Source organism: Microbulbifer sp. S227A (assembly GCF_049800935.1).
Map to the genome: position 1 here is coordinate 1 of NZ_JBNAFZ010000021.1, position 42,114 is coordinate 42,114.

The following is a 42,114-nucleotide window of genomic DNA, read 5'->3' on the forward strand; positions in this document are numbered from 1 at the left end:
AAGCGATAGGGCATGAATCCCGCCCTCAAGCAGCGAAGCGATAGGGCAGATAACACAGGAGGAACGTCATGGGACGTCTTGAAGGGAAAGTCGCCGTCATCACCGGGGCGGCGCAGGGGATCGGTGCGCTGATGGCCCGGGCGATGGCCGACGAAGGCGCCAGGGTCCTGGTGACCGATGTGCAGGACACCGCCGCCGCGGTGCGGGCGATCACCGATGCCGGGGGCACGGCGCAGGGCCTGACCGTCGATGTCACCAGCAATGACGATCTCGCCGCCATGGTCGACACCGCCAAGGCCATGGGCGGGCTCGACATCATGGTCAACAACGCCTCGATCTTTGCCACGCTGCAACCCAAACCGTTCTTCGAAATCTCCGATGACGAGTTCGACACCATCATGCGCGTCAATGCCCGCGGCGTGCACCAGGTGATGCGCGCCATCGTGCCCACCATGATCGCGGCGGGCGGCGGCAAGGTGGTCAACATCGCCTCGGGCACGTTCTATTACGGACCACCGGGCCTGTCGCATTACACCGCCTCCAAGGGGGCCGTGATCGCCCTGACCCGCTGCCACGGGCGCGAACTCGGCGACAAGAACATCCAGGTCAACGCCATCGCCCCCGGCCTCACCGAAAGCGAAGGCCTCGCCGCAAACACAGGATTTGACATCGCCCGAGCCCCAACCGTCGCCTCCAGATCAATCAAACGCGACATGCTACCACAAGACCTGCTCGGAACACTCATCTACCTCGCATCAAACGACAGCAACTTCGTTACAGGACAAACAATCAACGTAGACGGTGGCAAAATTAACATCTGAGAAATAACGACGGGGCAATCGCCCAATCAGGCGTGTTGAGTGTGTCCAAACCGTCCGGACCCGCCCTATACCTGCTGGGTGGCGCGCAGTTTCCGGCGATGCAGGATCGACCAGACCCGGTAGAATTCGAGCAGGCCAAGGGGCAGGAAATGCACCAGTGCCGGAATGATCCCACCCCAGTCGTGCAGCGCCGCCCAGTGCAACAGGGTCAGAACCGCCGCCGCATAAACCCATTGTTGCAGCATTTTCCATTTTGGACCAAGCCTGCGCACCCATCCATCCGTCGAGGTCACCGCCAGCGGCACGAAGATCAGAAAGGCGATCCACCCGGTCCAGATATAGAGTTTGGACAATTCACCGCCGCTAAAGGCCACCGCGCCCATGTCGAACAGGTACAGCACCGTATGCACAGCCGCGTAGAAAAACGCCGCAACCCCAAGATACCGCCGCCGTTTCATCAGCCAGCGCGGGCCGCGCCAGCCTTTGAACAGCATCGTCAACGGGGTGATCATCATCGCGATGATCATGAAGCGCGCCGCGAATTCTCCGGTTGGATGCAGCAACCCGTGGATCGCCCGCGGATCACCCGAGGTCAGGAACATGAACATTGGAATGGCAGGCAGGCAAAGAATGGCCCAGAACGTGTAAGGGTGATTGAGAAAGGATTTGATAAAGGACAAGGGCAGAACTCCGGCGATTTCCAGTTGAACGCGGGGGCACGGCATTTCCGTCGCGTTCCGGGCGGAAATTTCCGTCCGCCCTACGCCATTTCGGCATGGGGCGCGGACCACGAACGGGCCATTGGCGCATCGCCAATGACCCTTGCAACCCGGATGTGCCGGCCCGGATCAGAACCGGGCGCGCACACCGATGAGAATTTCATGCGCGGCCGCATCTACCCGGAACCCGTCTGTAAAGGCATCCTGACCGGTGCTGGCGTCGCCGAAAGACACGTATTGATACTCGGCAAACAAGGTGACCTTGTCATTCAGCAAGACGCTGGCACCGACCCCGACATTCCATGAAAACTCGGTCGATGTCTGATCGTCATAGGCGTCGTAATACCCGTCGACCGTTCCGTCGAACGCATCGAAACCCGCAACCCCGCTGCCACCGAGGCGCGCGGAATAGCTGTTGCGCGCGACACCAAGCCCGGCCTTGACATAAGGTTTGATGGTCGAGTTGGTCGGAAAGTCGTAGAACCCTTCGACCGTCAGCGTCGTGCTTTCGATCTTGCCGTCCAGGACATATTCAGCGCCCGCGCGCGCGCCGGTGCCATAACGGGTGCTGTTGAAATCGCCCTGATGATACCCTAGGCGACCCTCCAGCCGGAAGTTGTTGCCGAAATCATAACCGACACCCAGGGCGGCAACCCCGCCATCGCCGCTGTCGAATGCGCCGGGGAAATCCGGGTCAGCCGCGATATTGTTGCCATATGGTTTGGAATCCGAGGCCTGTGCGCTGTAGCCCAGCATCCCGGTGCCGTAAAAGCCTTCGGCATGGGCTGCGCCTGCGAGGCCGAGGCCGGTGACGGTTGCGGCAAAAACCGCGCTGCGAATGTTTGTCATCTGATGTTCCATTGTGCTTGGTGATCGTGGCGGCCGGCAATCACGTCAGGATTGCGGCCATTTCTTTCTGTGGCGTCACGCATTGAGCGTGGCGAAATAGGCGTCCCATTCCTGATGCGGACGACCTGTGACCGCGGCGAAATCGCCGGCCCGGTCATAGGCCCCAAGGCGTATTCCCTGATAGATCCCACCGATGATCGGACCGATGAAATCGCCAAGCTCGGCGGACCGGTCGGCGACAAATTCTTCCGCCGTCATCTCGCGATAGCCAAGCTCGGTCCCGAAGGTAGCGTTCAGGTGATCGACAAGCTGCTGCTGGCTGATCGGTGTGCCGTTCAAATCCACCGTGCGCCCGTTATGGTCCGGCCGGGTCAGCAGGCTGACATAGGCATGTGCGAGCTCGGAGCGGGTGGTATAGCCGCATTTGCCGGTCCCGGCACTGTTGGCGATTTCGCCGCGGGCGCGGTAATTGTCGATATACTCCACGTCGGGCTCGATATAGATGCCATTGCGGCCGATCGCCCATTCAAGACCGCTGGCGCGAATATCCGCTTCGGTCTGGCGGTTGCTCTGCACCACCGGGGAAAACCGCGTGCCCCCTTCCGGGCCCTGGATGCTGGTATAGACGATCTTGCGTACACCGGCGGCCTTAGCGGCCTCGATCACGTTGCGATGCTGGCCGATGCGGGCGTCCGGGTCTTCCATGCCCGAGATGAGGATCAGCGCGTCCACCCCGTCCAGCGACGCCCGGAGCGCCTCGGGCTGCTCGTAGTCGCCGGGCCGGATCTCGATCCCCAGCCCCTGGGCCTTGGCGGGGGTGCGGGCGAGGCCGACAACCGGCGCACCATCGGGCAACGCGACAAGCTTGCGCAGGATTTCCTGCCCCAGCTGGCCCGAAGCGGCGGTAACTGCATAGGTCATTGTGATGTCCTTTGGTTGCGTGTGATCAGCTGTGCCAATGCGCCGGCACGATGATGTTCCGCGCCGGCGCGGCGGTCTTGCGGGACCTATTGCCCGGAGAGCTGCCGCAGCGCGCCCGACCAGTCCTCGACATGGTAGGTGCGGACAATCACGCCGTCCTGCAACTCGTGGATGTCGATGGTCATGATGTCAAAACCGCGCCCCTGCCCGTCGACGCCAAAGAGCGGCCCGACCGGCGTTCCGGTTGCCCGGCTGCGAACGGTGACGATGTTTCCGTCCTGGTGCATCTCCTGCACGTCCCAATCGAGATCGGGGATCAGCTGAAAGAACCCGCCAACCTGTCCGGCAAAGGTATCGCGCGATTTGGCCTTGCCCGAATAGTCGCCGATGCTTTCCCAGTTTTCCGAAACCGCTGCCTCAAAGGCGTCGGTCTTTTCCTGGGAGGCCGGCGCGCTGAGCATGTCATAAAAGGCCGACACCGTGGCCTTGTCGTCGGCAAGGACGCCGGTTGCCAGTGTTGCAAGCGCGGCGGAGGCGATCATGGTCTTGTAAGTCATCTTGTACTCCCTTTCCCCGCATACCGGGGATGATTGCAGTGTCTTGGTGACATTCCGGCCAGACCGACACCCCGGACCGGCCAGGCGGCCTGCCTGTCCCAACCGGGGTTTTCCGTGCGGCCAACGCCCAGATACGCGAGCGGGGGCTTACACAATAGCCGGGTGTTTACGGAATGATCTTTGGAAAAATTGCAAAGGCAAAGCCGACACCCATGGCGATTTGACCCGAATCCACGGGTGATGAACGCAAAAGCCCGGCGCGCGGGGAGCGCACCGGGCAATCGGAATTCTCAGGCAGAGCACGGGGTTCCGGATCACCGGAACCGGCGCGACACGAGGTCAGCCGAGCCAGCCGCGATAGTCGCTGACCAACAGATGTGTCGGTTGCTGATCTTCCTCGATCTCGGCAAACCGACCGATGGGCTCGCGAAAGATATTGTCGGTTTCGTCATCGTTCACCGTCGACACCTCGCCGATCAGAACATCGCCGCCTTCGCCCCAGAACGCGTGCCAGTCGCCGGGGCGCAGGGTGACGCTTTCCCCCGGGCGCAGTTGCAGCTTTTCTCCGGGCGCATAGGCGTGGCGAATGCCGTCAAGCCAGACGGTGCCGCCCCTGTCCCCGGCAAAATTGCCCGCGTCATCCGAACCGAACAACTCGACCACCAGCGTGGCGCCGCCCCGGTTGATGATATCCTCGGCCTTGATCACGTGGGTATGCATCGGCGAAAGCTGATCCTGGCGCGAGATCAGCAGCTTTTCGGCATAGCACATGCCGCCGCCCCGTTGCAGGTCCGACAACAGGCCGTTGCGCAGGGTGAACAGGAACAGGCCCATCTCGTCAAAGCGCCCATCGCCGTAATCGGTGATGTCCCAGCCACAGCGCGCATCGATCACGTGCCGGGCATCAGTCGCGCGCGCGCGAAATTCGTCCGGCGTCCAATAGGCAAAGGGCGGCAGGGTAAAACCATGGCTGCGGATCATCTCGTCCGCTTCGGCCATGATCTCGTTGATGCGAGAGCGTTTCATGCGTCGACCTTGTGGGTGTTGAGGATTTCGATGACCATGGCGGCGGTCCAGGTGAAATGCGCCCCGCCGCAGGGTTCGGCGGTGATCGGATCGTGATACTCGGCAAACCCGCTGGTCTCGATCAGGCGCAGGCAATCATCCAGGATCCGATCGACCATCCGGCCATGACCGCAGCGTTGCAGGCCGTCGGCGATCATGTAGTTCACGATCAGCCAGACCGGCCCCCGCCAATAGCGCAAACCATCGAATTCCGGGGTGCTCGGGTCATGGCTGGGAACAAGGTACTCACAGCTCTCTGCCAGCGTCTCGATCCGGCGGACAAGGGCCGCGACGCGGTCCTGCGGGATCGGCGCGAAAACCGGCAGGATTCCCCCGATGGACGGGCTGTCGACCAAGGTGCCGCGCGCCCGGTCGAAACAGAGATATTGGCCCTGCTCCTCCTGCCACAGGGTTTCAAGCGCCGCGACGCCCTTGTCGGCCATGGCCCGCGACTCGGCCGCGATCGCGTTCATGCCAAGGCGCTGTGCGAGGTCGGCGACATCATGGCAGGACCGGATCAGGATGGCGTTGAAGCCCGGGTCTACCACCTGGAAAGGCGAGGCATCATGCAGCCGCGAATTGTCCCAACCAAGACTGCGGAATTTCTGCACCAGCCAGATATAGCGCTTGTACTGCTCGTCGGTGGGGCGATGCGCCGGGTTGGCATGGGTGGTGTCGCGGCGGGTGAACGCCCCCACGCCCTCGGTGGGTACGCGGCTGAACGCGTCATCCCAATCAACCGAATTGTCGCGCCCGGATTCCCAGGGATGCAGCAACGCCACCAGCCCCGTGCCCTGCGGGTCGCGGCACCGATAGAACCACTGGTGCCAGGCATGAATGCCCGGCAGCAAGGCCCGCGCCTGTTCCGCCGCCAGCGCCGTGTCGCGGGCGCGGTCATGGATACGGCGCACGGCAAACCCGGCCACCGGCGGCTGCGTGATGCCGGTGGTCGGCACCGCCCGCCCCGTTCCCCAGACCTCGGGACCGGGAAAATACCCGTCATCCGGCTGATGAAAGATGATGTGCGGCACCATCCCGTCTTCCCATTGATGCGCCAGCAGGGTCGCGATCTCGGTCCATGCGCGCGCCTCGTCATGATGCGAGAACCCCAGGGCGCTGAGTGCTGAGTCCCAGTTCCACTGGAACGGGTACAAACCATGCGTGGGAACCGTATAGCTGCCCCGGTCATTGTCGCGCAGAACCTGCCGCGCGTGGTCGATCATTTCGCTTTTTTCCATTTTATCTGCCTTACGCAACAGCAAGCGTTGTGCCCGGGTCGAACCACCGGACCCGGTCGGTCTGCGGGGCAAGCGTCAGCGTGTCGCCGGCCTTGACCGCAAGATCACTGTCCAGAACGGCGCGGAACAACGCCCCGTCCACATCGCAGGTCACCAGAAGATGCGCGCCCAGCGGCTCGACAATGCGGACCCGTGCGCTCAGCCCGTCATCGGCGAGTTGCAAATCTTCGGGCCGGATGGCGAATTGCAGCGGCTTGCCACCGGATTTCGGACCATCGAGCACCTTGCCCGCCACCTGCCATTTGCCGTCCCCCGCCGAGGTCGCATCGAGAAAGTTCATCGGCGGGTTGCCGATGAAGCTGGCCACGAATTCGGCGGCCGGGTTTCGATAGACCTCGATCGGCGATGCCGCCTGAACGATCTTGCCCTTGTGCATGACGCTGATCCGGTCGGCCATCGACATGGCTTCGACCTGGTCATGGGTGACATAGACCGCGGTGGTTTTCGACTCGGCCAGAACCCCCTTGAGCTCGGCGCGCATTTCCATCCGCAACAGCGCGTCAAGGTTGGACAGCGGCTCGTCCATCAGGATCACGTCCGGCTCCATCGCCAGCGCCCGCGCCACCGCCACCCGTTGCCGCTGCCCGCCGGACAGTTCACCGGAATAGCGCTGCAACAGCATGTCGATATGCATCAGCCCGGCGGTACGCTCGACCCGGCGCTTGACCTCGTCTTCGGGCAGCTTCTGCATGCGCAGACCAAAGCCGATGTTCTCGAACACGGTCAGGTGCGGAAATACCGCATAGTTCTGGAACACCATGGCGATGCCGCGATCCTTGGGGGCAAGGTGGTCAACCCGCCGCCCGCCGATCCACACTTCGCCCGTGGTCGCGGTTTCCAGCCCGCAGATGATCCGCAAGAGCGTGGTCTTGCCACAGCCCGACGCCCCGAGCAGCACCATGAATTCCTGGTCGTCAATGGTAAGGTTGATGTCGTGCAGCGCCTGGTATTCGCCGAAACGCTTGGCGACGTTCTTGATCTGGATTTCAGCCATTTGTCTGGTTTCCTTTTCTGGTCGCCCGGTGTCCCATCGGGCCACGCCCGAACGAAACACCGGTGTCCAATTGTTCTGGGGCCACCCGTCAGCGGTTGGCGATGCCCCACATGGCAAAGAGATACTTGCGCACGGCAAAGATGAAGATCAGCGCGGGCACGACGAGGATGAACCCCCCTGCGAATTTCAGATGCAGCGGCGAGGTGTCGAGACTTTGCAGCAGGAACGCGGTCAGCGTGCGGTTCTCGATGGTCAGAACGGCGGCGGCAAAAACCTCGTTCCACGAGATCACGAAGGCAAAGATCGCCGACGCCGTGATCCCCGGCAGGATCAGCGGCAGGACCACCTTGGTAAAGGCCGTGAGACGGGTACATCCAAGCGTCCACGCGGCCTCTTCCAACTCGATCGGGATCCCCGAAAAGAGCGAGAAGGTGATCAACACAGCGAACGGAATCGCCAGCGTGGTGTGAACCAGAGCCAGCCCGAACGTGGTATCGTCAAGCCCGGTCTGGATGAACATGACCGCCAGCGGCAGCGCCAGCAAAGGCAGCGGAAAGGCCCGCGTCAGCAGGATCAGCAGGCGGAACAGCTCCTTGCCCCTGAAATCGAACCGCGACAGGGCATAGCCCGCCGGCGCGCCGATCAGGATCGACATGATCATGGTCATGCCCGCCACCAGGATCGAGTTCTTGAGCGCCGTCAGCATCCCCGAGAAATTGGCAAAGAAGGTCAGGCTGCCCAGGTCGAATTCGGGAAAGAACGGCTTGGGAAAACTGTTCACGGTATCCGGGGACGAGAGCGTGTTGATCGTCAGAAAATAGATCGGCACGATCACCCAGGCACAGAGCAGCACCACCGCGGAGACATAGACGAACCTGCCCGCCTTGCGAGAGTCCGCCGACACGGGAGCGGCAACAGCGGCATCGGTCATATCGTTGCTCCTTTCGGGACGCGCAGGGCGCGCAGGATGACAAGGGTCGCGGCAATCGAGATCGCCAGGATGATCAGCGCCATCGCGGCAGCGGCCCCGCTATTGAGCAGATCGAACTGGTAGGCATAGGTTTCCCCCATCAGCACCGGGAACAGCGTCCCCCCAAGGGCGGCCACCACGGCAAACACCTCGAACGCCATGATCACCCGCAGCACCAGCGCCGTTTGCAGCGAAGGCCGCAGCATTGGCAGGGTGATCCGCAAAAAGCGTTTCCACGGGCTGGCGCCAAAGACTTCGGCGGCTTCGTAATATTCCTTGGGGATCAGGCCGATGCCCGCCACCAGGATCACCAGCATGATCGCCGTCGCCCGCCAGATTTCCGCCAGCGCAATCGCCGCGAAAACGAGGCCGGGATTCTGGAACGTCAGCAGGTTGACCGGTTTGTCGATCAGCCCCAACCCGTCCATCATCGAGTTCAGGAACCCGGATTGCTCAAAGATCGCGAGCCAGATGAGCCCCGCCGCCAGATCGGAAATGCCCAGCGGGATGGTCCAGACATAAAGGATCAGGTCGCGCCCCTTTTTCATCCTGGTGACCATCGTGGCCATCAGCAGGGACAGCGCCAGCTGCACCGGGACAACCGCCGCCGCCAGCAGCAGCGTGTTCTTGAGCGAGATCGGGAATTTCCAGTAACTCACGACTTCGCGGAAATTATCGAGGGTAACGCCCGCGCCGGTGGTGAATGCCTGTTTCGCGACGAGCACGAAGGGATACAGGAAGAACAGGCACAAGAACAGCGTCACCGGCAGGATCAGCAGGTAAGGCAATAGTCGAGCGTTCATGGAATCGCTCCTTGTTCCGGCGCGGTCCGCGCCTTGGGGTGGCTGGTTGAAAGGTCGGGATGTCCGGGCCGCGCAGGGCCCGGACCAGGTGCGCGGTTACTCGACCGGGCAGGCCCCTTCGGAGGGGGCATCCGGAGCCCAGCAGGGCGCGCCGGTTTCGCTCATGATGGCTTCCAGGCGGCGTTTCTGGTCTTGCAGAACCGCTTCGACCGGCTGACCCGCCAGCACGATACGTTCGAACGTATCGACGAATACGCGGTTGAAATCGCCACCCTTGCTACCCAGCCCCGCGGGGAGCAGCCCCGGGTTGGCATCCGCCGCCGACGACATGCGCGCAACCGCATCACCCGCCGCCTTGACCGACGGCGGAAGATCATCGGGCAACGTCACATCGACCACCGGAAAGAAATTCGTGGCCTTGAGCGTTGCGATCTGGGTTTCCGGCTTCATCATATGTGCCAGCAGAGCCTTGGAAGCCTCCATGTCCGGCGCGGTGCGGGGAATGGCGATGCCGGCGAGAACCGGCATGAATCCGCGCCCTTCGGGGCCGGCGGGCGCCGGGAAGGCCACGAAATCGTCCGGGCGTTCGTTGAACGCCTGCGCCAGCCGCGAGGTATGGTCAAAGACGATCCACGCATCCCCTGACAACAGCTGCTCCTGCATGAACGAGAAATTGGTCGAGGCCGGATTGGTATGCGCCCACAGTTCCTTGAATTTCTCCCACGCGATCACGGCCTTGTCCGAAGCAAAGGTGCGCACCACGCCATTGGTATAGGACGGGTAGAGATACCCCTGGAAGAACCGGTGTTTCAGCCCCTTCGGCCCGGCCGGAAAGCCGAATTTGGGCTCGCCCGCCGCCTCGTGGACAGTCGCGGCCCATTCAATCAGCTGGTCATAGGTGAGCGCATTGATATCCGCGCCCTCGGGCAGATATTGCAGCGAGTCCCGGCTGGCCGCCATGATATAGCTCGCCTGCATCCACGGCATGTATTGCAGGCTGTCACTGCCCAGCATGGCGAGGTTGTTGAACGTGTCCGACGACGATTGCAGCCCGAGATCCGACAGGTCGACAAGATCGTCCGGGTTCATCGCGGAAAAGTTGCCATGCAACGCGCCCAGCAGCCCGATCGACCCCGAATTCGCCTGAAGTTCGGCCTGCAAACGGGTCAGCCAGGCACCGGCCTCGTTGGACTGGTAATCGACCGCGTCATCATGGGTGGCGAGAACCTGGTCGCGCATGGCCTGCTGCTCTTCGACCGGATTGGCCTGGGTCGACCAGAACAGGACATCGGCCTGTGCCAGCCCCGCCGCCAGTGACAATGCCAGACCGGACGCTACCGTGGCAAACTTGGTGTGAAATGACATCTCGCCCTCCCGAGTATGAGACCTGGGGCAGCGCTCCTTCGCCGCCCCACATGCCGCGTTTGCGAGCCGAAACCGACTCGCCCATAAGGTAACGCAAATATGATGTAACGATATACCAGCTGTCAACGTATTTGTGGCAGCGCTGAGCAAATCCACCGAAGGAATGCAGATTATCCTTGAAAAACCGGTGCCAAATCCGCCACAATGTCCGAAAGAACGTTATATCAAAGGCTGGAAGATCATGGCCCGCAAACCCACGCTCAAGAGCGTTGCGCAGGAAGCCGGCGTTTCGGTCCCCACGGTCAGCCAGGTGATGCGTGGCACCGGCCGCATTTCCGGCAAGACCCGCGACAAGGTGCTCGAGGCTGCCAAGCGCCTGCATTACATTCCCGACAACCGGGCCGCGTCAATGCGGTCGGGTGACAATCGCGAGGTCGGGTTTGTCATCAACCAGCTGGCCAACCCGTTCAATGCCGAAGTCATGTCGGGGGTGGTCGATCTGCTCGAGGCCGAAGGCTATCTCGTCTCGGTGCTTGATACCCGCGACGACGCCGCGCGGCAGGGCAGACAGCTCGAAGCGTTCATCCGCAATGGCCGGGGCGGGCTGCTCTGGGTGCCGGCCCGGGATACGCCGGACGAAACCTTTGACCTGTTGCGCGCGCAGGCGGTGCCCACCGTGTCCTTTCTGCGCCCTGCCAGCGACAGCTTTGATCATGTCGGCATCCGCAACGCGGTGGCAACCGACGCCGCCACCTGCCATCTTGCCGACCTGGGTCATCGCCACATCGCCTATCTGGGCGGAACCGAAATGACTGCCGTGCGGCAGCGGCGGATCACCGGATATGAGCGCGCGATGCAGGCCCGCGCCCTTGCCGAACCGATCATCTGGCCATCACAAGATACCAAGCTGGCCGGGATGCAGGCGCTGAACGCCCTGCGCGCGGCGCATCCAAAGGTGACGGCGGTGGTGTGCAACGGCGACATGGTGGCGCTTGGCGCCTGTCTTGGCCTGCAAAAATCCGCCCAGGTTCCGGGGCGCGACCTGTCGGTGATCGGGTTTGACGACATTGCCGATGCGGCGCTGGCGACCCCGGCGCTGACCACCATGGCGGTGTCGCCACAGAAACTGGGCCGCAAGCTGGCGCAGGTCTTGCTCGATCGCATCCGCGAACCGGACATGCCGGTGCTGGTTTCGGAAATCTCCGCCGAACTGGTCATTCGCGAAACCACCGGCGCGCCAAGGCGGGGCTTGCCCTAGCGCGCCTCCGCGGTCTCGACCGCCCCCGACGCATAGGGGATCAGTGCCGACAACAGGTCGCGGGTCTCGATCTTGCCAGTTGGCTGTCCGTCGCGCGACACGATCACGGTTGCATCCGTGCGACCCTCGGCAACCCGGATCACCGCTTCGAGCGTATCCTGCCAATCGACCTCGCCGACCACGGCACCATCCGGTTCGCCCTGCGTCGCAATCGTACCCGCCCGCAGCACCCGCGCGCGGTTGATGTCGCCGACAAAGGCCTCGATATACGGGTCGGCGGGGCGCATCACGATCTCTTGCGGCGCGCCCTGCTGTACCACCGCGCCATCCTTGAGAATGACCAGGTGATCCGCCAGCTTGAGCGCCTCGTCCAGATCATGGGTGATGAAGATGATCGTCTTGTGCAGCTCGGTCTGCAATTCCAACAACAAATCCTGCATGTCGGTGCGGATCAGCGGATCAAGCGCCGAGAACGCCTCGTCAAGCAGCATGATATCGGTGTCAGCGGTCAGCGCCCGCGCGATCCCGACCCGCTGTTGCATCCCGCCCGACAGCTGCCGGGGATAGCGATCTTCGAACCCCGAGAGTCCCACGCGGTCAAGCCATTTGCGCGCCTCGGCCTCGCGGGCGTCCCGCGCCTCGCCACGAATACGCGGGGCCATGGCGGTGTTTTCCAGCACCGTGTTATGCGGCAACAGTGCAAATTTCTGGAACACCATCGACATCGACTTGCGGCGCAGCGAGCGCAGGCTCTCTGCGCCAAGCTGCATCACGTCCTGGCCATCCATCAGGATTTCGCCGGCGGTGGGTTCAATCAGCCGGTTCAGGTGGCGGATCAGGGTGGATTTCCCCGACCCGGACAAGCCCATGATGACCGATATTTCCCCGGCCTGCATATCGATGCTGATGTCGCGCAGCCCCAGAACGTGGCGATGCCGCTCCATCAACTCGGCCTTGCCCATCCCGTCATCGCGCACCCTGGACAGGACACGCTGCGGGTCGGGGCCGAAGATCTTGTAGAGGTTCCTGACGCGGATTTTGGGTGAGGTCATCGCGGTCTAGTCCGTCTCGTGAGTGGGATCGATGCGTTGCAAAGCGGCCTTGGAGCAGCGGTCAAGCACCACCGCCAGCAGGACGATGCCGAAACCGGCCACCAGCCCGACACCAAGTTCAAGATTGCGGATACCGCGCAGCACCAGCACCCCCAGCCCCGGCGCGGACACCAGCGAGGCGATCACCACCATCGCAAGGCTCATCATGATCGTCTGGTTCACCCCGGCCATGATATTTGGCAGCGCCAGCGGCAATTGCACACCAAAAAGCTTTTGCCGGTCGGTCATGCCAAAGGCGTCGGCCGCCTCGATCACGTCCCTGTCGACCAGCCGTATGCCGAGATCGGTCAAGCGGATCACCGGCACGATGGCATACAGGATGATCGCGATGCCATAGAGTTTCGGCTCGGTCACCGAAAACAGGAAGATCAGCGGGATCAGGTAGACAAAGCTGGGCAGGGTCTGGAGCATGTCGAGGATCGGCAACATCACCTTTTGCATCCGGTCCGACCGCGACATCAGGATGCCCACCGGCACCCCCAGCAGCACGCTCAGCCCGGTACAGACAAAGATGATCGACAGGGTCTGAAGCGCCACGTCCAGATGATCGATGAACCCGAAAAACGCAAAGACCGCGGCCACAAAGACCGTGACGCCGATCTTGCGCGTCGCGGCCCATGCGGCCCAGACCAGCAAGGGGATCAACAGCCACCAGGGCGTCGCGGTAAAGGCCCAGAGCGCGCCTTCGAGCATCCATGACAACGGCTGCGTAAGCGGGTCGAGCACGAATTTAAGACCGTCCTTGATGGCCAGAAAGCCCTCTTCGACGCTCACGGTCATGTCGCGGGTCTGCGGGATCGCGTCGCAAGCCTCGTGCAGCGCATCCAGCGACGGGAAGGGCAGCGCCCCGCCGATGCCGCCCTCGCCGCCGCCGCTCTTGGCCAGCAGCTGCGCCATGCTCATCGGCGCATCGGATGCGTCGGCGTCACACCAGTCCCGCAACCCCAATCCATCAAAAATCTTGTCGTAGCTCGACACCGGCATGTCTCCTGCGCGCGAATTGCCTGCGCCCCGGCGGGATCAGCCAGCCGGGGCGTTGGTGAGATCGGCCTATTTCAACAGGGCCGACAGCTTGTCCTTCGCCGCATCGCTGAGCCAATCGGCCCAGATATCCGGGTTGCTGGTCAGGAAATACACCGCCCCCTCTTCGGCAGAGGCGTTGTTGTCTTCCATCCAGGCTAGAACGCCGCCCATCTGTTCGTTGGTAAAGGTGACTTTGGACATCAACTCGGCGATTACCGGTTCCTTCTGCTGAAAGCTGGTGGTCGCCGCCGTCTTGACCGCCGCGCGCGGATAGGCCGAAACGCCCGGCTCGGCACAGTCCTTGCTGCTGTTGCAGGTATGGGTTGCGGCGTCGTAATCCGCCGTTTCCACGAGCACCATCGGATACTTGCCCAGGATCGCGGTCGGTGCCCAGTAGAAGCCGAACCAGGGTTCCTTGTCCGCATAGGCCGAGGCGATGGCGGTGGCCAGCGTTTCGCCCGAGCCGTGGTTGAACACCTCGATTCCGGCCCCTTGCATGTCGATGACGCGGTTCATGTTGTCATTAACCGTCCGGCACCCCCAGCCATCGGGGCAATTGTCAAACCGGCGACCCACCAGGTCGGGATTGGTGAGGATACCATCCAGCGTAGCCGCCTCGGGGTTGGCATCGACCACGTATTGCGGCACCCACCAGCCTTCGATGCCGCCATCCGACAGCACGTCGGTCAGCTCGACCAGCTTGCCCTCCTGGACCAGCTTGGCATAGGCCGGGGCGGTGTTGACCCAAAGTTCGGTCAGAATGTCGGGCGTGCCGGTTTCGGCCACCGAGGTCAGCGCGGTCGGGGTCGAGGACGGAACCGTGGTGACCGAGCATCCATACCCCTGCTCCATCAGGAACTTGGCCACCGACGTGACCACATTCGCCGAAGCCCAATCCATCTGGGTAATCGTGACCTCGCCACATTCGTCCGCCAGGGCCGGGGCCGCGAAACCCAGGGCACATACAGATGCCAGCAATACTCTTTTCATGATCGCTCCTTCAAAACTGCGCCGTGCCGAAAATCCGTGCGGCCGGTCGTGGTGCGCAAGGCTTCCATGTTTTCCGGCGGGTTCGGACTGGATTTGGCGTTATGCGAATTATTGAGATTTATATTCGTAAATTTTACGATTAAGGTGATGCCGAAACTGCAACCAACCGGTATGCCCGATGCCCCGACAAGCCGCCTCCAAGGACCTGAGCCTCAAGTCGCTGGAGCTGTTCCAGATCTGCGCCCAGAAAGGATCGCTTCAGGCTGCGGCGCGGGAAACCGGGCTGACGGTCAGCACGGTTTCGCACCACCTGCGCAATCTCGAAGATCACCTGGGTGTCGATCTGTTCAACCATGCGCGCCGCCCGATGGTGCTGACGCCAAAGGGCGCGGCGTTCTTGCGCAATATCGACGGTGCGCTGTTTGCCATTCGCAAGGCCAAGGCCGAGGCATCGGCGGGCAGCCTGACCGAGGCCAGCTATCTGCGGATCGGCACCATCGAGGATTTCGACAGCGACATCGTGCCCGAACTGGCGGTGTTCCTGTCCTCATACATGCCCGCCTGCGATTTCATGTACCAGACCGAGTCCAGCCACGCGATCATCGACATGCTGCGCAATCGCCAGCTTGATCTCGGGATCACTGCAGCCCCCGGCGAGCGATTGGGCGAATTGCAGGACCGCCCCCTGCTGCGCGACCCCTTTGTGGTGGTTCTGCCGCTGATCGAGGAGCAGTCGCTGACCGATATCGTGGAGAACCGCACCCGGCTGCCCTTTCTGCATTTCTCCAGCAACCTGATGATCGCCCGCCAGATCGAAAGCCAGCTGCGCCGGCTGGGGGTCGCCATGTCGCACAAGTTCGAATGCAGCAACAACCAGACGCTGATGGCAATGGTCGCCGCCGGCGCGGGGTGGACGATCACCACGCCGCTGCTGTTTTCACGCGCCAAGCGGTTCCAGCCCAAGCTGCGCATGCACCGGTTTCCGGGCAAGAGCTTTTCCAGAACGCTGGCGCTGGTGGCCACGCCGGATTGCTCGCGGTCGGTGATCGAACTGGTCGATGGCAAGATGCGCAACCTGATCCGCGATCACGCGCTGGTCCCGATGCACAAGGCCAATCCCTGGCTCGGAGACAGCTTCAAGCTGTTGGGCTAACCTCAGAGGATGTTGAACCGGGCGCGAATGTCCCGATCCTGTTCCGGCCCGAGATAGTCGGGCCGGTGATCCCGCAGGATCTCACGGGCTTTGGCGCGCGCCCGCGACCAGGCATCCCGGCCCCCCTTTTCGGCCCAGGTCCGGGGCTCGTCCCGATCCGCGATCAGCGGATAGAAATAGTCCCGCTCCATCGCCGCATAGGTCTCTTGCGCGCCGAGGAAATGCCCCGGCCCCAGAACCGTGTCGCGGATCGCTTCGAAGGCCAGGTTTTCGTCCGTTACCTCGATGCCCCGCAGGGCCCGGTAGGTGTTGGAATGCATCTCGTCATCCAGCACGAATGCCTCAAAGCTCGCCCCCAGGAGCGATGCGGTCATGCCCGAGCTTTCATAGATCAGGTTGCCCCCTGCAAGCGCCGCCGCCATCGACGTGATGCCCTTTTCCATGCCGTATTGCGCGTCGATCGCCTTGGCATCGGTCATCGAACAGGCCACTCCCGAAGGCAGCCCCAGCCAGTTGGACAATTGCGCCGATGCGGCGTTCAGCACGGCGGTCTCGCCGCTGCCCCCTGAAAAGGCACCAGAGCGCAGGTCGATCACCAGCGGCCAGTTCGAGAAAACCATGGGAAAGCCCGGCTGAATCGCATGAACCATGACCAGGCTGGCCAGGGTTTCCGCCAGCGATTGCGCAAGGAACCCCGCGAGGGTTGCCGGCGCGGTCGCCCCCGCCTGTGCGGCGGTGATGCACGAGATCGGGATATTGTGGCGGATACATTCATACACCACGTCAACCGCGTCCTCGCCATAGCGCATGGGCGAAATGACCGGGCTGATATGGGTTTTCATGAAGGGCCGGCGCGAAAATTCGCCCTCGCCACCCGCCGCGATGTCCAGCATCTGAACGATCGGGGCGACATGGCCGGCCAGCGTGAACGAAGTGGCCGTCGGCTTGGTGGTGTTCCGCAACAAGGCATAGGCGGTGTTCACATCCAGATCAAAATTATCCGGCACGTCGGTCGCCACGCAGCAGCGGGTGAACCAGCTGACATTGGCCAACACGTCCTGAAGCCGGGTAAAATCATGCAGGTCCGTCAGCGTCGCGGGCCGGTACAAGCCGCTTTCGATGTCCAGCGTCTGTACCGCCGCGCCGCCGGTGCCGAAATACACCCGGTTGCCGCCCACCTCGATCGACCGGTCCGGATCGCGCCCGTGCAGTACAAAGGTCTTGGCGGCCTGATCCACCGCGCTCTCGACAAGCGCGGGCGGAAACAGCAGGCGACCGGCCCCGTCATCCACGGCGCCAACCGCGATCAGATCATCGCGCAGGCGCGGCGGCACCTCTCCCATGCCCAGTTTCTCGAGCAGGTCGAGCGCGGTGTCATAGATGCGGCGCAGCTCGGCATCTGAGAGCGGTTTGTAACTGCCCCCGATCTGCCCCGGCGGACAGGGATCGCGCAGGGGCTTGGCCGCGCGCAGGGCCATTCTTTCGCGTCTTCCGGTTCTGCGACCACGTATAGCAGGCATATCCGACCTCCCTTTCCCCTTGGATTCAAGCCCCTTGAGAGGAGCGCGCGCAATTGTCCCGCCATATGTCAGAGTTTATCGAATATAGCTTTTGAAATTATCGAAATTCATGGGAAGCATTTGCGATATCATCCCGACTCGGTGCCTGTTATGCGCAACTTGCATCGGAGGCGTTGCCATGAAATCGCGGACCAAGGTTGTTGTTATCGGCGGAGGCATCGCCGGCTGCTCGACCCTCTATCATCTCACTCGGGAAGGCTGGACCGACGTGGTCCTGGTCGAGCGCAACGAGCTGACCAGCGGCACCACCTGGCACTCGGCGGCACAGGTCACCAACTTTGGCGGCAACCAGACAATGGTGGGGCTCAAGACCCATTCGATCAACCTGTACAAGGAACTGTCCGAAAATCCCGATTACCCGATCAACTATCACCACGCGGATGGCGGCATCCGGCTTGCCAACACGCCGGAACAGATGCAGGGCTATCGACATTTCACATCCATGGCGCGGGGCATGGGGGTCGATTTCGAGGTGATCGACGCCGAGGAATGCGCCCGCCGTCACCCGCTGATTTCCACCACCAACCTGCTGGGCGGGCTGTGGGATCCGCTGGATGGTGACATCGATCCGGCGCAGCTGTGCCAGGCGCTGGCCTTTCATGCCCGCAAGGCAGGGGCCGAGGTGTATCGCGAAACCCCGGTGACCGCGCTGACCCAGCACAAGGATGACACCTGGACCGTGCATACGGAAAAGGGCGACATCGACTGCGACATCGTGGTCAACGCCTGTGGATATCGGGTGAACGAGGTGGGCGCGATGATGGGTGTGCATCACCCCGTCGCCTCTATGGAGCACCAGTATTTCCTGACCGAGGACATTCCCGCCATTGCCGAAGCCGGGCACCGGATGCCGCTTTTGCGCTGTCCGATCAGCGACTATTACAGCCGTCAGGAAAAGGGCGGATTGCTGGTCGGCTTTTATGAACAGGATTGCAAGACATGGGGCATGGACGGGATAGACCCGAACTTCGTCAACGCCCTCTGCCCCGATGATCTTGACCGTGTAATGGATGTGCTGACCGGGGCGTTCGAACGCATGCCGGTACTCGAAGAAACCGGCATCCGGTCGATTGTCAACGGCCCGATCACCTATACGATTGACGGCGCGCCGCTGGTCGGCCCGATCCCCGGCAAGCGCAACGCGTTCTGCATCATCGGCCTGCGCGCCGGCCTGGGCGAGGGCGGCGGCCATGGCTGGCTGCTGGCGCAACAGATCGTGCATGGCGAAGCGCAATACGACACCTGGTGCATCGACCCGCGCCGCTTTACCGGCCACACCAATGTGGAACTGACCGCGCTCAAGGCGATCGAGGATTACCAGAACGAATTCCGCTTCCACTTCCCGCACGAGCACCGCCCGGCGGGCCGCCCGGCAAAAACCACGCCGCTGACCCCGATCATGGCGGCCGAGGGGGCCGAATTTACCGTGGTCAACGGCTGGGAACGGGTCGACTACATCAAGCCCGCCGCCGATTTCCATCCGACCCTGTCTTTCAACTTTGACGAGGCCTTCGACGTGGTCGCCGCCGAGGTCAGGAACGTGCAGGAAAACGTCGGCCTCTGCGAGGTCAACGGGTTTAACCGCTTCGAAATCACCGGTGCCGACCGCCACGCATTCCTTGACCGCATGTTCTGCGGCAATGTCACCAAGCGCGCGGGCCGGGTCGGGCTGGGCTATCTGCTGAACCATCACGGCATGGTCAAGGGCGAGGCCACCGTCGCCAACCTGCCCGCCAGCGACCGTGGCCCCGAGCGGGTCTGGTACGGCTCGGCGGCGGCCAGCGAATATCACGACATGGACTGGCTGAGCGCCCATATCGGTGCCGACGAGGACGTGCAGATCACCTCGCTGACCAACGATCAGACCATCCTCGTTCTGGCCGGACCCAAGGCGCGCGACGTGTTGTCGGCGGCGGCGCGGGGCGACTGGTCGAAAGAAGCCTTCCCGTGGCTGAGCGTGCGCGAATGTTTCATCGGCTTTGCCCCGGCAACGGTGCTGGGTGTCAGCTTTTCGGGCGAGCTGGCCTATGAAATCCACGTGCCGAACGCCTCGCTCTATGCCGCCTACCTGGCGCTGCGCAAGGCGGGCGAGGCACATGGGCTCGGGCTGTTCGGGGCACGGGCGGTTGAGTCCATGCGGATGGAAAAAGGGTTCATGCATTGGAAGGCCGATCTCCTGACCGAATTCGACCCGTTCGAGACCGGGCTGGACCGTTTCGTAAAACTGGACAAGGGCGAGTTTGTCGGCAAGGACGCGCTGCAAAAACGCCACGCCGACGGGCCGCGCCAGAAGCTGGTGACACTCAGGATCGATACCAGCCACGCCCCGGCGCATGGCGGTGCCTCGCTGATGCAGGGTGACAGGGTCGTCGGCACCATCACCTCGGGCGACTGGGGTCATCGCGTCGGCCTGAACCTGGCTTATGCGTTTGTCTCGCCGGACCTGGCCGATACCGGCAGCTCCATGCAGCTCGACCTGTGCGGAGACCTGGTGGGAGCCGAGGTGATTGCGCCCTCCCCCTATGATCCCTCTTATGCGTTGATGCGGGGATAAACAGCCGATGCAGCGGGTTTCCGTCACCATTCTGGTTGAACCGGGGTTCATTCCAACCGAACTCGCGCTGGTTCAGGATCCGCTGCGCATCGCAAACCGGCTTGGGCTTGGCGTGGAATTCGACTTGCGCATCTGCACCACCAGCGGCTCGGACCTGGTCGAAAGCCTCGGCGGGCTGCTGGTCCGCGCCACGCCGCTGCCGCTGGATGAAACGACATTGCCCGACCATCTGGTGGTTCTGGGCGGCAAGGGGATCAGGACCAGCTTTGCCAATCTGCGCGCCCGGCTGCGGTGGTGCGAACGGCGCGGCCAGAACATCATCCTGATGTCCGACGCCGCAACCGAATGGCAACGGATCAACCCGCAAACCGAGCAGCTTACGACCCATTGGGAGCACCAGCAGCTGCGCGACACGGTGACCTGCGAGAGCCACGGCAAATTGCCCCTGTTCACCGAAACCGGCCGCATCGCGACCTCGGCGGGGATGTTGTCGGCGGCGGATGTCACCCTGAGCCTGATCGTCGCGCGCTATAACACGCGGCTGGCCCAGGCGGTGGGCAATATCCTGCTGGTCGACCGGATCCGCCAGGGGGCCGCCGAGCAGCCGCGCAGCGAAAATGACGTCAACGCCCTGCGGGTGGCGCGGCTGGAAAGCGCGATTGCCGAGATGGAGGCCAATCTCGAAGACCCGCTGCCAATCAGCCAACTGGCGGCCCATGCCGGTGTCTCGGTGCGCCAGTTCGAACGCCGCTTCAAGCTCTTCATCGGCCAGACCCCGGCAGCATTCTACCGGGCGCTGCGCCTGCGCCGCGCCCGGGTGCTGCTCGAACAGACGGCGTTGCCCGTGTTCGAAGTGGCGCTGGCCTGCGGTTTTGGCTGCACCTCGAATTTTTCCAAGCTTTTCACGCGGGAATTCGGTATCTCTCCCACGAAATACCAGACCCGCTTCCTCGCCATGGCGCATGACGCCCGAAACGATCTCCAGTCACAAGGACCCCAAGATGCACCTTTCCCGCTTTCCGCGTGTTCGTCTCGCACATCTGCCCACCCCGTTGGAGCCGATGAAACGCTTGTCCAAGGAATTGGGCGTTGAAATCTGGATCAAACGCGACGATTGCACCGGCATGTCAACCGGCGGCAACAAGACCCGCAAGCTGGAATTCCTGATGGGCGAGGCGCTTGAACAAGGCGCCGACATGGTGATGACCCAGGGCGCGACCCAGACCAACCATGGCCGCCAGACCGCCGCCTATGCCGCCAAGCTGGGTCTTGACTGTCACATCCTGCTCGAGGATCGCACCGCCTATAACAACGCCAACTACAATCACAACGGCAACGTGCTGCTGGATCACCTGCACGGCGCAACGACCCAGAAATTCCCCGGCGGCCACGACATGCCCGGCGAAATGGAACGTGCCGCCGAGAAAAAGCGCGCCGAGGGGCGCAATGTCTATGTGATCCCCGGCGGCGGATCGAACCCGACCGGCGCGTTGGGCTATGTCAACTGCGCCTTCGAGATGGTGTCGCAGGCCAATGATGCCTTGCTGGTCATCGACCGGCTGGTTCACGCGACGGGATCATCCGGTACGCAGGCCGGGCTGGTCACCGGGCTGAGCGCGATGAATGCGCAGATCCCGGTTCTGGGTATCGGCACCCGCGCACCCCAGCCCAAGCAAGAGCAGATGGTCTATGACCTGGCCTGCCGCACGGCGCAGAAACTCGGGTGTGAAGGCGTGGTCAGCCGCGAGGACGTGATGGCCAATACCGACTATGTCGGCGAAGGCTATGGCCTGCCCACCGACAGCGGCATCGAGGCGATCCGGATGTTTGCCGAGCTCGAAGGCATCCTGCTTGACCCCTGCTACTCCGCCAAGGGCGCGGCCGGGCTGATCGATCTTGCACGCAAGGGCGCGTTCAAGGATCAGCGTATCGTGTTCCTGCACACCGGCGGGGCCGCAGCGCTTGGCGGATATGATTTCGCCTTTGACAACACCGACCGCTGGGTCGAACTCTAGAAAGGATCACCACCGTGGCACGCAGGTTTACCGGCTCGTTCACCCAACAGGAACCGATCCCGGCAGATGCCATCGACGCCGCGGTGGCCGTTCTGCAATCGGGGCGGCTGCACCGATACAACCTCGCCGCTGGCGAAACCGGCGAGGTGGCGATGCTCGAAGCCGCCTATCGCGACTGGCAAGGCAGCGCCTATTGCCTTGCCCTCACCTCGGGGGGACAAGCCCTGCAAATCGCCCTGCGCGCCTGCGAAGTTGCGCCGGGCGACACGGTCCTGACCAACGGCTTTACGCTGGCCCCGGTTCCCGGCGCGATCCAGGCGGTGGGCGGGCAAGCGGTGCTGGTCGAGATCGACGAGAACCTGCGCCTCGACCTTGATGACCTGGCGGGCAAGATCGCGCAATCCGGCGCGCGTGTCATCCTGCTGTCGCACATGCGTGGCCACCTTTGCGACATGCAGCGGCTGATGGATATCTGCGACGCCGCCGGAGTCGCGGTCATCGAGGATTGCGCCCACACCATGGGCGCATCATGGAATGGCAGGCGCTCGGGCAATTTCGGCAAGGTGGCCTGTTTCTCGACCCAGACCTACAAGCACATGAACTCCGGCGAAGGCGGTTTCCTGACCACCGACGACCCCGACATTGCCGCCCGCGCGACGATCATGTCCGGCAGCTACATGCTCTATGAACGTCACGGTGCCGGCCCCGCGCCCGAAGCGTTCGACCCGCCCCGCTACGAGATGCCCAATTGCTCGGCCCGCATGGACGCCCTGCGTGCCGCCATCCTGCGCCCGCAACTGGCGACCCTGGACAGCAACATCGCGCGGTGGAACGCCCGCTATGACGCGGTGGAGCGGGTTCTGAAACCGCATAACCGCATCGCCACGATCGCCTTGCCCGCCGCAGAGGTGCATGTGGGCTCGTCGATCCAGTTCCGCCTGCCGGGTTTCACCGCCGATCAATGCCGCGCGGTGATCGCCGCAGCCGCCCAACGCGGCGTGGAACTGAAATGGTTCGGCGCAAAAGAGCCTGCCGGCTTTACCTCGTCGCATCACAGCTGGCGCTATGTGCGGCAACAGGACCTGCCCGAAACCGACCGCATCATGGCGACCCTGTTCGACATGCGCCTGCCGCTGAGTTTTTCCGAGACCGATTGCGTCCTGATCGCCGAGTTGATCGGCGAAGCGGTCAGCGAGGTCGGCCAATGACGCGCAGGGTTGTCGGCCTACTCGGCGGTATGGGGCCAGAAGCGACGATCCTGCTTCAGCAGCGCCTGCTGGCGACCGTCACCGCCCGCGACGACGCCGATCACCTGCCGCTGCTGATCGACATGAACCCGCAGGTGCCGTCGCGCATCGCGCATCTGATCGAGGGCACCGGGCCCGACCCCGCCCCCGTGCTCGCCGGAATGGCGCGGCGGCTGGAAACCGCCGGGGCGACGGCGCTGGCCATGCCCTGCAACACCGCGCATCACTATGCGCCACGGATTGCGGCGGCGGTCTCCGTTCCGTTTCTGAACATGGTCGAACGCGCCGTGGACCGGGCTGCGGAACATGCCCCGCGCGCAAGCAGGATCGGCATTCTCGCCTCGCCAGCGGTCCGTCTTGCCGGGGTCTTTGACGCGGCCCTAGAACGCGCCGGCCTGACCGCGCTCTGGCCCGGGGATGGCGACCGGATGCTGGGCGCGATCCGCGCGATCAAGGCCGAGGGCGCAACCCCGCAATCCCATCAGGTTCTGGCCGACGCGGCACAGGAACTGGCCGATGCCGGGGCCACGCTGTTGTTTGTGGCCTGCTCGGAATTCTCGCTGCTCGCCCCTGCCCTGTCCGCCGAGGTTCCGGTCATCGACACGATCGATGTGCTGGCCGACGCGATCCATGACCACACCCTGACACAATCGAGTTGACACCATGGCCATTACCTATCTCAAATCCGCCGACCCTCGCCCGGCTGTGGAAAACAAGGACATTCGCGACATCGTGGCCATCATGCTGGCCAATATCGAGCGTGATGGCGAAGCGGCGGTGCGGGACTACGCGCAAAAGCTCGACGGCTGGAGCGGCGAAATCGTCCTGTCGGACGCCGCCCGCAAGGCCGCCTGTGACCGGGTTCCCGAGAGCCTCAAGGACGACATCCGCTTTGCCCAGACCAATATCCGCCGCTTTGCCGAGGCGCAAAAGGCGACGCTGGGAGAATGCGAGATCGAAGTGATGCCGGGGCTGATCGCCGGGCAAAAGCAAATCCCGGTCTCCAGTGCCGGATGTTATGTGCCCGGTGGCCGCTACAGCCACATCGCCAGCGCGCTGATGACCATCACCACGGCCAAGGTCGCGGGGGTGCAACATATTTCCGCGGTGTCGCCAACGCGCCCCGAAACCGGGATACCGGATGCCATCGTGTTTGCCATGGACCTGTGCGGGGCCGACCTGATCCTGAACCTTGGCGGCGTTCAGGGGATCGCGGCCATGGCGCAGGGGCTGTTTGGCGGCAAACCGGCGGATATCCTTGTCGGCCCGGGCAACAGCTATGTCGCCGAAGCGAAACGGATGCTGTTTGGCGGGGTCGGCATCGACATGTTCGCCGGCCCGACGGATTCGCTGGTCATTGCCGATCACACCGCGTCGGCGGAAACCGTGGCCTGGGACCTGGTCAGCCAGGCGGAACATGGCATGGACAGCCCGGTCTGGCTGGTGGCCACCGACCGGGCGTTGGCCGATGCGGTGCTTGAACGGGTGTCGCGCCTGATCGCGAGCCTGCCCGAACCCAACGCCACCGCCGCGCGCATCGCCTGGGCGGAACGCGCCGACGTGATCCTGTGCGACACCCGCGAAGAGGCGGCACAGGTGGCGGATCGCTATGCGCCCGAACATCTTCAGGTGCTGGCCGAGGATCTCGACTGGTGGCTGGGGCGGCTGTCGGCCTATGGCTCGCTGTTTCTTGGCAAGGAAACCACCGTGGCCTTTGGCGACAAGACATCCGGACCGAACCACGTGCTCCCCACCAGCGGCGCGGCGCGGTATACGGGCGGGCTGTCGGTGCACAAATTCACCAAGACCGTGACCTGGCAACGCTGCAACGCCGACGCCTCGCATGAACTGGCCCTGCGCACCGCGCGGATCAGCCGGATGGAAGGGATGGAAGGGCACGCCCGCGCCGCCGAACTGCGCCTGCGCCCCTGATCCCTGCCCCGGGGCTATTTCCTGCGCATCAGGAACACGATCACCACGGCGGTTGCGATCAAGAGGCCAACCGCCACCGGGCTGCGCAGCAGAAAGAACGGATCACCGCCCGAGGCTCCAAAGGCCTGCCGCGCGGTGTTTTCCAGCGGACCGGCCAGGATGAAGGCGATGACAAAGGGCAGGATCGAGATTTCCAATACCCGCAGGAAAAAGCCGAGAAACCCGAACAGGATCGCGATCCACAAGGCGGTCAGGCTGGTTTCCTGAACGTAGATCGCGGTCAGCGTCACCAACAGCACCACCGGCAACAGGATGCGGTTCGGCACCCGCGCCATGACCCCCATTCCGCGCATGAACACGCCGCCGATCGTCCAGTTGAGCAAGTTGCCAAGCGCCATCAGGGTAAACAGGCCAAAGGCGATCACCAGCTCAGGGTTGATCTGGGGCGCGGTAAAGGTGAAAACCGAAGGCCCCGGATTGAAACCGCCGATACTGTCCGCCGCGAGGATCAGGAAAACCGCGGCGGCATTGCCCGGAATGCCCAGCGACAGGACCGGGATCAGGTTGGCACCGGACACCGCGGAATTGGCCGCTTCGGTCGCCGCGATCCCTTCGGGAATGCCGTCGCCAAAGCTCTTGGCGTCGGGGGCCTTGCGCGCATCGTGCACGCGTTTGCCGATGGTATAGCCCAGCGTCGCCGCCAGCGTCGATCCAACCCCCGGCAGCGCGCCGATCACGCAACCGATCATCGATGATCTGCCGATAAAGGGCAAGGTACGCCGCAGGTCGCCGGGGCGCAGCCCATCGGGTTCATGCTCGGCCTCGCGAATGTCGGCGGACGTGTCGCGCAGCCCCGACCACATCGAAAAAATCGCCATATAGACTTCGCCCAGGATCAGCACGCCCAGCACGGCGGCAATCAGCGGAAACCCCTCGGACAGCGCATCGATGCCCATCGTCATGCGCGGATGAAACGTGTTGCCGGTGGCGACAAAGGCAGCGATCAGCCCGAGGCTGACCGAGATCAGGCCCTTGGCCACCGATTTCCCCATCACCGAGGCAATGAAAGACAGCGACAGGATGATCAACGCGGTCTTTTCCGGCAGGTCCAGCACCGATTCAACCATCACCGCCAGGAACGGCGCACAGACAAACAGCACGATATCCGAAATCGTGTCGCCCGACACCGACGAGAAATGCGCGATCTTGAGCGCCCGCTTGGGGGTGCCGCGCAGGGTCATCGGATACCCGTCAAGCGTGGTCATGAAGGCATCCGGCGTGCCCGGCGTGTTGAACAGGATGGCCGGCACCGCGCCGCCGACAGTGGCGCCCTTCATGATCCCGATCAGGAAGGCAAAGACCGGCAGCAGCGCATCCGCCGAGACGCCGAACACCGACAGCAGGATCGGCAAGGACACCGCCATCGCCATCGGCCCCGCAAGCCCCGGTGTGGCCCCGACGGCAATCCCGGTCAGCAGGCCGAAAAACAGCATCACCAGCGCCGTGGGAACGCCGATCCCGGCGATGTCAAACAGCGCCGGTCCGGTAAACACGGACAACACGCCAAGCCAGACATAGTGGAGAATCTCTGTCATACGTCACCATTTGGAGGCAGGAGCAGGTCTTCGAAAGGCAGGTCATAGATCGCGATCATCACCAGCGCCGCCGCCAGTCCGACCAGGAAGAACACCGGCCGGACCTGGCGGCTGGCGAGGCAGATGAATCCACCGACCAACAGGCAGCCCCCGGCGAGAAAGCCGAGATATTTCCACGGCACGGTATCGCGCAAGTCGCGATAGCTGATGCCCTCGCCCTGTATCATCGTCACGAGGATCGGCCCGGTCCAGCGCATCACCGCAAGCGAGATTGCAAAGACCGCAAAGGCGATCATGGCAAATCCCGCGTGACGCGCCGTGATGGCGGGCCCGCCAGGTTTCGAACGGCTCTCAAGCAACAGGAGCAGGCCCGAGAACACCAGCAGGGAAAAGCCAACCGTCGGCGCAAAGGCGTCACCGATGCTGAACTTGCCGCGCGACTTGACGACGATCCCCGAGCCGGTATCGGCGGGAAGCCAGAACAGGATGGCCAGCACACCCGCCAACACGACAAGCAGCCCGAGAACGATTTCCGGTTTGAGTCTGTCAGGCATCGAATTGACCCCTTTCGATCAGAACGCGGTTATTCCGACACCGCCTGAAGCAGCCCCTGGGACTCTTCGACCGCCGTCGCCATCAGCGCATCAAGCTCGGCCCCGGTGATGACGGTCGGTCCACCGAACCCTTTGGTCACCAGCTTGGCCGCATCGGTTTCCGGGTCGTTCAACACGTCGGCAATGGCTGCCCCGATGGCCTCGCGCGCGGCGGGGTCCATGTTTCCGGGGGCCAGGAACATGAAATAGCCGTCCAGGTAATATTTGCTGCCCAGGTCAACGATCGACGGGGCATCCGGAGATTCGCGGAGCGGCGTTGCAATGGCGGTGGCAATGTTCACCATCTCGCCCTGCGTCACGGGCTTGGCCTGGGCTCCGGCAACCCAACCGATATCGATGTCACCGGCGCGCATGCCATTCATGATGGCCTTGCCGCCCTTGACCGAGACGATGTTGAAATCAATGCCGCTTTCCAGGCCAAAGAGATAGGCCAGATCGCCCTGCCGTGTCGTCGCGGTGCCAAAACGAATGGCGGTTCCGGCCTGGGAAGCGGCCTTGACCTTGTCCCAGCTGTCGAAATCGCCACCTGCCATGGCAACCAGCCCCGCCTGGAACGCGGCGGTCGTGGCCAGCGGCGTGAAATCCCCCGCCGACAGTCCGCTGCCCGCGGCGGCGAGCAGGTTATAAGACAGCGTCTCGGTGATCCCCATGCCAATGGCGGTGCCGTCGGCGGGTTCCTTGCTGAGTGCGGTCAACAGGTTCAGCCCGCTATTGCCGGTGGCCTGCTCGGGGATCACGGTCCAGCCGGTCCGGGCCTCGATCGCCTCGGCAATCAGACGGGCCTGGGTGTCGGCGCCGCCACCGGCGGCAAAACCGATCATCAGCTTGATCGGGCCGGGCGGCGTCCATCCCTCCGCAAGGGCGGCCAACGGCGTCAACATCATCACAGACAGGGCAGCGCAGGTTTTCAGGATTCGCATGGGTTTTCCTCCTCTGATGCCAATCGAATCGCAGAAAGAGGTGGAAAAGTCAACGATAAGGTTGACATTTCCACTAACCCGGACAATTCTGGCGGCAAGAGAGGTGCACAATGACCACGATTCCTTCTGACGGTGCGATTGACCTGGATTTGCCGCTGTCGTTTCAGATCGCGCAGCTTCACTCCGCGCTGAATGCGCAGGCAAAAGCGATCATCTCGCGGCATGGCGATCTCAACCTGGCCCAATGGCGCATCATCCGGCTGGTGGCATGGGGAATCGCCGACACGACCACCTCGGTTCGCAAGGCCGCCGGCATCGACAAGAGCCAGTTCAGCAAGACCCTGAGCGTGCTTGTCGAGCAAGGATACGCGCGCAGCCTTCCCTATGAGAACGACAAGCGCCAGCACCGTATCGAACTTACGGAAAAGGGCCGTCTGGCACATGACAGGCTGGGCCCCGAGCTTGATGCCCGTCAAAAGCACCTGCTCGCCGCGCTGAGCCCCGAAGCACAATCGGTCCTGCATGACGCCATCAAGGCGCTGGCCAAGGCCGCCGAGAAAACCGACTTTGGCATTGCCGCCGAACCCTCCGAGAAAGCCTGACGAATGACCAAAACGCCCAATCTGCTTGTGATCCTGTCTGACCAACACCAGGCGCGCGCCATGTCCTGCGCCGGGCACCCTGTGGCGCAAACGCCCAACCTTGACGCGCTGGCCGCGCGGGGAACCCGGTTTACCAACGCCTATACGCCCTCACCGATCTGCGTACCGGCGCGGGCGGCCTTTGCCACCGGGCGCTACGTGCACGATATCGGTTGCTGGGACAACGCGATGCCCTATACCGGCACGCCGCGCGGCTGGGGCCATGCGTTGCAGGACAAGGGCGTGCGTGTCGAATCCATCGGCAAGCTGCACTACCGCAAGGATGACGACGACGCCGGTTTCGACGTGTCACATATCGCCATGCAGGTCGTTGACGGGGTTGGCATGGTCTGGGGCTCTCTGCGCAAGGAAGAGGATCGCGTCTTTCACCAAGGCGTGCGGATGATGGGCGACTATATCGGCCCCGGCGAGAGCAATTACACCCGGTATGACCGGGCAGTGACCGACCGGACCTGTGACTGGCTGGCCGGCGCGCGCGATGACGATGAACCCTGGTGCCTTTATGTGGGGCTGGTCGCACCGCATCACCCGCTGGTGGCGCCACAGGAATTCTATGATCTCTACCCGCTCGACACCCTGCCCGCCGACAAGCTGCACCCGCGTGACGGATATCGCCAGCACCCCTGGATCGAGAAACAGGCCGCGTCGATGATTGCCGAGGACGGCTGGAAAGACGAAGAGGAACGCCGCACCGCGATCGCCGCCTATTACGGGCTGACAAGCTGGATGGACCATAATGTCGGCCGGATTGTCGAGGCGCTCAGGGCCAGCGGACAGTTTGACGACACCACCATCATCTATTCCAGCGATCACGGCGAGAACCTTGGCGTGCGCGGGCTATGGGGCAAGATGAACATGTACGAGGAATCCGCCGGTATTCCGCTGATTGTTGCCCCCGCGCCCAGCACCGCGCCCGCCGGGGGAGAGGTTTGCGCCACCACCGCCTCGCTGCTGGATGTTTCGGAAACCATCATCGACCATTTCGACGCAACCCTGCCCGGCGAACGGCCGGCGCGGTCGCTCTATGACATCGCGCGCCAAGAAAACGATACCGATCGCGCCGTACTCAGCGAATATCACGCGATCGGCGCGGTCTCGGGGGCGTTCATGCTGCGCAAGGGAGACTGGAAGCTGATCGAATATGTTGGCTTTGACCCGGAACTGTTCAACCTGCGCGAAGACCCGGAAGAAACCGTCAACCTTGCCCAGGACCCCCGCCATGCCGATACTCTGAGCGCGCTGCGTGACGAACTCGGGAAAATCTGCGACCCGCAGGCGGTCAATGCTCGGGCCTTTGCCGATCAGGAAACGATGATCGAGGGGTATGGGGGCAAGGCCATTGCCGCAACGATGGGCGCGCCATCGGCAACCCCGCCGCCCGAACTCTGACAGCCGCACCGACACATGAAACGAGGGGACTGACGTGACTCAGGACAAGACCGCTATTGCCATCGCCGCCTTGAAAGACCTGCTGGGAGACCGCCTGTCGACCGGCGAATCGATCCGGGAAATTCACGGCCGGGACGAAGCCTATTCGGAACCCGCCCTGCCCGACGCCGTGGTGTTTCCCGAAAACACCCAGGAGGTTTCGGCGATCATGAAAATCTGCTCGGGCCATGGCGTGCCGGTGGTGCCTTTTGGTATCGGCACCTCGCTTGAAGGTCACGTCATCCCCGTCCGTGGCGGCATCAGCGTTGATACCAGCCGCATGAACAAGGTTCTCGAAATCCACGAAAGCGACCTGGACGCGGTGGTCCAGCCGGGGGTCACGCGGACCCAGCTCAACGATGACCTGCGGGCCACCGGCCTGATGTTCACGGTCGACCCCGGCGCGGATGCCACCCTGGGCGGGATGGCCGCCACCCGGGCCTCGGGCACCAATACCGTGCGCTATGGCACGATGCGCGAAAACGTCATGGCGCTCGAGGTCGTGCTGCCCGATGGAACGGTGATCAACACCGGCTCGCGGGCGCGCAAATCCTCGGCGGGCTATGACCTGACGCATCTGTTTGTCGGCTCCGAGGGAACGCTTGGCATCATCACCGAACTGACCGTGCGCCTGTTTGGCCAGCCTGACACGATCCTTGCGGCCACCTGCGCCTTTGAAACGGTCGACGATGCGGTGAACACGGTGATCATGGCGATCCAGATTGGCATCCCCATGGCCCGGATCGAATTGCTGGACGATGTGCAGATGAAAGGGATGAATATCTATAATCCCGACCTGAACCTGCCGGAAAAACCGCATCTTTTCCTCGAGTTCCACGGCTCGGAAGCCGGGGTCAGGGAACAGGTCGAACTGTTCGAGAGCGTGGGTGGGGAATTCGGCGTTTCCGGGTTCCAATGGGCCACCAGGGCCGAAGACCGCAACCGGCTCTGGACCGCGCGGCACAATGCCTATTATGCCGGAAAATCCCTGCGCCAGGGCTGCGAAGGCGTTGTCACCGATTGTTGTGTGCCGATCTCGGCCCTGGCCGATTGCATCGCCCGCACCAAGGCGCTGATTGCCGAGGCCGGGATGATCGCCCCGATTGTCGGACATGTGGGCGACGGCAATTTCCACCTGCTGATCCTGTTCGATCCCAATGACCCGGATGAGCTGACCCGCGCCAAGACGCTCGCCGCCGAGGTCAACCACGTTGCCCTTTCCTTTGGCGGAACGGTCACTGGCGAACATGGCGTGGGCATCGGCAAAAAGAAATACATGGCCGATGAACACGGCGCCGCCTATGCGCTCATGGCGACGCTGAAACGCGCGGTGGATCCGGACAATATCATGAATCCGGGCAAGATCGTTGAAATCAACTGACCCTGCGCATGAATATTGCGTCAGATCGGTAGGGCCGTGGTCTTTTTGACCACGTCCAGAATCACCGAGCTTTCCATCTCCTGAACGCCCGGCATCGTCACCAGCTTGTCCTGAACAAGCGCCTGGTAATGATCGATATCACGCACCACGATATGCAGGTGATAGTCGAACCCCCCAAGCAACAGGACAGCATACTGGATTTCCGGAACCGCGCGAATTTCGCGTTTGAACGCCTCCAACGCCTTCCTGTCATGCTTGTTCAGCTTGACCCGCGCCACCACGAGCATGTTGAATCCAAGCCGCCTGCGGTCCAGATCGACATTCTTGCCACGGATGATTCCGAGTTCTTGCAGATGATTGATCCTGCGCGAACAGGGCGATTGCGACAGCCCCACCCGCTCGGCGATTTCGGTGACCGTGCGGCTGCCATCAGCCTGCATCGCCCGAAGTATGCGCATGTCCGTTTCATCCAGATCAAGCATGATTTAGCCCCGATTTTAAATATTCGTCGCTGAACCATGCAAAACTTTGCCGGATATGTCCACCTTTGGAATACCTAGCCCCGACCGGCATGGCATAGTGCCCCACAAGTTTCAGACAGCCAGGGGGAGTCCGATGGCAGAGGTTGTTATCGTCGGTGCGAAACGCACGCCGATGGGTGGTTTTCAGGGTGAATTGAGTAACGTAACCGCAACCGAACTGGGGGCGGCGGCAATTCGCGGCGCCCTTGCAGAGGCCGGCACACCGGGTTCCGCCGTGGACGAGACCCTGATGGGTATCGTGCTGCCCGCGGGTGTTGGACAGGCCCCGGCGCGGCAGGCCAGCCTGGGTGCCGGATTGCCGCTGGCGACACCCGCCACCGCGATCAGCAAGGTCTGCGGGTCCGGCATGCAGGCGGTGATCCAGGGCTGCAACCAGATCGGTTCGGGCCATAGCAATATCGTGGTTGCGGGCGGCATGGAAAGCATGTCCAACGCGCCCTACCTGTCGCCGAACACGCGTTCGGGCGCGCGGCTGGGGCATGTGGGGCTGGTCGATCACATGTTCCTGGACGGGCTCGAAGATGCCTATGAAGGCGGGTTGATGGGCAGCTTTGCAGAAAACTGCGCCGACAAGTACCAGTTCAGCCGCGAGGCACAGGACGAATACGCCATCGCCTCGCTCAAACGGGCGCTGAGCGCCTCGGAGAACGGCATCCTTGCCGCCGAAATCACTCCGGTCACCGTCAAGTCGCGCAAGGGGTCGGTCACCATCGAAACCGACGAACAGCCGCGCAATGCCCGGCCCGACAAGATTCCGACACTGAAGCCCGCCTTTGCCAAGGACGGCACCGTCACGGCGGCAAACGCATCGTCGATCTCGGACGGGGCGGCGGCGCTGGTGCTGGCGGCGCGCGATGTGGCCGCAGCCGAAGGCTATCCGATCCGCGCCAAGATCGTCGGTTTCTCCGGCCATGCGCAAGAGCCGGGCTGGTTCACCACCGCGCCTGTCGCCGCCGCGCAAAAGCTGCTGGATCGCATCGGCTGGTCGGTTGACGACGTGGACCTGTGGGAGGTCAACGAGGCCTTTGCCGTGGTCGCCATGGCCTTCATGCAGGATCTGGGCATCGATCACGACCGCATGAACGTCAATGGCGGAGCCTGCGCCCTTGGCCATCCCATCGGAGCCTCGGGCGCGCGCATCCTCGTGACCCTGCTGAGCGCGCTCGAGCAGCGCGACGCCAGGCGCGGCATCGCCGCGATCTGCATCGGCGGCGGCGAAGCGCTTGCCGTCGCGATTGAAAGGGAGTGATCCGATGTCGGGAATCCTGACCGAAGAACAGTCCATGATCCGCGACATGGCGCGCCAGTTTTCCCAGGAAAAACTGGCACCCGGCGCGGCAGACCGCGAAGCGGCGGGCCAGATCGAGGCCGAAATCATCGGCGAGATGGGCCAGCTTGGCTTTCTCGGCATGACCGTGCCCGATGAGATGGGCGGCGCGGGGGCCGATTACGTGTCTTATGCGCTTGCCCTGATGGAAATCGCGGCGGGTGACGGTGCTGTGTCGACCATGATGTCAGTGCATAACGCCCCGTTCTGCGCGATCCTGCAAAAATACGCCTCGGCCGAACAACAGGAAGCTTGGTTGAAACCGGCGGCACAGGGGGCGTTCATCGGGTGTTTCGCCCTGACCGAACCAAGCACGGGAACCGATGCCGCCGCAATCCGTGCGCGCGCCACGCGCAGCAATGACGGCTATGTGCTGAACGGCTCGAAACAGTTCATCACCTCGGCCCGGATCGGTGGGGCCACGATCGGCTTTGCGGTCACTGACCCAGACGCTGGCAAAAAGGGCATCTCCGCGTTCTATTTCGAACAGGGCACGCCCGGCTATATCGTCGCCGAACCGGAAAAGAAGCTGGGCCAGAAGGCATCCGACACCTGCGCCCTGACCTTTGAGGACATGCAGCTCGACAAGGCTGCGTTGATTGGCGAAGAGGGCCAGGGCCTGTCTATCGCGCTGTCGTCGCTCGAAGCCGGACGCATCGGCATCGCCTCGCAATCGGTGGGCATGGCGCAGGCGGCGCTGGACTATGCGGTTGACTATGCGCTGGAACGCACGGCGTTCGGCAAGCCGATCTTTGACCATCAGGCCGTGGCCTTCCGCCTGGCCGACATGGATGCCCAGATCGAAGCGGCACGGCAGCTGGTGCTGCACGCCGCGCGGCTCAAGGACCTGGGCCAGCCCTGCCTGCGCGAAGCCTCGATTGCCAAGCTGACCGCCAGCCAGATGGCCGAGCGGGTGGTGTCGGACGCGATCCAGACGCTTGGCGGCTATGGCTACCTGTCCGAATTCCCACTTGAACGCATCTATCGCGACGTGCGCGTGTGCCAGATCTACGAAGGCACTTCGGACGTTCAGCGCATCAACATCTCACGCGATCTGAAACGGAGGTATCAGCGATGAAGATCGGCGAAACCACACCCGCCATCATCACGGGCGGGGCCTCGGGGCTTGGTGCCGCGGTGGCCACGGCCCTGCGCGGCCAGAATGTCCCGGTTGGCATTCTCGACATGAACGCCGATTCCGGTGCCGCATTTGCCGCCGAGATCGGCGCGAGCTTTGCGCAATGCGACATTTCCGATGCCGGTGCGGTTGCGACCGCCCTCGCCCAGCTGCGCGATGCGCAGGGGCAGGAACGCATCTGTGTCAATTGCGCGGGCATCGCCCCCGCCGCCAAGACCGTGTCACGCGGCGCGGCACATGATCCGGACCTTTATGCCAAGGTGGTCGGCGTCAACCTGATCGGTACGTTCAACGTCGCGACGCAATCGGCGCTTGGCATGTCGGCGGCGCATCCGCTGAACCAGGATAACGAGCGCGGGGTCATCATCAACACCGCCTCGATCGCCGCCTATGAAGGCCAGATGGGCCAGCTTGCCTATGCCTCGTCCAAGGCGGGTGTGGTCGGGCTGACGCTGCCGATGGCGCGCGATCTCGCCAAGAGCGGCATCCGTGTCGTCGCCATCGCGCCCGGCATCTTTGCCACCCCGATGGTCACCGCGTTCCCGCAAGAGGTACAGGACGCGCTGGCGCAGACCTCGGAGTTCCCGCAACGGCTTGGCCGGGTCGAGGAATTTGCCGATCTCGCGCTGCATATCGCGGGGAACACCATGCTGAACGGCGAAGTCATCCGCCTGGATGCGGGCACAAGGATGCAGGCGAAATGACCACCAAGCTCAACTTTCCCCATCCGCCGGCGCGACCCAACGAGGCCCCGGACTTCTCGGCGCTCGACATTCCGCCCGCCGGCGCTTTGGATGTGCCGCCGCTGGACATCACGGCCAATGACAGCCGCGATTACTCCAACGGCCTGATCCGCGTGCTGAATGACGAGGGCAAGGCCGTCGGACCCTGGGCCGATTACATCGCGGACCTGGACTCCGAAGCGCTGTTGCAGGGCCTGCGCGACATGCTCCGGATGCGCGCCCTGGACAAGCGCATGTTGAATGCGCAACGCCAGGGCAAGACCTCGTTCTACCTGCAATGCACCGGAGAAGAGGCCATCGGCTGCGGCTTTCAGCGCCAGCTTGCCAAGGGCGACATGAACTTCCCGACCTATCGGCAGCAAAGCCTGCTGATCGCCGCGGACTTCCCGCTCGAAGCCCTGATGGGCCAGCTTTATTCCAACGATCTCGACCCGCTGGAAGGACGGCAATTGCCGATCATGCATTCCTCGCGCGAGCATGGGTTTTTCAGCATCTCCGGCAACCTGGGCACCCAGTACATCCAGGCGGTCGGCTGGGCGATGGCAAACGCGCTGAGCGACAATGGCCAGATCGCGGCGGCCTGGATCGGCGATGGCGCAACCGCGTCCAACGACTTTCACGCCGCGCTGCTGACCGCTTCTGTCTACCGGCCCCCGGTGATCCTGAACATCGTCAACAACCAATGGGCGATCTCGACCTATACCGGCGTCGCTACCGGCGGCTCGCGCACCTATGCATCCCGCGCGCGGGGCTATGGCATCCCGGCGCTTCGGGTTGACGGCAACGACTATCTCGCGGTGGCGGCAGCGTCGAAATGGGCCGTGGAACGCACGCGGGCCGGGCACGGACCGGTGGCGATCGAATGGTTTACCTATCGTGTTGCCGCGCATTCCACCTCGGACGACCCGTCGGCCTATCGCCCCAAGGACGAGGCCAAGGCCTGGCCGCTGGGCGACCCGATCGACCGGCTCAAGGCGCATCTGGTGCTGCGCGGCGACTGGTCCGACGAACGCCATGTACAGACCGAGGCCGAGATCCTGGACGGTGTGACCGCCATCCAGAAAGAGGTCGAAAGCCACGGGACATTCGTGAACCCGAAACCGACATCGCCCTCGACGATCTTCAAAGGTGTCTACGCGGACATGCCCGAGCACCTGCGCCGCCAACGCCAGGAAATGGGGTACTGACATGCCAAGAATGACAATGATCGAAGCCCTGCGCGACGCCATGGATGTCAAGCTGAGCCAGGATCCCAAGGTTCTGGTCTTTGGCGAGGATGTCGGCTATTTCGGCGGCGTGTTCCGTTGCACCGCCGGGCTTCAGGCCAAGCATGGCGAAAACCGGGTGTTTGACACCCCCATCAACGAAAGCGCCATCGTCGGCATGGCGGTCGGCATGGCCGCGCAGGGCATGCGCCCCTGTGCCGAGGTGCAGTTCGCGGACTACGTCTATCCCGCCTATGACCAGATCACCCAGGAGGCGGCGCGTCTGCGTCACCGCTCGAACGAGATGTTCACCTGCCCTCTGGTGGTGCGGATGCCCACGGGCGGCGGCATTTTCGGCGGCCAGACCCACAGCCAGAGCCCCGAGGCGCTGTTCACCCATGTCGCCGGGCTCAAGGTGGTGATCCCCTCGACCCCCTATGACGCCAAGGGCCTGCTGATCGCTGCCATCGAAGACCCGGACCCGGTGATTTTCCTGGAACCCAAGCGGCTCTATAACGGCCCGTTCTATGGCGATCACTCGGGCAAATCGGTGGGCTGGGCCAAGCACCCGGCGGGCGAGGTGCCCGAGGGCCACTACAGCATCGAGCTGGGCAAGGCGGATATCCGCCGCGCGGGGTCGGATGTGACCATCCTCGCCTATGGCACCATGGTCTACGTGGCCGAGGCCGCCGTCGAAAAATCGGGCATCGATGCCGAGATCATCGACCTGCGCAGCCTGTTGCCGCTGGATCTGGAAACCATCAAGGCGTCGGTCGAAAAGACCGGTCGCTGTGTGGTGATCCACGAGGCCACGCGCACCAGCGGCTTTGGCGGCGAATTGATCGCCGAGGTTCAGGAAGCCTGTTTCTGGCACCTGAAATCACCGCTGCAACGGGTCACCGGCTGGGATGCGCCCTATCCGCACGCTACCGAGTGGGACTATTTCCCGGGTCCGGATCGGGTGATCCGCGCCCTTCAGAAAGCGATGGAGGACTGAATGAACATTCTTTCCGTAAAACTGCCTGACGTGGGCGAAGGTGTGACCGAGGCCGAGCTGGCGGAATGGAACGTCAAGGTCGGCGACGTGGTCAAGGAAGACGACGTTATCGCCGCCGTCATGACCGACAAGGCAACCGTCGAAATCCCCTCGCTCTATGATGGCAAGATCACCTGGATCGCGGGCGAAGTCGGCGACATCCTCGCCGTCGGCTCCGACCTCGTGCGCATCGAAACCGATGCCGAAGCGGTGGCCGAGACCAGCACGGCAGCGGAACCGGCGGACGACACGCCCGAGCCCGCCCCGGACGCCAAGGCACCCGAGGCATCCCCGGTGGCACCGGTAACACCCGCCGCTCCGACCACGTTGGCCCGTTCGGCACCGCCGCGCGCCGAAGGCATCGCGCCGCTGGCCTCGCCTTCGGTGCGCGCCCGGGCGCGCAAGGGTGGCATCGACCTGCGCCAGGTTCACGGAACCGGCCCCGCAGGGCGCATCACCCAGCAGGATCTCGACACGGTCTTCGCCCAGCCGCCACAGCCCGCCACGCAAGGCGGCGGCACCGGGCGCGTCGCCCGCACCGGAACCGAGGAAATCAAGGTCATCGGCATGCGCCGCAAGATCGCCGAACGCATGGCGCTGGCGAATGCGCGGATCCCGCATATCACGGTGGTCGAAGAGGTGGACGTCACCGGGCTGGAAGATCTGCGCGCCAACATGAATGCCCGGCGCGGCGACAAACCCAAGCTGACGGTGCTGCCCTTTATCGCCGCGGCCCTGTCCAGGGCGGTTGTGGATCACCCCGAGATGAATGCCCATTACATGGATGATGACGGCATCGTCATTCGCCACGCGGGGGTCAATATCGGTATGGCGACGATGACCGATGCGGGGCTGGTGGTGCCGGTTCTGCGGCATGTCGAAAGCCTTGGCCTGTTTCAGACCGCCGCCGAGATCTCGCGCCTGTCCGAAGCGGCGCGCACCGGCAAGGCCAAGCGCGATGAGCTGACCGGATCGACCATCACCATCACCTCGCTCGGCCCGCTGGGTGCGCTTGCCACCACGCCGATCATCAACCACCCCGAAGTCGCCATTCTTGGCGTGAACAAGATGGCCACCCGCCCGATGTGGGACGGCAGCCAGTTCGTGCCGCGCAAGATGATGAACATTTCGGCCAGCTTCGATCACCGCGTGATCGACGGCTGGGACGCGGCGGTGTTCGTGCAGCGCATCAAGACCCTGCTGGAAACCCCGGCCCTGATCTTTATGGAGGAGTGATCCATGAATACCGAAACCTGCAAGCTGCTGATCATCGGCGCGGGCCCGGGCGGCTATGTCTGTGGCATCCGCGCGGGGCAGTTGGGCATCGATACGATCGTGGTCGAGGGCAACAAACCCGGCGGCACCTGCCTGAACGTGGGCTGTATCCCGTCCAAGGCGCTGATCCACGCCGCCGATGAATTCGCCAAGGTGGCACATTTCACCGGCGATAACGACCTGGGCATCGCAACCGCGACCCCGACCATCGACATGGCAAAAACGGTGGCCTGGAAGGACGGGATCGTCAAACGGCTGACCACCGGGGTATCCGGGCTGCTGAAAAAGGCCAGGACGCGCACGGTCTCGGGCAATGCGCAGATCATCGACGGCAAGACCGTCGAGGTCGCCACCGCCGAGGGGCCGCTGCGGATAACTTGCGAAAACCTCGTGATCGCAACCGGTTCGCGCCCCTTCGAGCTGCCCTTCCTGCCCTTTGGCGGTCCGGTGATTTCATCGACCGAAGCCCTGGATCTGCAAGAGGTTCCGCAAAAGCTGACCGTGGTTGGCGGCGGCTATATCGGGCTGGAGATCGGCACCGCCATGGCCAAGCTTGGCGCGGCTGTCACGGTGGTCGAGGCCGCCGACCGGATTCTGCCGCAATATGATGCCGAACTGACCAAACCGGTGCTGAACCGGCTCAAGGCGCTTGGCATCACGTTGCACCTGTCCGCCAAGGCCAGGGGTCTGTCCGAGGACGGCAACGCCCTGCTCACGGAAACGCAGGATGGCGCGCTGGAAATCCCGTCCGACAAGATCCTCGTGACCGTCGGCCGCGCCCCGGTGACACAGGGCTTTGGTCTCGATGACCTGGGCCTGACGATGAACGGCCCGTTTGTGGCAATCGACGATCACTGCGCCACCTCGATGCGCGGCGTCTATGCCATCGGCGACGTGACCGGCGATCCGATGCTGGCCCACCGCGCCATGGCGCAAGGCACGATCGTTGCCGAACATATCGCGGGACAACCCTCGGTTTGGGACAAGCGCGCCATTCCCGCGGTGTGCTTTACCGACCCCGAGATCGTCACGGTCGGCGCCCTGCCCGGCGACATCGATGGGGCGCGAACCGCATTGTTTCCCTTTGCCGCCAATGGCCGTTCGATGACCATGGAGCGCGATGACGGATTCGTCCGCATTGTCCATGATCCGGAAACCGAGCTGGTGCTTGGGCTGCACGCGGTCGGCGCGAGCGTTTCCGAACTCTCGGGCGAATTTGCCCTGGCAATCGAGATGGGCGCGACCCTGACCGATATCGCGGCAACCATCCACGCCCATCCCACCTTGTCCGAGACGGTTCAGGAAACTGCCCTGAAATCGCTCGGCAAGGCTCTGCACATCTAACAAGGAGAGACGCATATGAAGGTATTGGTGCCTGTCAAGCGCGTGATTGACTATAACGTCAAGGTTCGAGTGAAGGCGGACGGAAGCGGTGTTGATCTTGCGAATGTCAAGATGTCGATGAACCCGTTTGACGAGATTGCGGTGGAAGAGGCGATCCGTTTGAAGGAAGCGGGCCAGGCGGATGAGATCGTGGCGGTTTCGATCGGTGTCAAGCAGAGCCAGGAGACGCTGCGCACGGCGTTGGCGATGGGGGCGGACCGGGCGATCCTGGTGGTGGCCGCGGATGACGTTCACAGCGATATCGAGCCGCTGGCGGTGGCCAAGATCCTCAAGGCGATCGTGGATGAAGAGCAGCCCGGCCTGGTGCTCTGTGGCAAGCAGGCGATCGACAACGACATGAACGCCACCGGTCAGATGCTGTCGGCGCTGCTGGGCTGGAGCCAGGGCACCTTTGCCTCCGAGCTTGGCATCGATGGCGACAGCGCGGTGGTGACCCGCGAGGTGGATGGCGGCCTGCAGACCATCAAGGTCAGGATGCCGGCGATCATCACCGTGGACCTGCGCCTGAACGAGCCGCGCTATGCCAGCCTGCCCAACATCATGAAGGCCAAGAAAAAGCCGCTGGATGAAAAGACGGCGGCGGATTACGGCGTCGACGTGGCGCCGCGCCTGTCGATCGTCAAGACCGCCGAGCCCGAGGCCCGCGCCGCGGGGATCAAGGTGGGTTCGGTGGACGAGCTGGTTGCGAAACTCAAGGAAGTGGGGGCTGTATAATGGCTGTACTTTTGCTTGCCGAGGTTACGGATGGCGAACTGGCGCTGGACGCGACGGCAAAGGCGGTGACCGCCGCAACCATGCTGGGCGATGTGACCGCGCTGTGCTGTGGCGCCTCAGCCGCCGCCGCGGGTGAGGCCGCCGCGAAGATCGCGGGGGTATCCAGGGTTCTGGTGGCCGAGGATGCCAGCCTGGGCCACCGCCTGGCCGAATCGACGGCAGCGTTGATTGCCAGCTTGGCCGGAGAGTATGAACATATCGTTGCCCCGGCCACGACCGACGCCAAGAACGTGATGCCGCGGGTGGCCGCGCTGTTGGACGTGATGGTGATTTCCGACGTTTCCGGGGTTGTCGACGGCGACACGTTCGAGCGCCCGATCTATGCGGGCAACGCGATCCAGACGGTGAAATCGGGCGATGCGAAAAAGGTCGTGACGATCCGCACCTCGACCTTTGACGCGGCGGGTGACGGCGGGTCGGCCACGGTTGCGACCGTGTCGGCGGCGGCGGATCCGGGCCTGTCGGAATGGGTCGAGGACAAGGTTGCCGAGAGCGATCGCCCCGAGCTGACCTCGGCGGGGGTGGTGGTTTCCGGCGGCCGCGGCGTCGGCTCGCAAGAGGATTTCGCGCTGATCGAGAGCCTCGCCGACAAGCTGGGCGCCGCCGTCGGAGCCTCGCGCGCGGCGGTCGATTCGGGCTATGCGCCGAACGACTGGCAGGTGGGCCAGACCGGCAAGGTCGTCGCCCCCGATCTCTATGTCGCGATCGGCATCTCGGGCGCCATCCAGCACCTCGCCGGCATGAAAGACAGCAAGATCATCGTCGCCATCAACAAGGACGAAGAGGCCCCGATCTTCCAGGTCGCCGATTTCGGCCTCGTCGCCGACCTCTTCACAGCCGTCCC

At 63.3% G+C, this 42,114-nt stretch carries 39 protein-coding genes; 21 read left to right on the forward strand and 18 right to left on the reverse strand.

Annotated features, from left to right (window positions below; all coding sequences use genetic code 11):
* Positions 1–68: 68 nt before the first annotated feature.
* Positions 69–821 (forward strand): SDR family NAD(P)-dependent oxidoreductase, encoded by a 753-nt coding sequence (locus ACP15R_RS25150; RefSeq protein WP_424988517.1) that lies wholly within the window; start codon positions 69–71, stop codon positions 819–821.
* Between the two features lie 65 nt (positions 822–886).
* Here the strand turns inward: ACP15R_RS25150 and ACP15R_RS25155 are convergent, their stop codons facing one another.
* The 10 genes from ACP15R_RS25155 to ACP15R_RS25200 form a co-directional block, all read right to left on the reverse strand.
* Positions 887–1,501: a sulfite oxidase heme-binding subunit YedZ gene (locus ACP15R_RS25155; protein WP_424988641.1), complete on the reverse strand. Its 615-nt coding sequence runs from the start codon at positions 1,499–1,501 to the stop codon at positions 887–889.
* A 168-nt stretch (positions 1,502–1,669) separates the two neighbouring features.
* The gene (locus ACP15R_RS25160; protein ID WP_424988642.1) at positions 1,670–2,389 is read right to left on the reverse strand and encodes an outer membrane protein; all 720 of its coding nucleotides are present in this window, start codon (positions 2,387–2,389) and stop codon (positions 1,670–1,672) included.
* Positions 2,390–2,464: 75 nt separating this feature from the next.
* Complete coding sequence (locus ACP15R_RS25165) at positions 2,465–3,310, reverse strand: NAD(P)H-binding protein (protein WP_424988643.1); 846 nt, start codon at positions 3,308–3,310, stop codon at positions 2,465–2,467.
* Positions 3,311–3,396: 86 nt separating this feature from the next.
* A complete protein-coding gene (locus ACP15R_RS25170) occupies positions 3,397–3,867 on the reverse strand; it encodes an ester cyclase (protein WP_424988644.1) in 471 nt (156 codons plus the stop codon).
* Between the two features lie 339 nt (positions 3,868–4,206).
* The gene (locus ACP15R_RS25175; protein WP_424988645.1) at positions 4,207–4,893 is read right to left on the reverse strand and encodes a D-lyxose/D-mannose family sugar isomerase; all 687 of its coding nucleotides are present in this window, start codon (positions 4,891–4,893) and stop codon (positions 4,207–4,209) included.
* A complete protein-coding gene (locus ACP15R_RS25180; protein ID WP_424988646.1) occupies positions 4,890–6,170 on the reverse strand; it encodes an amylo-alpha-1,6-glucosidase in 1,281 nt (426 codons plus the stop codon). Before ACP15R_RS25180 ends, ACP15R_RS25175 begins: the two co-directional genes overlap by 4 nt.
* A gap of 10 nt (positions 6,171–6,180) precedes the next feature.
* Positions 6,181–7,224 carry an ABC transporter ATP-binding protein gene (locus tag ACP15R_RS25185; protein ID WP_424988647.1) on the reverse strand — a complete coding sequence of 348 codons (1,044 nt, stop codon included), beginning with the start codon at positions 7,222–7,224 and terminating at the stop codon, positions 6,181–6,183.
* 88 nt (positions 7,225–7,312) lie between these two features.
* Positions 7,313–8,155 (reverse strand): carbohydrate ABC transporter permease, encoded by an 843-nt coding sequence (locus tag ACP15R_RS25190; protein WP_424988648.1) that lies wholly within the window; start codon positions 8,153–8,155, stop codon positions 7,313–7,315.
* Positions 8,152–8,997, reverse strand: coding sequence for a carbohydrate ABC transporter permease (locus ACP15R_RS25195; protein WP_424988649.1), 846 nt, complete (start codon positions 8,995–8,997; stop codon positions 8,152–8,154). Before ACP15R_RS25195 ends, ACP15R_RS25190 begins: the two co-directional genes overlap by 4 nt.
* Positions 8,998–9,093: 96 nt before the next feature.
* Complete coding sequence (locus ACP15R_RS25200; protein ID WP_424988650.1) at positions 9,094–10,362, reverse strand: ABC transporter substrate-binding protein; 1,269 nt, start codon at positions 10,360–10,362, stop codon at positions 9,094–9,096.
* A 241-nt stretch (positions 10,363–10,603) separates the two neighbouring features.
* Between ACP15R_RS25200 and ACP15R_RS25205 the strand changes: the two genes are divergently transcribed.
* Positions 10,604–11,620, forward strand: a complete 1,017-nt coding sequence (locus tag ACP15R_RS25205; protein ID WP_424988651.1) for a LacI family DNA-binding transcriptional regulator — start codon at positions 10,604–10,606, stop codon at positions 11,618–11,620.
* Here ACP15R_RS25205 and ACP15R_RS25210 read toward each other — a convergent pair.
* From ACP15R_RS25210 to ACP15R_RS25220, 3 genes are all read right to left on the reverse strand, one after another.
* Positions 11,617–12,672, reverse strand: a complete 1,056-nt coding sequence (locus tag ACP15R_RS25210) for a quaternary amine ABC transporter ATP-binding protein (RefSeq protein ID WP_424988652.1) — start codon at positions 12,670–12,672, stop codon at positions 11,617–11,619. The genes ACP15R_RS25205 and ACP15R_RS25210 overlap by 4 nt on opposite strands.
* Positions 12,673–12,678: 6 nt before the next feature.
* Entirely contained in the window at positions 12,679–13,710 is a 1,032-nt protein-coding gene (locus ACP15R_RS25215; protein WP_424988653.1) for an ABC transporter permease, read from the reverse strand.
* A gap of 72 nt (positions 13,711–13,782) precedes the next feature.
* The gene (locus ACP15R_RS25220) at positions 13,783–14,745 is read right to left on the reverse strand and encodes an ABC transporter substrate-binding protein (protein WP_424988654.1); all 963 of its coding nucleotides are present in this window, start codon (positions 14,743–14,745) and stop codon (positions 13,783–13,785) included.
* 178 nt (positions 14,746–14,923) lie between these two features.
* Between ACP15R_RS25220 and ACP15R_RS25225 the strand changes: the two genes are divergently transcribed.
* Complete coding sequence (locus tag ACP15R_RS25225; protein WP_424988655.1) at positions 14,924–15,898, forward strand: LysR family transcriptional regulator; 975 nt, start codon at positions 14,924–14,926, stop codon at positions 15,896–15,898.
* 2 nt (positions 15,899–15,900) lie between these two features.
* Here the strand turns inward: ACP15R_RS25225 and ACP15R_RS25230 are convergent, their stop codons facing one another.
* The gene (locus tag ACP15R_RS25230) at positions 15,901–17,418 is read right to left on the reverse strand and encodes a trimethylamine methyltransferase family protein (RefSeq protein ID WP_424988656.1); all 1,518 of its coding nucleotides are present in this window, start codon (positions 17,416–17,418) and stop codon (positions 15,901–15,903) included.
* A 178-nt stretch (positions 17,419–17,596) separates the two neighbouring features.
* On the opposite strand from ACP15R_RS25230, the gene ACP15R_RS25235 reads away from it, so the two are divergent.
* The 6 genes from ACP15R_RS25235 to hisD are packed head-to-tail and all read left to right on the forward strand — an operon-like array spanning position 17,597 to position 25,226.
* Entirely contained in the window at positions 17,597–20,032 is a 2,436-nt protein-coding gene (locus tag ACP15R_RS25235; protein ID WP_424988657.1) for a GcvT family protein, read from the forward strand.
* Positions 20,033–20,039: 7 nt separating this feature from the next.
* Positions 20,040–21,125, forward strand: coding sequence for a GlxA family transcriptional regulator (locus ACP15R_RS25240; RefSeq protein ID WP_424988658.1), 1,086 nt, complete (start codon positions 20,040–20,042; stop codon positions 21,123–21,125).
* Positions 21,034–22,047 carry a D-cysteine desulfhydrase gene (locus ACP15R_RS25245; RefSeq protein WP_424988659.1) on the forward strand — a complete coding sequence of 338 codons (1,014 nt, stop codon included), beginning with the start codon at positions 21,034–21,036 and terminating at the stop codon, positions 22,045–22,047. Before ACP15R_RS25240 ends, ACP15R_RS25245 begins: the two co-directional genes overlap by 92 nt.
* A gap of 14 nt (positions 22,048–22,061) precedes the next feature.
* The gene (locus ACP15R_RS25250) at positions 22,062–23,255 is read left to right on the forward strand and encodes a DegT/DnrJ/EryC1/StrS family aminotransferase (RefSeq protein ID WP_424988660.1); all 1,194 of its coding nucleotides are present in this window, start codon (positions 22,062–22,064) and stop codon (positions 23,253–23,255) included.
* Entirely contained in the window at positions 23,252–23,953 is a 702-nt protein-coding gene (locus ACP15R_RS25255) for an aspartate/glutamate racemase family protein (protein ID WP_424988661.1), read from the forward strand. The genes ACP15R_RS25250 and ACP15R_RS25255 overlap by 4 nt, the downstream gene beginning before the upstream one ends.
* Before the next feature lie 4 nt (positions 23,954–23,957).
* Positions 23,958–25,226, forward strand: a complete 1,269-nt coding sequence (gene hisD / locus ACP15R_RS25260) for a histidinol dehydrogenase (protein ID WP_424988662.1) — start codon at positions 23,958–23,960, stop codon at positions 25,224–25,226.
* A 14-nt stretch (positions 25,227–25,240) separates the two neighbouring features.
* On the opposite strand, the gene ACP15R_RS25265 is transcribed toward hisD, so the two are convergent.
* From ACP15R_RS25265 to ACP15R_RS25275, 3 genes are read right to left on the reverse strand one after another with little or no spacing between them, the layout of a single operon-like run.
* The gene (locus ACP15R_RS25265; RefSeq protein ID WP_424988663.1) at positions 25,241–26,821 is read right to left on the reverse strand and encodes a tripartite tricarboxylate transporter permease; all 1,581 of its coding nucleotides are present in this window, start codon (positions 26,819–26,821) and stop codon (positions 25,241–25,243) included.
* The gene (locus ACP15R_RS25270) at positions 26,818–27,375 is read right to left on the reverse strand and encodes a hypothetical protein (RefSeq protein WP_424988664.1); all 558 of its coding nucleotides are present in this window, start codon (positions 27,373–27,375) and stop codon (positions 26,818–26,820) included. Before ACP15R_RS25270 ends, ACP15R_RS25265 begins: the two co-directional genes overlap by 4 nt.
* A 29-nt stretch (positions 27,376–27,404) precedes the next feature.
* Entirely contained in the window at positions 27,405–28,355 is a 951-nt protein-coding gene (locus ACP15R_RS25275; protein ID WP_424988665.1) for a hypothetical protein, read from the reverse strand.
* 110 nt (positions 28,356–28,465) lie between these two features.
* On the opposite strand from ACP15R_RS25275, the gene ACP15R_RS25280 reads away from it, so the two are divergent.
* From ACP15R_RS25280 to ACP15R_RS25290, 3 genes are read left to right on the forward strand one after another with little or no spacing between them, the layout of a single operon-like run.
* The gene (locus tag ACP15R_RS25280) at positions 28,466–28,957 is read left to right on the forward strand and encodes a MarR family winged helix-turn-helix transcriptional regulator (protein ID WP_424988666.1); all 492 of its coding nucleotides are present in this window, start codon (positions 28,466–28,468) and stop codon (positions 28,955–28,957) included.
* A 3-nt stretch (positions 28,958–28,960) separates the two neighbouring features.
* Positions 28,961–30,406, forward strand: a complete 1,446-nt coding sequence (locus ACP15R_RS25285; RefSeq protein ID WP_424988667.1) for a sulfatase-like hydrolase/transferase — start codon at positions 28,961–28,963, stop codon at positions 30,404–30,406.
* Positions 30,407–30,440: 34 nt separating this feature from the next.
* Positions 30,441–31,826: an FAD-binding oxidoreductase gene (locus tag ACP15R_RS25290; protein ID WP_424988668.1), complete on the forward strand. Its 1,386-nt coding sequence runs from the start codon at positions 30,441–30,443 to the stop codon at positions 31,824–31,826.
* A gap of 20 nt (positions 31,827–31,846) precedes the next feature.
* Here ACP15R_RS25290 and ACP15R_RS25295 read toward each other — a convergent pair whose 3' ends face one another.
* Positions 31,847–32,308, reverse strand: coding sequence for an Lrp/AsnC family transcriptional regulator (locus ACP15R_RS25295; RefSeq protein WP_424988669.1), 462 nt, complete (start codon positions 32,306–32,308; stop codon positions 31,847–31,849).
* Positions 32,309–32,441: 133 nt separating this feature from the next.
* Here ACP15R_RS25295 and ACP15R_RS25300 point away from each other — a divergent pair, with 133 nt between their 5' ends.
* From ACP15R_RS25300 to ACP15R_RS25340, 9 genes are all read left to right on the forward strand, one after another.
* Positions 32,442–33,617 carry a thiolase family protein gene (locus tag ACP15R_RS25300; RefSeq protein WP_424988670.1) on the forward strand — a complete coding sequence of 392 codons (1,176 nt, stop codon included), beginning with the start codon at positions 32,442–32,444 and terminating at the stop codon, positions 33,615–33,617.
* A 4-nt stretch (positions 33,618–33,621) separates the two neighbouring features.
* The gene (locus ACP15R_RS25305) at positions 33,622–34,773 is read left to right on the forward strand and encodes an acyl-CoA dehydrogenase family protein (RefSeq protein WP_424988671.1); all 1,152 of its coding nucleotides are present in this window, start codon (positions 33,622–33,624) and stop codon (positions 34,771–34,773) included.
* Entirely contained in the window at positions 34,770–35,537 is a 768-nt protein-coding gene (locus ACP15R_RS25310; RefSeq protein ID WP_424988672.1) for an SDR family NAD(P)-dependent oxidoreductase, read from the forward strand. Before ACP15R_RS25305 ends, ACP15R_RS25310 begins: the two co-directional genes overlap by 4 nt.
* Positions 35,534–36,763 carry a thiamine pyrophosphate-dependent enzyme gene (locus tag ACP15R_RS25315; RefSeq protein WP_424988673.1) on the forward strand — a complete coding sequence of 410 codons (1,230 nt, stop codon included), beginning with the start codon at positions 35,534–35,536 and terminating at the stop codon, positions 36,761–36,763. The genes ACP15R_RS25310 and ACP15R_RS25315 overlap by 4 nt, the downstream gene beginning before the upstream one ends.
* 1 nt (position 36,764) lies before the next feature.
* Entirely contained in the window at positions 36,765–37,778 is a 1,014-nt protein-coding gene (locus ACP15R_RS25320; protein ID WP_424988674.1) for an alpha-ketoacid dehydrogenase subunit beta, read from the forward strand.
* Complete coding sequence (locus ACP15R_RS25325; protein ID WP_424988675.1) at positions 37,779–39,053, forward strand: dihydrolipoamide acetyltransferase family protein; 1,275 nt, start codon at positions 37,779–37,781, stop codon at positions 39,051–39,053.
* A gap of 3 nt (positions 39,054–39,056) precedes the next feature.
* A complete protein-coding gene (gene lpdA, locus ACP15R_RS25330; protein WP_424988676.1) occupies positions 39,057–40,436 on the forward strand; it encodes a dihydrolipoyl dehydrogenase in 1,380 nt (459 codons plus the stop codon).
* A 15-nt stretch (positions 40,437–40,451) separates the two neighbouring features.
* Positions 40,452–41,210, forward strand: a complete 759-nt coding sequence (locus tag ACP15R_RS25335; RefSeq protein WP_424985798.1) for an electron transfer flavoprotein subunit beta/FixA family protein — start codon at positions 40,452–40,454, stop codon at positions 41,208–41,210.
* On the forward strand, positions 41,210–42,114 hold a 905-nt coding region (locus tag ACP15R_RS25340; protein WP_424988677.1), incomplete at its 3' end, for an electron transfer flavoprotein subunit alpha/FixB family protein. The genes ACP15R_RS25335 and ACP15R_RS25340, both read left to right, overlap by 1 nt.

Bases quoted from the DNA above. Each gene is read 5' to 3' on its own strand.
- ACP15R_RS25240 (WP_424988658.1), top strand. From the start codon at position 20,040: ATGCAGCGGGTTTCCGTCACCATTCTGGTTGAACCGGGGTTCATTCCA.
- ACP15R_RS25175 (WP_424988645.1), bottom strand. From the start codon at position 4,893: ATGAAACGCTCTCGCATCAACGAGATCATGGCCGAAGCGGACGAGATG.
- ACP15R_RS25160 (WP_424988642.1), bottom strand. From the start codon at position 2,389: ATGACAAACATTCGCAGCGCGGTTTTTGCCGCAACCGTCACCGGCCTC.
- ACP15R_RS25315 (WP_424988673.1), top strand. From the start codon at position 35,534: ATGACCACCAAGCTCAACTTTCCCCATCCGCCGGCGCGACCCAACGAG.
- ACP15R_RS25230 (WP_424988656.1), bottom strand. From the start codon at position 17,418: ATGCCTGCTATACGTGGTCGCAGAACCGGAAGACGCGAAAGAATGGCC.
- ACP15R_RS25245 (WP_424988659.1), top strand. From the start codon at position 21,034: ATGCACCTTTCCCGCTTTCCGCGTGTTCGTCTCGCACATCTGCCCACC.
- ACP15R_RS25300 (WP_424988670.1), top strand. From the start codon at position 32,442: ATGGCAGAGGTTGTTATCGTCGGTGCGAAACGCACGCCGATGGGTGGT.
- hisD (WP_424988662.1), top strand. From the start codon at position 23,958: ATGGCCATTACCTATCTCAAATCCGCCGACCCTCGCCCGGCTGTGGAA.
- ACP15R_RS25285 (WP_424988667.1), top strand. From the start codon at position 28,961: ATGACCAAAACGCCCAATCTGCTTGTGATCCTGTCTGACCAACACCAG.
- ACP15R_RS25270 (WP_424988664.1), bottom strand. From the start codon at position 27,375: ATGCCTGACAGACTCAAACCGGAAATCGTTCTCGGGCTGCTTGTCGTG.
- ACP15R_RS25185 (WP_424988647.1), bottom strand. From the start codon at position 7,224: ATGGCTGAAATCCAGATCAAGAACGTCGCCAAGCGTTTCGGCGAATAC.
- ACP15R_RS25165 (WP_424988643.1), bottom strand. From the start codon at position 3,310: ATGACCTATGCAGTTACCGCCGCTTCGGGCCAGCTGGGGCAGGAAATC.
- ACP15R_RS25205 (WP_424988651.1), top strand. From the start codon at position 10,604: ATGGCCCGCAAACCCACGCTCAAGAGCGTTGCGCAGGAAGCCGGCGTT.
- ACP15R_RS25325 (WP_424988675.1), top strand. From the start codon at position 37,779: ATGAACATTCTTTCCGTAAAACTGCCTGACGTGGGCGAAGGTGTGACC.
- ACP15R_RS25335 (WP_424985798.1), top strand. From the start codon at position 40,452: ATGAAGGTATTGGTGCCTGTCAAGCGCGTGATTGACTATAACGTCAAG.
- ACP15R_RS25170 (WP_424988644.1), bottom strand. From the start codon at position 3,867: ATGACTTACAAGACCATGATCGCCTCCGCCGCGCTTGCAACACTGGCA.
- ACP15R_RS25190 (WP_424988648.1), bottom strand. From the start codon at position 8,155: ATGACCGATGCCGCTGTTGCCGCTCCCGTGTCGGCGGACTCTCGCAAG.
- ACP15R_RS25150 (WP_424988517.1), top strand. From the start codon at position 69: ATGGGACGTCTTGAAGGGAAAGTCGCCGTCATCACCGGGGCGGCGCAG.
- ACP15R_RS25265 (WP_424988663.1), bottom strand. From the start codon at position 26,821: ATGACAGAGATTCTCCACTATGTCTGGCTTGGCGTGTTGTCCGTGTTT.
- ACP15R_RS25255 (WP_424988661.1), top strand. From the start codon at position 23,252: ATGACGCGCAGGGTTGTCGGCCTACTCGGCGGTATGGGGCCAGAAGCG.
- ACP15R_RS25275 (WP_424988665.1), bottom strand. From the start codon at position 28,355: ATGCGAATCCTGAAAACCTGCGCTGCCCTGTCTGTGATGATGTTGACG.
- ACP15R_RS25225 (WP_424988655.1), top strand. From the start codon at position 14,924: ATGCCCCGACAAGCCGCCTCCAAGGACCTGAGCCTCAAGTCGCTGGAG.
- lpdA (WP_424988676.1), top strand. From the start codon at position 39,057: ATGAATACCGAAACCTGCAAGCTGCTGATCATCGGCGCGGGCCCGGGC.
- ACP15R_RS25305 (WP_424988671.1), top strand. From the start codon at position 33,622: ATGTCGGGAATCCTGACCGAAGAACAGTCCATGATCCGCGACATGGCG.
- ACP15R_RS25235 (WP_424988657.1), top strand. From the start codon at position 17,597: ATGAAATCGCGGACCAAGGTTGTTGTTATCGGCGGAGGCATCGCCGGC.
- ACP15R_RS25180 (WP_424988646.1), bottom strand. From the start codon at position 6,170: ATGGAAAAAAGCGAAATGATCGACCACGCGCGGCAGGTTCTGCGCGAC.
- ACP15R_RS25310 (WP_424988672.1), top strand. From the start codon at position 34,770: ATGAAGATCGGCGAAACCACACCCGCCATCATCACGGGCGGGGCCTCG.
- ACP15R_RS25295 (WP_424988669.1), bottom strand. From the start codon at position 32,308: ATGCTTGATCTGGATGAAACGGACATGCGCATACTTCGGGCGATGCAG.
- ACP15R_RS25195 (WP_424988649.1), bottom strand. From the start codon at position 8,997: ATGAACGCTCGACTATTGCCTTACCTGCTGATCCTGCCGGTGACGCTG.
- ACP15R_RS25220 (WP_424988654.1), bottom strand. From the start codon at position 14,745: ATGAAAAGAGTATTGCTGGCATCTGTATGTGCCCTGGGTTTCGCGGCC.
- ACP15R_RS25210 (WP_424988652.1), bottom strand. From the start codon at position 12,672: ATGACCTCACCCAAAATCCGCGTCAGGAACCTCTACAAGATCTTCGGC.
- ACP15R_RS25280 (WP_424988666.1), top strand. From the start codon at position 28,466: ATGACCACGATTCCTTCTGACGGTGCGATTGACCTGGATTTGCCGCTG.
- ACP15R_RS25200 (WP_424988650.1), bottom strand. From the start codon at position 10,362: ATGTCATTTCACACCAAGTTTGCCACGGTAGCGTCCGGTCTGGCATTG.
- ACP15R_RS25320 (WP_424988674.1), top strand. From the start codon at position 36,765: ATGCCAAGAATGACAATGATCGAAGCCCTGCGCGACGCCATGGATGTC.